Source organism: Kluyvera sp. CRP (genome assembly GCF_019930565.1).
GTDB classification, from domain to species: Bacteria; Pseudomonadota; Gammaproteobacteria; order Enterobacterales; family Enterobacteriaceae; genus Kluyvera; species Kluyvera georgiana_A.
The window spans coordinates 1,149,590-1,207,022 of sequence record NZ_CP082841.1 but is presented as its reverse complement, the minus strand read 5'-3'; the positions used below and the strand labels follow the sequence as shown (position 1 = coordinate 1,207,022).

Sequence of the window (57,433 nt, the reverse complement as noted above, 5' to 3'; positions counted from 1 at the left end):
AAAGCCGATCCGCGCGGATGGGGTCAATATTTCAAATGGCCCACGCCGGAAGAACAAGAAAACTGGATTAAAGCCATCGTGCAAACCGGAGCCAGGGCCCAGCGCGTCTATGTGCTTTCAGTGCAACAGGAGAACGACGAAGCCTGTGAACGAGAAACGCATATCCTGGCTCCCGCTACGCCAGGCGGCATGCCGCGTCTGAACGAAAAGGCGATGGTGGTTTACGACAACATGATTGCCGAAGCCGATAAACAGGGCCTGCGCCTGATTCTGCCGTTTATCGATCACTGGTGGTGGTGGGGTGGTCGCGAACAACTTGCGGCTTTTTACCATGAAAAACCTGAAGATTTTTACAACACGCGCAGTAAAACCTACCAAGCGTATCTGGATGTCATTCGCCAGGTGATCACCCGCACGAACACGCTTACCGGGCGTGCCTACTCCGAGGAAAAAGCCATTATGGCCTGGGAGACCGGTAATGAACTGGAAGACACAAATGCGGAATTCCTGAAGCAGACGGCGGCGTGGATTAAGAAAATGGCTCCACACCAACTGGTGGTTGACGGTACCTATAAAAAAATCAACGACTTCTCCGTGAACGATCCCAACGTGGATATCGTCAGCAACCATTACTACACCAATGCCGGAAACAATCACCCGGAACAGGTGAAAAAGGATCTGGAGGCTATCGGCGGTAAGAAAGTGTACCTGGTTGGTGAGTTCGGGTTGCTTGATAGCAACGCGTTGAACAGCATCATGCAGTCGATCGTTCATACTGACGTTAACGGCGCAAAAGCCGCAGGGGGGTTCATCTGGGGTTTCCGTGGGCACCGTCACGACGGCGGTTTCTATTGGCATAAAGAGTACACCGGCCACTACAGCTACCATCTGCCGGGCTTCCCGGAAGGGGATGCCAATCAGGAAACGGAGATCGTCAACCTGGTTCGCAAAGCGGCTGCGCAGATCGCGGGACAGGAACAAATGGCCCCGCTCCCCATACCGGATGCGCCAAAACTACGTGAAACCACTTCGCCGTTCGCCATCAACTGGATGGGTGCCGCTGTTGGTCGCAGTTACGACGTTGAACGTGCGGAGTCGAAAGACGGCCCGTGGCAAGTCGTAGGACATAATATTTCCGACGGTGTGCAGGAGTGGAATCCGGAAACGATGGATCTCTTCCGCGACGACTACACGTCGTTGACGCTGGGCAAAACTTACTTCTACCGCGTCATTGCTAAAAATGAAACCGGGCAATCGGCACCGTCTAACGTTATCAGCGTCACCCATACGCAGAAAAACAAGGCGCCGGTCATTACGCTTGAGGAAACGGCCACCGCCGCACAACACAGCGGACTTAGCCTCAATGCGCGGTGGCTGGACGACAATCTGCCGTCACGAAAAGTGCGCGAAAAGTGGACCAGTACGGGCAAAAAACAGGCGCATTTTTGCGATGCCAACAAGGCCTCAACCCGCGCCTGGTTCCCAACACCCGGTACCTACCAGCTGACCTTCACTGCCGACGATGGCCTATTGAAAAGCAGCAAAACGTTGACCGTCAACGTCACCGAGGCCACCGCGAAAGTACCCGCCGATTTCTGCCACTTTGACAGTCAGTTACAGGGTCTGGAGCAAAGCCAGAAAACGGTGATCAAGAGCGCGGACAATGAACTGGCAACCGGCGAAGATGGTTTCCTGGGACCGTTTGCCAATGATGGCGATAAAGCGAGCTGGAAGATTGCGGCACCGTGGGACGGCAATTACCTACTTCACCTCGATTTCAATGCCAAGTGGGGTGGAAAGAAGAACTCGGTGCAGATTAACGGCGATAAACCTATCCAGATTGAATTTCCGCAAACTGACGAGCACGGCCAGCGGATGACGATTCCGGTCTATCTCAAGCAGGGTGAAAACACCATCAGCGTGGGGAAATACGCCGGTGACTGGGGCTATATCTTTATCAAGTCCATTCAGGTGAATGCAGAGTAGTGCTTTGCTGCGCCGCTAACGGCGCAGTTTTTTGTTTTTATTCAGGAGATTAAATGACCACGTACGCGTTTCCAAACCATTTCCTCTGGGGCGCCGCCGCCTCGGGCCCGCAAACCGAAGGCGCAGAGGGTAAACCTCACCGTTCCATCTGGGACAGCTGGCACGCCGCGCAGCCGGAGCGCTTTTACCGGGGAATCGGCCCTGAGACGGTCTGCAATACGCTGCACCGTTACAAAGAAGATGTCGCCCTGATGAAGCACATCGGGTTTAACTCATTTCGTACCTCTATTCAGTGGTCGCGGCTGATCGACGATCTGGAAACCGGCGAGCCGAACGCCGAGGCCGTCCGCTTCTACAACGACTATTTCGACGAAATGATCGCTAACGGCATCGAACCGATGGTTAACCTCTACCATTTTGATATGCCGGAAGATTTGCAAAATCGCTACGGCGGCTTCGAGTCAAAACACGTGACCGATCTGTTCGCCCGTTTTGCCGCCACGGCGTTTCGCCTGTTCGGCCATAAAATCAAATACTGGATAACCTTCAACGAGCCGATTGTGCCGGTGGAAGGCGGCTATCTGTATGACTTCCACTATCCGTGCAAAAAAGACGGCAAGCTGGCCGCGCAAGTGGCGTTTAACATCATGCTGGCGCACGCCAAAGCGGTGCAGTGCTATCGCGAGCAGACGCTGGCGGGCGAGATTGGCGTGGTACTCAACCTGACGCCGTCCTATACCCGCAACGACTCAGCGGAAGATAAAAAAGCGGCGTGGTACGCCGACCTGCTGTTTAACCGCAGCTTCCTCGACCCGCTGGTGAAGCACCAGTTCCCGAAAGAGCTGTGCGAGCTGCTGGCGGTGCATAACTGTCTGCCGGAAACCACCAAAGAAGAGGTCTCGCTGATTACCGACTCGCGGATCGACTTCCTCGGCGTGAACTACTACGTGCCGCGCCGCGTGCAGGCGCGCGAAACGCCGTACACCCTCGACTACTTCACACCGGAGTACTACTTCGAAAACTACGTCGACCCGAACGGCCGCTTTAATCCGTACCGCGACAACAACGAAATTCATCCGCAGGCGATCTACGACATTGCCAGCAATATTCGCGATAATTACGGCAATATTAAGTGGTATCTCGCCGAAATTGGCATCGCGATGGATCTGCAATCCGAAGGCCCGGTACAGGCGGATGGTGTGATTGACGATGGTTTCCGTATTGGTCTGATGGAAGAGCATCTGGTGCAGCTACACCGCGCCATCGCCGACGGCGCAAACTGCTTCGGCGTACATCAGTGGACGTTTATCGACAACTGGTCGTGGCTCAACTCGTTTAAACGCCGCTACGGGTTCTACCGCCTCGACCTTGAAACCGGCGAACGGCAGATTAAGCGCAACGGGCTATGGTTTAAGGCGCTGGCGGAGAGTAACCAGTTTACCCTCGAATAACGCCGTTTACCCGGTAGGCCGGATAAGGCGTTTACGCCGCCATCCGGCAATGTGCCGCATCGTGCCCGATGGCGCTACGCTTATCGGGCCTACGCTTATACCGGGCCAATCCCCTGCAACAGTACCGCCAGCGCGTTGCCGACAATCATCTCCGGCGTTAGCATCGCCAACCGCTCGTCTTTACGCATCCGGGAAAAGGGCACCAGCACCAGACTTAACAGGGTGGTAAACAGCAGCTCCGCCGAAAGATGCGGATTGACCTTTCCTTCCTCCTGCCAGCGTTTCACCATCGCTAACGTCGCCTGATACTTCTCATCGCCAAAACGCGCGTGAAGATGCTGGCGCAATACCGGCATCTCGCCGATCACTTCCTGCATCCACAGCGGGGCAAACCACTCGTACTGCGCTGCAAGTGTCGCCAGTTTCTTGACCATTTCTGTCAGCGCTTGCACCGGTTCGTCAGGATAATCGCCAAACACACCGCCAATTTCGGCACGCAGCGGTAAAAATCGCTCTTCGATCATCACATCCAGCAATTGCTCTCGTGAATTAAAGTAGTAGTGCAGCATCGCTGGCGTGACCCCCGCTTCGCGGGCGATCGCATTCAGTGATGTGCGCGCAACGCCTTGCTGGGAAAACAGCTGCAAAGCAATATCTATCAGCTGTTCACGCTTGTCGGCATCGGGCTTGCTGCCGCGCGGACGACCCGGTCTACGCGGTTTAAGGTTATCTTTTTGTGCTGGCATAGAAACGGGATCCCTTGACCTCTTAATGATCTTCAATAAATATTAATTATGCATTTAATTAATTTCAAGTGAGGACATGATGGCGTCCGATATGACGACAAACGCGCAGCCGCAGCAGGCTGGCGTGACCTCAATTCGTCTGCTGTTCAGCGCGCTGCTGCTGGTGATGCTGCTCTCCGCACTCGACCAGACCATCGTCTCGACCGCGCTACCGACCATTGTCGGCGAGCTGGGCGGGCTCGACAAGCTCTCGTGGGTCGTGACGGCCTATATCCTCACCTCCACCATCGTGGTACCGCTGTACGGCAAATTCGGCGATCTGTTTGGCCGCAAACGGGTACTGCAAATCTCGATTCTGTTGTTCCTCGCCGGCTCAGCGCTGTGCGGTCTGGCGCAGAATATGACCCAACTGGTGCTGATGCGGGCGCTGCAAGGGCTTGGCGGCGGCGGGCTGATGGTGATCAGTATGGCGGCGGTGGCCGATGTGATTCCTCCCGCCGAACGTGGCCGCTACCAGGGGTTATTCGGCGGAGTATTTGGTCTGGCGACGGTGATTGGCCCGCTGATCGGCGGCTTTATCGTCCAGCACGCCTCCTGGCGCTGGATTTTCTACATCAACCTGCCGTTGGGGCTCTTTGCGCTGTTTGTCATCGGCGCGGTATTCCATGCCAGCAACAAACGCAGCCAGCATCAGATTGACTGGCTGGGGGCGATTTACCTGACCCTGGCGCTGGTGTGTATTATTTTGTTCACCACCGAAGGCGGTACGGTGCGCGAGTGGAGCGACCCACAGCTGTGGTGCATTCTGGCCTTTGGTCTGGTGGGTATCGCCGGGTTCATCTATGAAGAGCGGCTGGCGTTTGAGCCGATTATCCCGCTTTCGCTGTTCCGCAACCGCAGCTTCCTGCTGTGCAGCCTGATCGGTTTTATCATCGGTATGTCGCTGTTCGGCTCAGTCACCTTCCTGCCGCTCTATTTGCAGGTGGTGAAAAACGCCACGCCAACGGAGGCTGGCTTACAGTTGATTCCGCTAATGGGCGGGCTGTTGTTGACCTCGATTATCAGCGGCCGGGCCATCAGCCGCACCGGTAAGTACCGCATCTACCCTATCGTCGGTACCCTGATGGGCTGCATCGGGATGGTGCTGTTGACGCGCATTACCATTACCTCGCCGACCTGGCAGCTGTATCTGTTTACCGGCGTGCTGGGGATGGGGTTGGGGCTGGTAATGCAGGTACTGGTGCTGGCGGTACAAAATACGGTCAGCGCCAATCTGTACGGCGTGGCGACCTCCGGGGTTACGCTGTTCCGCTCTATCGGCGGTTCCATCGGCGTGGCGCTGTTTGGCGCGGTGTTCACCTCGGTGCTGCAATCACGGCTGATGAGCCTGTTGCCGGAAGGCGCTGCCATCCCGCAAGGGATGAACCCGGTGGCGATTCACCAGCTTCCCGCGGCGATTCGTACCGACTACCTCACCGCCTTCGGCGCGGCGATCCATGCGGCGTTCGTCATGGCGGCCTGCATTATGGTGGTGGCGTTTGTGCTGTCGTGGCTGCTGAAAGAAGCGCCGCTGAAAACGCGGCACGCGTAGAACAGTGCCGGATGGCGCTGCGCTTACAGCGCCTTCGTCAGATAGTGACGCGCCATCCCCGCCAGCGGGAAATCCTCCAGCGTCTTCACCAGCTGGTAGCCCTGCTTCTGATAAAACGGCAGCGCCTGGAAGCTGATGGTGTCGACCAGCGCGTGCAGACAGCCTTTCTCCCGAGCAAGCGCCTCCGCACGTCTGATAAGCTCACTGCCCACCCCGTCACCGCGCGTCGTTTCACACACCCACAGATAGTCGATGCTGAGCCAATCGCCTTTGCGCTGGCCAATCAGACCACCGCGCATCACATCCTGCTCATCACGCAGGTAAACGCAGATATCCCCCCACCCGGAAGTATCAACAAACTGCTGGTTATAAGCCCGCAGCCCGGTGAGCAATTCCTCTTTGTCTTCCTGCGTAATAACTTCTTTAATAACAAATGGCATATTTATTCCTTATTTTTATTGGCCGACCTGATTAATTTCACAAAAAACGCTTTTTTTCTCCATTCTTTTTTGCACAACGTAAAAAAGAAAAAATCCGTATTAGAAAATGCTTTTCATCGGACGCTCACTACGTATAATGAGCGAAAAATGAGAACGATCATTCTCACTATAAATTCTTACGGAGACATGCATGACCAGCAAGCTGGAAGCCCGGCAAAAAGCCCGCCAGGACGAAATCATCGCCGCTGCCCGCCGCTGCTTTCGCAACAGCGGTTTTCACGCTGCCAGCATGTCGCAAATTGCCGCCGAAGCGAAGCTGAGCGTTGGCCAAATCTACCGTTATTTCAACAATAAAGACGCGATTATTGAAGAGATGATCCACCGGATTATCGACTATCGGATCGCCGAGATGGCGGGAAAAACTCAAACCCATCTGATGCCACACATGCTGGCGTGGCGTATGTCGTTAAACGAAGATGACGATGCGTTAATGCTGGAAATGGCCGCTGAAGCGACCCGTAATCCGCAGGTGGCCGCCTGGCTGAAAGAGGCCGATGCGCGCATGTTCAATACCGCCTGCGAGCACCTGCGTCATACCTACCCGCACCTCAGCGAAACCCGTATTCGCTGCTGCGTCGAGGTGATGGCGGTGATGGTGGAAGGGACGATTTACCGTCGACAAATTCCCCAGCAGGCCGCCGAAGAGGACATGGAAATAACGTATCAGAATATTATTAAGATGCTCGTCTCCGTTTAGCCATTCTCTTTGTAAACGTCGGATCTTTATTTCATCGTCGCCGTAACCCGGCGGCGTAGGCTTTTTTGCCACGATGACACTCTTATTTACCGAACGGGGTTAACGCTAACCCCTCCCGAATATTGCAAAAGGAGCTTTCATGCCGCGTGTTTCCCTGTCATGGGTCGTGGTGCTGGGTCTGCTTTCCGCCATTGGCCCACTCTGTACCGATTTTTATCTCCCGGCGCTGCCGGAAATCACCGAGCAACTCAGCGCGACCGGCACGCAAACCCAGCTATCTCTCACCGCTGCGCTGATCGGTCTTGGCCTCGGCCAGATGTTCTTCGGCCCGCTCAGCGACCGTATCGGTCGCCGCAAACCGCTGGCACTGTCGCTGCTGCTGTTTATCTTCTCTTCCGCGATGTGCGCCGTCACTCAGGATATTCACCTGTTGATCGGCTGGCGTTTCCTGCAAGGTTTCGCCGGGGCGGGCGGCTCGGTGCTGTCGCGCTCGATCGCCCGCGACCGTTATCAGGGAACCCTGCTCACCCAGTTTTTTGCCCTGCTAATGACCGTCAACGGCATCGCCCCGGTGCTCTCCCCGGTACTCGGTGGCTACATCATTACCGCCTTCGACTGGCGTATTCTGTTCTGGACGATGGCCGGAATTGGCGTCGTGCTGCTGGTGTTAAGCCTGACGGTGCTGCATGAAACGCTGCCGGCCAAAAGCGCCAGCACGGCGCAGCAGCCAAAGGGAACGCCAGTACTGAAGAATCGTCGGTTTATGCGCTACTGCCTGATTCAGGCCTTTATGATGGCCGGGCTGTTCTCCTACATCGGCACCTCGTCATTCGTTATTCAGAGCGAATACGGCATGAGCCCCATGCAGTTCAGCCTGTTGTTTGGCCTGAACGGTATCGGGCTGATTATCGCCGCGCTCATTTTCTCAAAACTGGCGCGCCGTGTGGCCGCTGAAACGCTACTCCGCCGTGGCCTGGTGCTGGCGGTACTGTGCGCGGCGGTGACGCTGCTGTTCGCCTGGTCCCAGTTGCCTGTTCTGGCGTTGGTCGGCCTGTTCTTTACGGTATCGTTTATGAGCGGGATCAGCACCGTTTCCGGCGCCGAAGCGATGAGCGCCGTCAGCAGCGCGCAGTCGGGCACCGCGTCGGCGTTAATGGGCACGCTGATGTTCGTCTGCGGCGGCATTGCCGCACCGTTGGCCGGATTGGGTGGCGAAACCATGCTGAAAATGAGCTTCGCGATGACCATTTCTTATGGTATCGCGCTGTTTTTCGGTCTGCTGAAGCCACGCAGAGCACGCTAAAATTCACTGCGGTAATAAAATATTCCAATATTATTACCGCAGTTTTTCCCGCTATAGCTATAAACCCCACATTACCTCACTCGTCTAATCGTGATAACCTTCACATGAATGGAATAATTAATTCCTTATACTGCTCGCCACTGTGAATGATGAGGTTTCCTATGAGTATCGACCTGAGCAAATTGCTGACTGAACGGCGCAACGCGAACAGCGCCAACATTGACACCCTCTCCACCGAAGAGATGCTGACGGTAATTAACAACGAAGATCAGCAGGTTGCTCATGCCATCACGCCGTATATTCCGCAAATTGCCCAGCTGGTTGACAGTGTCGCCAACGCGTTCCGTCATGGCGGCCGCCTGATTTACATTGGCGCGGGTACCTCCGGGCGTCTGGGTATTCTTGACGCCAGCGAATGCCCACCCACTTTCGGCACCCGCCCGGAACAAGTTGTCGGCCTGATCGCTGGCGGTCATACCGCCATTCTGAAGGCGGTTGAAAACGTCGAAGACAACGCCGCGCAGGGCGCAGAAGATTTACAGGCGCTGGGCTTTAACCAACATGACGTTCTGGTCGGCATCGCCGCCAGCGGCCGCACGCCGTATGTATTGGGCGCGATGGCCTACGCCCATCAACAAAACGCGCTGGTCGCGATCGTCAGCTGCAACCCTCACGGCGAAATGGCGCAGCGCGCCGACATCGCCATTACCCCGGTTGTCGGCCCGGAAGTGGTGACGGGCTCTACCCGCCTGAAGGCCGGTACGGCGCAGAAACTGGTGCTGAACATGATTACCACCGGGGCGATGATCCGCAGCGGCAAGGTCTACAGCAACCTGATGGTCGACGTTGAGGCCACCAACGCCAAGCTGATCGAACGCCAGATTTCCATCGTGATGGAAGCCACCGAGTGCGATCGCCCAACCGCGCAGGCGGCGCTGGATGCCTGCGGCCGCCACTGCAAAACCGCCATCGTGATGGTGCTGGCGAACTTGAGCGCAGAAGCAACCAAACAGCTGCTGGCAGACAACGGCGGCTTTATCCGCAAGGCGCTGCAACACTAATCCATCAGACTGGGGATTTCGTAGAATGGCAAAAATAAATAAAGAGATGATAGCCCGCATTCTTACCCTGGTTGGCGGAGCGCCAAACGTGGTGCAGGCGGGGAACTGTATGACTCGCCTGCGCTTAACGCTGCGCAATGAAGCGCATGCCGACGTTGCCGCCATTCGTCAGGTGGAAGGCGTGATGGGCGTGGTGGTCAGCAACGAACAATTCCAGATTATCCTGGGGCCAGGCAAGGCGCAGACCGCTTCGGAGATCATGAACCTGCTGTTGGAAGAAGCGCCGCTGACGCAGGCTGATGAGGCTCAATTCAGCGCTTCGCTGGCCGATATCGCCAGCGCCAAAAAGCAGGAGCTAAAGGGGAAACAAACCAGTAGCGTGCAGAAATTCCTCGCGAAGTTCGCCACCATTTTTACGCCACTGATCCCAGGTTTTATCGCCGTTGGCCTGCTGCTGGGTTTCGCCACGCTCGCCGAACAGCTGTTCGTGCTGGAGAACGCCCATCCGAACGCCACGCTGGTTGATGTCATCAGCTACATGAAGGTGTTCAGTAAAGGCATGTTCACCTTCCTGAGTATTCTCATCGGCTATAACGCACAGAAAGCGTTCGGCGGCTCCGGCGTTAACGGGGCGATTATCGCCGCGCTGTTTATCCTCGGCTATGACCCGAAAGCGGCGGTCGGTTTCTATTCCGGCATCTCCGACTTCTTCGGCCACGCCATTGACCCCCGCGGCAATATCATCGGCGTGCTGATTGCCTCGATCATCGGCGCGTGGGTGGAAAAACAGGTACGTCGCGTTATGCCGGCCAACCTCGACATGATCCTCACGTCAGCCGTCACGCTGCTGATTATGGGGGCGGTGACTTTCGTGGTGATTATGCCTATCGGCGGTTACCTGTTTACCGGCATGTCGTGGCTGTTCCTGCATCTTAACGGGAACCCGTTTGGTTCGGCGGTGCTGGCGGGGCTGTTCCTGCTGGCGGTGATGTTTGGTGTGCATCAGGGTTTTGTACCGGTGTACTTCGCGCTGATGGAAGCCCAGGGCTTCAACTCACTGTTCACCATTCTGGCTATGGCCGGCGCCGGTCAGGTCGGCGCGGCATTGGCGCTTTACTACCGCGCGAAACAGGGCTCGCTGCTGCGCACGCAGATTAAAGGGGCTATCATCCCCGGCCTGCTCGGCGTCGGCGAACCGCTGATCTACGGCGTCACCCTGCCGCGCATGAAGCCGTTTGTCACCGCCTGTCTTGGCGGCGCCTGTGGCGGTTTCTTTATCGGCCTCGTTGCCTGGATGGGGCTACCGGTCGGTCTGAACACGGTCTTCGGCCCGTCTGGGCTGGTCGCGCTGCCGCTGATGACCTCGGGCAGCGGTATCTACGCGGGGATGGCGGTCTATGCGGCAGGGCTTGCCGTCGCCTACTTCTGCGGTTTCCTGTTGACCTGGCTTTTTGGCAGCAAAAACGTCGATCTCAGCTAACCCTTTTGCCCCCGGCGCATCGCTGGGGGCACGCTTCCCGCCATGCTATGATGCCCGTCAGAGCAAAATAATATGACAGGGTTGAGGAAAATGGGTGCCACCAGAAAAGGGATGCTTAACGTCTTAATTGCCGCAATATTGTGGGGAAGTTCCGGCGTTTGCGCGCAGTACATCATGGAACACAGTCAGATGGGTTCCCCGTTTCTGACCATGATTCGCCTGCTTTCCGGCGGTTTTATTCTGCTGACGTTCTCTTTCCTGCACGGCGACGGCATCTTCCGCATCCTGAAAAACCGCAAAGACGCGATAAGTCTGCTGATTTTCTCGCTGGTCGGTGCGATGACCGTTCAGCTCACCTTCCTGATGGCGATTGAAAAATCCAACGCCGCAACCGCCACCGTTTTGCAGTTCCTGTCACCCACAATTATCGTGGCCTGGTTTGCCATCGTGCGCAAAGCGCGGCCTGGCCGCTTCGTCTTTGCCGCTATCGCCACCTCGCTTATCGGTACTTTCTTGCTGGTCACCCACGGCGACCCAACGTCTCTCTCGATCTCCGGCGCGGCGCTATTCTGGGGAATCGCCTCGGCCTTTGCCGCCGCGTTCTACACCACCTGGCCATCAACGTTGATAGCCCGCTACGGCACGCTACCGATCGTCGGCTGGAGCATGCTGCTTGGCGGCGCAATGCTGCTGCCGTTCTACGCAGGACAAGGCACCCACATCGTCATTACCGGTAACCTGCTGCTGGCCTTTTTCTATCTGGTGGTGATTGGTACCTCCCTGACTTTCAGCCTGTACCTGAAGGGCGCACAGATGATTGGCGGGCCAAAAGCCAGCATCCTCAGCTGCGCCGAACCGCTGAGCAGTGCGCTTTTATCGCTGCTGCTGCTCGGGATCAGCTTCACCCTGCCGGACTGGTTAGGCACGCTACTGATTTTATCCTCGGTGATACTGATTTCGCTGGACTCACGCCGTCGGGTAAAAACGGTATAGCGGGATTCCAGCTATAGTTAATTCACCGTATGAACATAAGGATATCCGTCATGAAAAAGATCTGTCTCGCTGCCTGCCTGATGCTGCCAGCCGTCGCGTTTTCCGCACCGCTCGAAGGTCTGAAGTTCGAACAGCAAAAACAGCAGGTGGTTAAAGACGTGAAGCAGAACTGCCCGGCAAACAGCGGGCTGAGCGATACCCAGTTTGCCAATCGCGTGCTGGAGTCGGCTGAGAATAAAACCGCGGTGCAGAGCGCCACGCGGGCGTTGGATAAGAACGATCGCGCGGCCTATGAGAAGGCGATAAAAACCATTCAGTGCCCCACCCAGAAATAGCAATAAGCAATCGTAGGCCGGATAAAGCAGATCCGGCAACGTGCCGCACCACGCCTGACGGCTGTTACGCTTGTCAGGCCACCTCCCACAGCTCCCGTCTGTTGCCGCTCTTGCTCAATTGATGCTCATTTCATCCTCAAACGACAATTTTCTGTGACCCAGGACGAAATAATTAGTCTCATAAGCATGAGAAATTGATGGGTATCACACTTCTAGCTTTTATGAATAGAAACCGGTTTCAGTTTCATATCAAATCACAATCGCAATAACTTTTTACATTTCGAGGATAGGCACCAATGTACAAGATTATGCTCCGCCGCTGAATTCCACAGCGTGCGTAAAAGATTTTAAAATGAACTTTCGTCATCACTCATGATTGAGCGATCCATTATTTATGGACGCTAAATACGGTGGTCTCGCATGTTATTTATATGCTGGTCAATGAGGCCATGTATTAACCTTTGCTGCGCGCTTAAAAGGCGCTCAACAATGAACAACAAACAATAATTAATACCATCAACTGCACCATAAGCCGGAACCGTTAGTTAAGTAAGATAAATTTAACAGTAAGCATTGATATATTATTTCCGACCTCTTTTTATCATGACTTTAAATAGTTAGAGGATATTATTATGGTTAGGTTAGAGGATGCGGTAATGGAAATTATCATTAACGCGGGCCAGTCCAGATCGCTGTGCTTTGAGGCGCTGCACGCCGCACGTCAGGGTGAAATGGAGGAGGCCAAAAATCTCCTGCGGGAAGCCGATGGCTATGCCCGCCAGGCGCACCATATGCAAACCAAGCTTATTGAGCAGGATGCAGGTGACGCGCGTCAGCCCATGACCTTAATTATGGTACACGCGCAGGATCATTTAATGAATTCCCTGTTGGCACGTGAACTATCGGAAGAGATTATTCATCTTTACCAACGTTAATATTTAGGCATTCTGACTACGGAGATATTAATTACGCTAATTATTTAACTGTACCCTACGATATTAAAAATAAAATCAGCTTGTTTTGGTGGCGTCTTTTTATATTTACACCAGAACGGGATGGTTATTGTCTGAGAATATAATTAATTAATTTGAGATAACCATGAAAACTGTAAAAAAATTTCCTTTAGCTATGGCGGTTATTGCCGCACTTTGCCCTCTTTCCTCTGTAATGGCACAAGAATTTACTCAGGAACAAATCGACGCCATTGTGGCCAAAGCCGTCGATAAAGCACTGGCGGATCGTCAGGCCAAAATGGACGCCGCCGCCGCGAAGAAGGTGGATCTGGAGACCAACCCACAGACCGCAGCAGCGACGCCGGATATGGCGGTACCGTTCGGCCTGAAGTTCAGCGGCTACGCCCGCTACGGCGCGCATTTCCAGGCAGGCGATCAGAAATACGTCGGCGTGGACGGCTCTTATAACGGCGCCTCGGCGATCGGTCGTCTGGGTAACGAAGGCAACGGCGGCGAATTCCAGCTCACCAAGGCCTTTAAGAGCGAAAAAGGCGCGATCTGGGATATCAACGTAATGTTCGACCACTGGAGCGACGAAGTGAACCTGAAAAAGGCCTACGTCGGCGTGACCAACGTGCTCGAATCCAACCCGAACGCCTATATCTGGGCCGGTCGTGACTTCCACCAGCGTCCGCAACAGGGTATCAACGACTACTTCTGGATGAACCACGACGGCCAGGGCGCCGGGGTGAAAAACTTTGATATTGGCGGCGTGCAGTTCGACGTGGCCACGGTGGCTCAGGTGAAATCCTGTAGCCCGGAAGTGATGGCCGATGAGTCGAACCCGTCGCGCATCACCTGTACCGGTAACTCCGACACCGGTGATGACGGCCACTACGCGCTGACCACCAAAACCCACAACATCAAAGCGGGCCCAATCGATGTTGAGGTGTACGCCAACTACGGCTTCGACTCCAAAGCGGTGGATAACGACAAGCAGCTCGATGCCTGGCAGGGCGGCCTGCTGTTAAGCCACACCAACAGCGATGACAGCGGCGTGAACAAGGTTATCCTGCGCTACTCCGATAACTCGGATAACAGCGTGTTCAACAAAACCGACGGTCTGACGGCCATCTACGCCAGCTTCGAGGGTAACTACAAGTTCACCCAGCAGGCGCAGGTGGAATACCTGCTGGCGTTCCACGACTACGACAACAGCAAAGACAAAACCGATAACCGTAAAAACTACGGCGCGATTGTGCGTCCGATGTACTTCTGGAACGACGTGCACTCGACGTGGCTGGAAGCGGGCTACCAGCGTGTGGATTACGACCAGGGCGGAGATAACCACGGCTGGAAGCTGACGCTGTCGCAGAACATCGCGATTGGTATGGGCCCGGAATTCCGTCCGATGCTGCGCTTCTACGTGACCGGCGGTCAGGTCGACAACAAGCGCACGGCGAAGGTGAACGGTACCGACGACCAGCAGCTGGATTCACTGAACTTCGGCGGCATGTTTGAGGCGTGGTTCTAAGCGAGCGTGATAGCTCCTCTCGCCCAAAACGGGCGAGAGGGTACGATTGGCGTAGGCAGTGTTCTACGCCATCTTCTCACTGAATTCTCACCTTCGCCGTCACCAGCACGGCGGTCAGCAGCATCAGCGCGCCGGAAATCATTAACGGCGAAGTCAGCCCCAGACGATCCAGCGCCAGTCCGCCAATCGCCGCGCCACAGGTATTCGCCAACTGAATGACGGCCACCTGAATCGAACCGGCTTTTTCCGCCTGATCGGCCAGTGAGCGGGTAATCCACGTCGACCAGCCCACCGGCACCAGCGCAAACGCCAGCCCCCAGATAATCGCGATGCCAGCGGCGACCACTTTCTCGCCGCCCCACAACGTAAGCACCAGCGCGCTCACCGCCAGCACCAGCGGCGCACCGGCTAGCGCCAGTTTGACCGACCGTTTAAGGATAACGGAAGAGAACGACGTACCGATAAAGCTGGCGATACCGAAGCTCAGCAGCACCAACGTCAGGCCATCAACGTCAAAGCCCGCCAGATTCATATACACCGGGCGAATATAAGTGAAGAAGGCAAACTGCCCGGCGAAGGACATAAAGATGGCGATCATCCCGGCCATCACGCCGGGACGCTGCAGCAGGCTAAACATGTTTTGCTTCTGATGCGCAGGTTCACCCGGCAGCGATGGCAACGCCTTCACCACCCAAATGCAACACAGCAGCCCCATTACCGCCGCCGCGTTAAAGACGTTACGCCAGCCGATGATACCGCCCAGAAAACTCCCCAGCGGCGCAGCAATCACCAGTGCGATAGACACCGCGCCAAAGATCACCGACAACGCTTTCGGCACCGTACGAGCGGGCACCAGACGCATCGTCAGTGAAGCCGACATGGCCCAGAAGCCCCCCAGCGCCAGCCCCAGACAAGCACGCCCCAACAGCAGCAACGTGAACGAACTGGCAAACGACACCAGCAGGCAGGAAAGCGTCAGGAGAACGGAGAACAGAATCACCACGTAGCGACGGTTGGTCGCGCCAATGGCCTGGGTAATAAACAGGCTGGAGAACATGGCGACAAACGCGGTCACCGTGACCGACTGCCCGGCGACGCCTTCGGAAATCCCCAGATCCTGCGCCATCGGCGTCAGCAGGCTGACGGGTAAAAACTCGACGGTAATCAGGCAGGCGACGCAAAACGCCACGGCGAAAACCGCCGACCAGTTGGGCCGCGCAACGACGTCAGCGCGGGTTTTTTCTTCACGATATTCACTCATTTTGTTACCTGCGGAGGGTGTCTTTGCGGAAAAGACACGCAGTGTAACATCTTAACTGTGACGTATTTAACGTTTTAGCAACTGACATGGTTGCGCTGCATTTTGCGAGGCCGATCGGAAGCTGAGAATTATCGTCTCTCCCTGCGTGCAAAACCAAAAGGCAAGACATAGTGTATCACCTGGTGCTACACTTTAGACTACAGGATGTCAACCTGATGCGAATATTCAAAACCAGGTGGTTTAACAGGGAAGCGAAATCCCACACGATAAAAGATGACGAGTTAAGTGAGGCAGTCAACGCCGTACTACAGGGAAAAGCAGATAATCTCGGAGGTGGGGTTTATAAAAAACGTCTCAATCAGAACCGCGATCGCGCAATTGTGCTGGCAAAGGGAGGTGAACATTGGTTTTACACCTTTCTGTATGCCAAACAGGATATGGCAAACATCAGCTATGGCGAACTCGCGGGCTTTCGTGAGTTAGCAAAGTACTATGCTTGCCTTACCGAAGATCAGATAACGGCACTCATTAACAATAAAGAACTGATAGAGGTGCGCCATGTCAGCAAAAACTAAATTCAAAAGCCCTGCCTTTGAAGCAATTCACAGCGCGGCATCTGGATTATTTAGCGTGGATGCCATTCCTCTGGAGACAATGCGCAGTTTTGATACCACCTGCTTAAGCAATATCAGGGACCTGCAGCCGCTTGAAATAAAAGCGCTCCGTGAAGAGCTCAAGGTTAGCCAACCCGTTTTCGCCCGCTATCTGAATACCAGCGTATCAACGGTACAGAAATGGGAAAGCGGCGTTAAACGCCCCAGCGGGATGTCACTGAAACTGCTGAGTGTTGTTCAAAAACACGGCCTTAAGGTTCTGCTGTGACGATTTATGTCGGATAACGCAGCAGATAATTACGCCACACCATCGCCGATAACATCAATGCAGCCAGTGAACGCCGTTTTCATCATGGAACAGCGCGTTGTAGCGATACTGGAAAGCGTTGAGCTCGCTAATCTCCGGTTCCAGTTCGCGCAGGAAGCTGAGCGCCAGGCGCACCTGAGCGTCGGTGATGGGCGCGGCGAGACGGGCTTTTTGCAGCCGCCGATGCCAGGTGAGCATATTGGATTCACTGCCGTCGACGATGCACACCTGCCAGATCAGCAGCATCTGCGCCGCATTCTGCAAATGGGCTTCGTTAGGGCGCTCCAGATAACGTAAAAACTCTTCGCCCTGCGCTTTCCCTAACTGGTCGATCATCGACTCTACCGGTTCTGGCGTGATCGCCAGTCGTTCGCTGAGACGGCGTATAGCCCGTCGGGAACTCGAGGTCAGGATCCGAAATCCGACAACAAATACCACCGCCAGGGTGGCCAGAATTAACCAGATCATGCACGCTCTCACTTAGGCTAAACCCGGACATGATAATGGGATTTTGCGCGCTGTCGATAATCGGGCATACCATAATGTGCGTTAGCTCGATGAAGGTAGAGGATGATGAAAGCGGATCTCAGATCCCAGGCATAAAAAAGCCCGGTGCAGAACCGGGCAAACGTTACCAAACACACTTACGCCATTTTTAACTGCTGAATCTTTTTCTCACGGCGAATTTTACGTTCTTCAAAGATAGCGACGATGGCCATCAGGCAGATACAGCCAATGGCGGCGGTATCCAGCGCGGCAAAGGTGCCCGCCCAACCGGTGAGGCCGAAAATCGGCGTGCCGTCGGCAATCATCCCCAGACCCAGCTTGGCGAAGCTGTCACCAATCAGGTAGGCGAAGGTGCCTTTAATGCCATCGGCCGCGCCGATTGCTTTTTTCGGAACGAAACCTACCGCCGCCACGCCGATTAACAGCTGCGGGCCGAACACCAGGAAGCCGAGAGCAAACAGCGAAGCCAGATAGACATACTGATTGCTGGCGTGCTGATAAACGCCCAGCGTCGCGATAATGAGTGCCAGCGCCACGCAAGCCACCAGCGCACGACGACCGTTCGCCAGGTCAGAGAGCCAGCCCCACAGCAGCGTGCCGACCAGCGCGCCCACTTCAAACAGGGTAAAGCCCTGAATCGCCACTTCTTTGGAGAGCTTCAGCTCCTGGAAAGCGTAGACGGTGGACCACTGGTCAATACCGATACGCACCACGTACAGGAAGATGTTGGAGAAGCACAGCAGCCAGATCACTTTGTTTTTCAGCACGTACTCAACAAAGATCTGCCATTTGGTCATCTCGTTTTCTTCGGTCTCTTTGTCCTCTTCGCTGATCTCCTCGCCGAACAGCTCTTCAGCTTTGCCAAGACCGTAAGATTCCGGGGAATCGCTGCCAAAACGCAGGCCGATAAAGCCGACAATCAGGGCAATAATCGACGGGAAGATAAACATACCTATCACGTGACCGTCGAACAGGTAATTTGCGCCGAACAGCGCCACGCCCGCCGCACCCGCACCGCCGAGGTTATGGGAGATATTCCACATGCCGAGGTAGGAACCGCGCTTACGGCGCGGCGTCCACTTGGTGATGGTGGAATAACTGCACGAGCCACCGGTGCTCTGGAAGAAACCGCTCAGAGCATAGAAAGTAATCATCAGGAACAAGCTGACGGAGCCCGAGCCCATGCTGGCGCTGAAGCCGAGCATACAAATGGCGGAGAGGATCAGCATAAACGGCAGGAACTGCTTGGTGTTTTTGCCGTCAGCGTAGTAGGAAACCAGCGTTTTGCCCACGCCGTAGGTAATGGAAAAGCCCAGACCAATCATCCCCAACTGCGTCATGCTCAGCCCGTAGGTGGAGATCATGTCGTTCTGCGCGATGTTGAAGTTTTTGCGGATCAGATACATGGTCAGGTAGCCGATAAAGACCACCAGGTAAGACTGCATGAACGGTTTGAACCACATTTTGCGCCGCACATCGAGCGGCAGATCCAGGGTCGGTTTGCGCACCTGGTTTAAGAAGGCCAGCATGGGTATCTCCTGATTTTTATACCTGCGTGATGGCCGGTATTGTAAAAATCAGCGGCGCAGCTGGCCTGAGACAGCGTCCAGGTGGAACCGGGAAAATTTCTTAGTTTTACGCCGTTTGTCGAAGAAAGGTGAAGCAGGTCACGCTTCGCGCGGGGCCTGGGCGTTTAAAAACGGCAGCAGCAGCAGTGCGGAAATCCCCGCCGCAATGGCGATCACCACGAAGAATCCGGTCCAGTGCCACGCTTCCATCACCTTCGCCAGCGGCCAGCCGGAGAGCGAGGCCCCCAGATAAGCAAACAGCCCGACAAACCCGGTCGCCGCGCCTGCCGCCTCTTTGTGCGAGCACTCCGCCGCCGCCATGCCAATCAGCATCTGCGGGCCAAAGACGAAGAACCCGGTGGTGAAGAAGCACGCCGCCTGCATCACGTAGCTGGCGAATGGCATCAGCCACAGCGAGCCGACCGAAAGCAGAATCCCGGCGGCGAAAATCAAGTTCATCGGCCCTCGATTGCCGTTAAACAGCTTGTCCGAGCCCCAGCCTGCAACCAGCGCGCCGATAAAGCCGCCCAGTTCAAACATGGTGACAGCAGTGTTGGCGGTGACCAAATCGACGCCGAGCGTCTCCGACATATACAGATTGCCCCAGTCGTTGATCGCCGCGCGCACCACGTACACCAGCACGTAGCACAACGACAATAGCCAGATATACGGGTTGAGTAACACGTACCGGGTGAGGATCTCTTTACGAGTCAGCCCCGCCCCTTCCTGCTGTTGGGCTATCTCCAGCGCGTCGTGCTGCCAGTCGCCAACCGGCGGCAAGCCTACCGCCTGCGGTCTGTCGCGCAGTCGCCAGCAAAGAAAAACGCCCACCACGATCGCCAGCAACCCGGCAATCATCATCCCGGCGCGCCAGCCGTAATGCAGCGCCGCCGCCCCCATCACCATCGGAATCAGCGCTCCGCCGACGTTGTGCGCAGTGTTCCAGATGGCCCACCAGCCCCCACGCTCGTTGCGCGAATACCACGCGGTGAGCAAGCGGGCGCACACCGGCGCCCCCCAGCCCTGGAAGAAGGCGTTCAGCGCCCACAGCACGGCAAAGGCCCACAGAGAGGTGGAGAAACCGAACAGAATATTGACCACGCCGGTAGCGATTAGCCCGATACCCATAAAATAGCGGGCGTTCGAGCGGTCGCTGACGATACCTGAAACAAACTTCGACAGTCCGTAGGTGATGTAAAACAGCGTCGCCAGCAGACCGATATCGCTGCGGGTCAGCACGCCGCTGGTGATGATCTCCGGCACCGCGGCGTTAAAGCTTTTACGGGTGAAGTAAAACAGCGCGTAGCCGAGCCAGATGGTCAGCAGGATATGCCGCCGCCAGTAACGGTAACGGGCGTCCACTTCCTGCTTGTCGGTGATGAGCGGCACGCTGGCCGGGGCTTTTAAAAACTGAAACATCGCCGTTCCTCAGGCGTAGCGCTGGGGCAGCGACACGCTAACGCGCGTGCCGTGCATGCAGGAAATCGTGAGTGAACCACCGAGCGCCGTCACGCGCTCGCGCATACCGGTGAGGCCAAAACCTTGCTGATTCGAACCCGGCGGCAAGCCGCTGCCGTCGTCCTCAATGACCAGCATCAGCCGTTCATCCTGTTGCCAACCCTGGAGCGTCACCGCGCTGGCGTTGGCGTGCTTAACAATGTTGTTGAGCCCTTCCTGACAGACGCGAAACAGCGTCACGCGCTGGCTTTCGCTCAACAATGACTCATCGATTCGCCAGTCAAGGTGGCTGACGATACCGCGGCTTTCCAGCTCCATTTCACGCATCAGCGAACGAATAGCCTGTTCCAGCGTGAGATCGTCCAGCTGGCGCGGGCGCAGGCGACCCAGCAGGCGGCGCACGGCATCGTATACGCCCAGCGAAAGCTGTTCAATGTGCGCCCCACTCTGCTTCACCCCGACGTTGTCGGGAGCCAGTCGCTGAACAATACCCGCCTGCGTGCGAATGGCGGTGATGGTCTGGCCGATATCATCGTGCAGTTCGCGCGCGACGTCGCGGCGCACGCTCTCTTCGGTTTCCAGCAGACGTTCCGCCAGCCGGTGGTTGCGCGCCAGTTCGTTTTGCAGCGACTGGTTAAGCTCACGTAGCCGCTGAATGCCGGCACCGAGCAGCAGCCCGGTCAGGCTTTGCGCCAGCAGCGAGAGCAGTAAATCGACCGGGTGATCGTGCCAGGTCTGGCTGGCAATCAGCGCGATAGCGTTCATCAACGTCGCAATCAGCGCTCCCTGCCAGCCGTAGTGCCAGGCGAGCGCGATAATCGGTAAGGCAAGACAGAACGGGGTAAAGCGCGACAGCTCGGCGGGTAAACCGAGCTGTAGCCACAGACTGACGGTGAACAGCAGCAGATACCAGACCAGATGTCGTCCACGCCAGTTCACCGGCTGCGACACCAGCGCCGGGCCGAGCGGCAGCCAGGTGGTGCTGGTGAGATAGTGCCAGAACACCAGACAGATCGGCGCTAACGTCAGGCCGCCGGTGAGCGTCAGCAGCAGCGCATTCCAGGCCGCTTCGCCTTGCCCCAGCCAGGGCAGCGATTGCAGTAGCGCCGCAGCCGTCAGCGCCGCCCCCTGCAAAAGCAATGTGCGCCAGTCGCGTTGATGACGATAGCGGGAAATCAGCGTGACCGGCAGCAACGTGAGAAAACTGCCGATCATCAAAACCGGCAGATGCGCCAACGCCACTTCCTGCGCCAGCCAGTACATCAGCAGCCACTCCGCGCCCAGCAGCACCGGCCAGTAGCTGCGCGGGCATTGCAGCATTAATCCCAGACGAAGGCCGAACGGAAACAGCAGCACCGCCAGCTCCGGGCGCTCAACCAGGTGCAGGCTGATACTCCACAGGCAAAACCACGCGGCGGAAAAGATAAAGAAACAGGCGACAACGGTAATCAACCGGGAGAAAAGTGCGTTCATTGCCAGCCGTCAAACATGCGGCGCGCCAGCTCAACGTCGTTGCTGACGTCCAGCTTTTCCATCAGGTTAGCGCGATGAACGTGCACCGTCTTCGGTGACAACCCCAGCTCGGCGGCGATCTCTTTGACCGCCATGCCCTGCGCCAGTTTTTCCGCCACCTGACGCTCACGCTTGGTCAACGGATCCTGACGACCGGCCGCCAGCTTGACGGCAATATCCGGCGTTAAGTAGCAACCGCCTGTCGCCACGGTATGTACGGCGGCAATCAGTTCATCCGGGCTACAGCGCTTGGAGAGAAAGCCGCGCGCCCCGGCATTCAGCGCCTGCTCGACCAGCGCCGGGCTGTCGTGGACGGAGAGCATGATGATCGCCATCCCTTTTGGCAACTGGCTCAGCAGCTCAAGGCCCGAGATATCGGGCATCGAAATATCGCAAATGCACACCTGCACGCCTCGCCCCGGTAAGCCGGCCAACGCCTCGCGCCCGGAACCAAACTCCGCAATGACCTGCAAATCCGGTTCCAGACCGAGCAGCTGGGCAAAGCCGGAGCGGACGATAGTGTGGTCGTCGATAAGGGCGATGGTGATCATGGGTTTGTCCTGGCGGATAAAAAAACGCGCTTACCTTAACGATAAGCGCGTGGCTGTTCAAGTCTTGAGCGAACTACTCGAAGAAGACGGAGATTTTATTAAACATCGAGGGATCTGACTGGTTGCGGGCCACTTTCACCACATCTTCCAGCTTGTCGATCTGGCTCATCATCTGCTCAAGGCGCTGGTCGTCATTCACCAATAGCCAGATTCGGCTATGGTCGCTGCCGTGGATCGGCAGACAGAGAATGCCCTCCACGTTAAACGCACGACGGGCAAATAGCCCGCAGACGTGAGTCATGACGCCCGGATGGTTGCGCACGGTAAGCTCCAGAATAACGTTATCATGAGTCTGTTTTTGCATGGCTTATTCCCCCACCATTTCGCTATTCGCCGCACCCGGCGGAACCATCGGATATACTTTTTCTTCCGCATCGATACGCACGTGGATCAGCGCCGGTCCAGGACGGTTGATGATCGCCTGCAGCGCCGCTTGCGGATCCGTTTCGTTGTTTAAATCGCAGGTTTCAAGGCCGAAACCGGCGGCAATTTGCATAAAGTTAATCATGCCCGGATAGGTGGCGGCAAATACGCCCTGCTTGTAGAACAGGCTCTGCTGTTGATGCACCAGCCCCAGCGCCTGGTTGTTCATCAGGATAATCTTCACGTCCAGCTGATTTTCTGCCGCCGTCGCCATCTCCTGGATGTTCATCATCAGGCTGCCGTCACCGGAGAAACACAGCACTTTCTTGTCCGGATTCACCAGCGCCGCGCCGATGGCCGCCGGCAGGCCGAAGCCCATGGTGCCGAGGCCGCCGGAGGTCAGCCACTGGCGTGGACGGTTCAGCGGGTAAGCCTGCGCTGCCCACATCTGATGCTGGCCCACGTCGGTGGTGATGATCGCGTTATCGTCTACACAGGCGGCAACAGCGTTGATCAGGCCGTAATGGCTGAGCGGGTCACCGGCTTGCGGAATCGCCCCCGGGAACTCTTGTTGCAGCTCGGCGACTTTACCGCGCCACTCGGTACGCGGCTGCGCGTCAATCTGCGGCAGCAGCTGCGCCAGAACGTCATCCACATCCGCCTGAATCGCCACATGCGCCTGCTTGATTTTGCCCAGCTCGGCGCGGTCGATATCCACGTGAATAATTTTCGCGTTCGGACAGAATTCCGCCACTTTACCGGTCGCCCGGTCATCAAAACGTGCACCTAAAACTACCAGCAAATCAGATTGTTGCAGAATAAAGTTGGTACTGCGCGCGCCATGCATGCCCAGCATGCCTAACGACAGCGGGTGCGCTTTCGGCAGCATGCCCAGCGCCATCAGCGTCATGGTGGTTGGCAGGTTGGCTTTCTCGGCCAGTTCGCGTACGCGTTGCGGCGCGTTAATCACCCCGCCGCCGAGATACAGCACTGGACGCTGCGCAGCGTTAATCATCGCCGCCGCTTCGCTGACGCTCCCGGCGCTAAAGTCTGGCGTGGCAGCGCGACCGCCCGGTTCCGGCAGTTCGCTGATGTCGATTTCCGCGGTCTGCACATCCTTAGGAATGTCTATCCACACCGGACCTGGGCGACCCGACTGCGCAATCCGGAAGGCATCAGCAATAACCTGCGGTAATTCATTGATGTTGCGGACTAAGTAGTTGTGTTTAGTGATGGGGATAGAGATACCGTAGGTGTCGACTTCCTGGAACGCGTCGGTACCGATTAACGAGGAGGCCACCTGGCCGGTGATACACACCAAGGGAATGGAGTCGAGGCGCGCGTCGGCAATAGCGGTGACCAGGTTGGTGGCGCCGGGGCCGCTACAGGCCATGCACACCGCCGGCTTACCTTGGGTGCGCGCCATGCCCTGGGCGATAAAGCCCGCGCCCTGCTCGTGTCGCGCCAGAATATGACGGATTTGCGTGCTCTGGCTTAACGCGTCGTACAGCGGAAGCACCGTGCCGCCGGGGATGCCGGTCACCATAGTGATGCCCTGACGCTCCAGTAAATGAACGATTAACTGCGCGCCCGTAAACCGGGTCGGTTGTGATGTTGTGCCCGAACTTGCCATGCTCCAGTCCTTTTATTCTGGGCCGACCATCCGGGAGGGGCTAGAAACTAAAAACCCCGCCCGGTTTGCGCCGGCGGGGTTTGGAATCGTGTGTGTTCCTGACCCTACGGCGCATTGCCGACGACCACCACCACACGCACGACGACCACCGCGGCTGGTAGCGCGGTTTTTAGTAGGGTCGAAGTCATCATGGATGGAGTCATTCAGGGTCTGTCTCATTATTCGTTAAGTGAATTTATACAAACACAGCTTTTTCAGACTGACAATGGAAATATTTTCATCTGCGTAAAAATGCAGCAAAGATCACATTTCCGCGCGGAGGGAAATCCTCTGAACTGTCCCGATTATCCCCTATTTCTGGCCCTGTTTTCCGCCGGTGGGTTGTGTTACGTTTTGGTGAATTCCCCCTCAACCACGCATGATCATGACACTTTCTGTTTTTTGCATTTTGCTGTTTGCCGCGCTGCTGCACGCGAGCTGGAACGCTATCGTTAAGGCGGGAAACGATAAACTCTATTCGGCGATCGGCGTCACCGGTTCCGCCGCATTAATCGCATTGGTATTCATTCCCTTCGCGCCTGCGCCATCGGCGGCCAGCGTGCCTTTTATGATTGCCTCGACGATTTTACAGGTGATCTACACCGTACTGGTGGCGAAAACCTATCAAATTTCCGATATGAGCCAGACTTACCCACTGATGCGCGGCACCGCGCCGCTGCTGGTCGCCATTATCAGCGTACTGTTTCTGGGCGATCATCTTTCCGCGCTGGCGTGGTGCGGAATCGCGGTTATCTGTACAGCGATTCTGGGGATGGCGTTCAACAGTCGTGGGGGTTCGCAGCGAGGCGTGGTGTTAGCACTGCTGAACGCCTGGATTATTGCCGGGTATACGCTGATTGACGGCACCGGCGTCCGCCTCTCCGACACGGCGCTTGGCTATACGCTATGGTCCTTTTTCCTGAATGGTTCAACTCTGCTCTGCTGGGCGATGCTTGCCCGCCGTCGCGAGGCGTCGAGATATCTGGCGCATAACTGGAAAAAGGGCATCCTCGGCGGAATGGGCACCATGGGTTCTTACGGGCTGGCGCTGTGGGCCATGACTCAGGCGCCGCTGGCGGTGGTCGCCGCGCTGCGCGAAACCTCGATTTTGTTTGGCGCGCTGATCGCCTGGCTGTTGCTGAAAGAACGGGTGGCGGGCATTCGCCTGGTTGCCGCCTGCGGCATTGCCGCGGGGGCGATCGTGCTGCGGCTGTCCTGAAAAACTGGCAACTATTGTTGCCGATCGACGTGTATAAATCCTGCCTGCGTCACACATTTCATTTACATGACGCATGATTAAATCGCCACCGCAGTGTGGTAGATTCCTCTCCAATTTGGCGCATAGCCTGGATGTTTATTCTTACAAACCTAAATTCCATAAAGTAATCAGCGAAATGAAAAGAGATAGAAACGTCAACATCCTGGTGATGCTGGTGTTGCTGGTGGCTGTCGGCCAGATGGCGCAGACCATTTATATTCCCGCTATCGCCCAGATGGCGAGCGACCTCAACGTGCGTGAAGGGGCAGTGCAGAGCGTGATGGCCGCGTACCTGCTGACCTACGGCGTTTCCCAGCTGTTTTACGGCCCATTGTCCGACCGCGTGGGACGTCGTCCGGTGATCCTCGCAGGAATGTCGATTTTTATGCTGGCGACGCTGGTTGCCATCACCACCCACAGCCTGACGGTGCTGATTGCCGCCAGCGCCTTACAGGGAATGGGGACTGGCGTCGGCGGCGTGATGGCGCGGACGCTGCCGCGTGACCTGTATGAAGGCAGCCAGCTACGCCACGCCAACAGCCTGTTAAACATGGGGATTCTGGTAAGCCCCCTGCTGGCGCCGCTGATTGGCGGCGTGCTGGAAACGCTGATTAACTGGCGGGCCTGCTACGGCTTTCTGCTGGTGCTGTGCGCGGGCGTCACCTTCAGTATGGCGCGCTGGATGCCGGAGACGCGTCCGAGTGGCGCGCCCAAAACCCGGCTTATCAGCAACTATAAAACGCTGTTCGGCAACAGCGGCTTTAACTGCTACCTGCTCATGCTGATCGGCGGCCTGGCCGGAATTGCGGTGTTTGAAGCGAGCTCGGGCGTGCTGATGGGCGGCGTGCTGGGCCTCAGCAGCATGACGGTCAGTATCCTGTTTATTCTGCCGATTCCGGCGGCATTCTTTGGCGCATGGTTCGCCGGGCGGCCCAAAAAACGCTTCCCGACCCTTATGTGGCAGTCGGTGGTGAGTTGCCTGTTAGCCGGGCTGATGATGTGGATCCCAGGCCTGTTCGGCGTGATGAATATCTGGACGCTACTGGTCCCCGCCGCGCTGTTCTTCTTCGGCGCAGGCATGCTGTTCCCGCTGGCGACCAGCGGCGCGATGGAGCCGTTCCCGTTCCTCGCCGGTACCGCCGGGGCACTGGTGGGCGGGCTGCAAAACATCGGCTCCGGCGTGCTGGCCTGGCTGTCGGCGATGATGCCGCAAACCGGGCAGAGCAGCATCGGCCTGCTGATGACGCTGATGGGGCTGCTGATTTTCCTCTGCTGGCTGCCGCTGGCTTCGCGCTTTGCGCATCAGGGTCAGGCGGTGTAATTAGGACCGGTTTTCTCCCTCTCCCTTTCAGGGAGAGGGCCGGGGTGAGGGTAATAACGTGTTAATAAACCAGCAGATTTACCCCTCACCCTAACCCTCTCCCCATAGGGGAGAGGGGACCGTCTGTGCCCTTTTTTATGTTTGCCGCCTGGTTAACCTGCTCCTGAAGCCAACCAATAAACGCCTCGATTTTCGGCCACTGCCTGCCGGGCAGCGTGGTGACGTAGTAATGCTGATGACATTTCAGCGCCATATCGCCAAAAGGCGCGACCAGCTCTCCGCTGTCGAGACGTTTTTGTACCAGCCTCTTTCTCCCCATCGCCACGCCGATGTGGTTCATCGCCGCAATCACCGCTAAATCAGAACGATCGAAACCAATGCCCGACGATGTCGGCAAATTTGCCGCATAATGCTGCGCCCAGCTGTGCCATTCATCCGTTCCAGAATCGTTACTCCATGCCTGCCTGTCGTGCAGCAACGTACAGTGCGGCAAGTTCAGCAGTGATCCCATCAGGTCATAGCGACGGGCGTATTCCGGGCTGCATACCGGCAAAATCTCTTCGTCCATCAGAAAATGGTGCGTGAGCTGCGCGGACGGCGCATCATCAAAATAGAGCGCCAGATCGACCCCGGCACGCTGTAAATTGACGTTGTCGTTACCGGTCAGGATGGTCAGTGAAATGGACGGGTAGCGGCGGGTAAAGTCGCCGAGCGCCGGAACCAGCCAGCACTGGGCGATAGAGGGCCGAGAGTAGACGGTGAGCGTCCCCGACAGTTCCTGATTCTTGATATCAAGAATTTCCTGGTTAAGCGTGTCCAGCGACGATTTCAGCGCCCAGAACACGCGTTTGCCTTCGTGGGTGAGTTCCACTTTGCGGTGCGAGCGGACAAACAGCTGAATGCCTAACTCCTCTTCCAGCTGATTAATCCGATGGCTGACGGCGCTGGGGCTTAATGACAGCTCGTCCGCCGCCAGCGCAAATGACTGATGTCGGGCCGCCACTTCAAAGGTATACAGCTTCGACAGCTGCCAGCCGTTGAGCAGCCGGTTTCTGACCTCGCGCTGGGGATCCATAATCACCTCTTTCATCCTGATTTCTCTTCGCCAGAGTGTAAAAAAACCAGCGCTAAAAATCAGCATATAGGTGACACAGAGTGAATCATGTCGCATAAATGCAGAGTAATTAGACATAAATCACTCATTTGATTCAATCTGGCTCATGTGAGTGGGGATTTATATCGTTTGTCAGACCCTGCCTTATTTTTGTCCAATAACCCCAGGTTAATCACAGGGCAAGGTGAGTTATGCACTCTCAAATCTGGGTTGTGAGCACGCTGCTGATAAGCATCGTGTTAATCGTTTTGACCATCGTGAAGTTTAAATTCCACCCGTTTCTGGCGCTGCTGTTAGCCAGCTTCTTCGTGGGTACGATGATGGGTATGGGGCCGCTGGATATGGTCAATGCCATTGAGAGCGGCATCGGCGGCACGCTGGGCTTCCTCGCCGCGGTTATCGGCCTTGGGACCATTCTGGGCAAAATGATGGAAGTGTCCGGCGCGGCCGAACGCATCGGCCTGACGCTGCAGCGCTGCCGTTGGCTTTCCGCTGACGTCATTATGGTACTGGTCGGGCTGATTTGCGGGATCACGCTGTTTGTGGAAGTGGGCGTGGTGCTATTGATTCCGCTAGCTTTTTCAATTGCCAAAAAGACCAATACCTCACTGCTGAAGCTGGCGATTCCGCTGTGTACGGCGCTGATGGCGGTACACTGCGTCGTGCCGCCGCATCCGGCAGCGCTGTTCGTGGCCAACAAGTTGGGGGCGGATCTTGGCACCGTGATTGTCTACGGTTTACTGGTAGGATTGATGGCCTCACTGATCGGCGGGCCGCTGTACCTGAAATTTCTCGGCAACCGTCTGCCGTTTAAGCCGGTACCGGCTGAGTTTTCCGACCTGAAAGTGCGCGATGAAAGTACGCTGCCGTCGCTAAGCGCCACGCTGTTTACCGTTCTGCTGCCGATTGCCCTGATGCTGGTGAAAACCGTTGCAGAGCTGAACATGGCGAAAGGCAGCACAGTCTATACGCTACTGGAATTTATTGGTAACCCGATCACCGCGATGTTTATTGCTGTATTCGTGGCCTATTACATTCTCGGCCTGCGTCAGCATATCGGCATGGGCGCGCTGCTGACCCACACCGAAAACGGTTTTGGCTCCATTGCTAACATTCTGCTGATTATCGGCGCAGGCGGCGCGTTCAACGCTATCCTCAAGAGCAGCGGGCTGGCGGACACCCTCGCACTGCTCCTCTCGAACATGCATATGCACCCGATTCTGCTGGCCTGGCTTGTGGCGTTAATCCTGCATGCCGCGGTGGGCTCCGCCACGGTGGCGATGATGGGCGCGACGGCAATCGTGGCACCGATGCTGCCGCTCTACCCTAACGTTAGCCCGGAGATCATCGCCATTGCCATCGGTTCCGGCGCTATTGGCTGCACGATCGTGACCGATTCCCTCTTCTGGCTGGTGAAGCAGTACTGCGGCGCCACCCTGAATGAGACATTCAAATACTATACGACCGCGACATTTATCGCGTCCGTGATTGCATTGGTTTGCACATTCCTGCTTTCCTTTATTATCTAGCGCAAAAGAGACTGACTATGGAAAACATTCAAACACTTATCGCCCGGTATCCTTTAGTGGAAGACCTGGTCGCTCTCAAGGAGACGACCTGGTTTAACCCTGGCACCACCTCTCTTGCGGAAGGTTTACCGTACGTTGGCCTGACCGAGCACGATGTTCAGGATGCCCATGCTCGTCTGACGCGCTTCGCGCCGTATCTGGCGCAGGCATTCCCGGAAACCGCAGCCACCGGCGGCATTATCGAATCCGAGCTGGCCGCAATCCCGGCGATGCAAAAACGGCTGGAAAAAGAGTACGGGCAGCCTATCCGCGGAGAAATCCTGCTGAAGAAGGACAGCCATCTGCCGATTTCCGGATCAATTAAAGCGCGTGGCGGTATTTATGAAGTGCTGACCCACGCGGAAAAACTGGCGCTGGAAGCCGGTCTGCTGACCACACAGGACGATTACAGCATTCTGCTTTCACCTGAATTTAAACAGTTTTTCAGCCAGTACAGCATCGCGGTAGGCTCTACCGGCAACCTCGGGATGTCGATTGGCATTATGAGCGCCCGTATCGGCTTTAAGGTGACGGTGCATATGTCTGCCGACGCGCGCGCGTGGAAAAAAGCCAAACTGCGCAGTCACGGCGTGACGGTCGTGGAGTATGAAGAAGATTACGGCGTGGCGGTTGAGCAGGGTCGTAAGGCGGCAGAATCCGATCCGAACTGCTTCTTTATCGATGATGAAAACTCGCGCACGCTGTTTTTAGGTTACGCGGTGGCGGGTCAGCGCCTGAAGGCGCAGTTTGCCCAGCAGGGGCGCGTGGTGGATGCCGACCATCCGCTGTTTGTGTACCTGCCGTGCGGCGTCGGCGGTGGTCCCGGCGGCGTGGCGTTTGGCCTGAAGCTGGCTTTCGGCGACAACGTGCACTGCTTCTTTGCCGAACCGACCCATTCCCCCTGCATGCTGCTGGGGATTTATACCGGGCTGCACGATACCATTTCCGTGCAGGACATCGGCATCGATAACCTGACGGCGGCGGATGGGCTGGCGGTGGGCCGCGCGTCCGGCTTTGTTGGCCGGGCGATGGAACGCCTGCTCGACGGTCTGTACACCCTCGACGATCAGACGATGTACGACATGCTGGGCTGGCTGGCGCAGGAAGAAGGGATTCGTCTTGAGCCGTCGGCGCTGGCCGGGATGGCTGGTCCGCAGCACGTTTGCGCCTCCACCGATTACCAGCAGATGCACAGCTTCAGCGCAGAGCAGCTCAATAACGCCACGCATCTGGTATGGGCGACCGGTGGCGGTATGGTGCCGGAAGCCGAAATGGCGCAGTACCTGGCGAAAGGGCGCTAAGCCGCGCTGACATCAATCAGCATCGCCGTTATTGCGCGATGCTGCTTTATCACAATTGTGCCACTTATCCCGCCATTGTGGCATCGCAGGTCAACGCGTATTGCCGCGCGTCACACTCCATTCTCCTGCTTCCCCCGGCATTAAAACGGCGTCGATATACTCCGGTTTACCTCGTACCTCTACGATAAACCGGAGAACACAATGCAACAGGCTGATAAATCTGTTGGCCGGGGCGGCTTCACCCTGCTCATCTGGGTGCTGCTTTTGCTTCTCGGCTGCGTGCTGTTTTTCTTTTCGCTCGATCGGCAAATTGTTTCCATCCTCAAAACCACGCTGATGCAGGAACTGGGGCTGGATAACAGCGATTATTCGGTGCTGATCAGCGGCTTTATGATCCCCTACACCTTCATGTATTTCTTCGTCGGCGGCATCGTCGACCGCTTCGGCAGCCGTTACGTGCTGTGCGCGCTGATGGTATTGATGTCGCTCGCCACGCTGATTACCGGCCTTTCCCACTCGATGATCGGTCTCATTACAGGCCGCGTTTTACTGGGGCTGGCGGAATCCGGGATTGTGCCCGCGTTGACGCTGGCGGTTTTCACCTGGTTTCGCGCCGAGCAGCGGGCGTTTGCCTTCCAGTTAACCAATATCATTCAGTCGCTGGGGCTAATTATCGCCCCGCCATTCGTGGCGTGGGTGACGCTGTCCACCGGCTGGCGCTGGGCGTTTTTTATTCCGGCAATGGCCGGCGTGGTGGTGGGCATTCTGTGGTTTATCTCCAGCCGCAAAACGCCGCCCGCGGCGGAAGATGTGGTGCAGGATACTGCCGCTGGCGTACCGCTGGTTGAACGCTACAAAATGGTACTGACCTCAAAGCCTATCTGGGCGCTGCTGATTGCACGCCTGCTGACCGACCCGTTCTGGTTCTTCTACCAGTACTGGCAGGTGGGATTTATGCAGGAGAAAATCGGCCTGACGCTGGCGGAAGTGGGCAAGCTGATGTGGCTGCCGCCGCTGGTTGCCGTATTCGGTGTACTGGCGGTATGCTGGGCTTCAGACCGTCTCGTCGCACGCGGTATGGACGCCACTCGCGCCCGTTTAACCATCATCTGGTCGGTAACCTGCCTCGCGCCGCTGGTGTTCCTGCTGCCGTCCATCAGCAATGCCTGGGCCGCTGTCGCCATCATGACGGTGATCAATTTTATGTGTACCGCCTGGCTCAGCATGGCAACCATTATGATGGGTGGTCTGGCCCCGCGCGTGGCGATTGCCACCGCCATCGGCGTGATGAGCGCGCTGGGCGGCGTCACCTCGATTATCTTTAATGGCTTTGTCGGTTCCATCATCGACCACTTTGGCTACTCGATGCCGATTTACGCCGGTGCGACGCTACATCCGATTGGCGCACTGGTGCTGGCCGCCTTTTTCTTACGTCGTAAAAAATCCTTTATTGCTCGTCCGGAGACTGTCTGATGACTGATATCGTTGTTGCGCCTGTGGCAGACGCCTGCGCAGATTTCACCGTACTCTATTGCCTGATAAACCACGAAAACCACCAGTTCGCCGCCTGGTATGACGCGGCTCACCGCATCACCGTCGGCCAGCGTCGTCTGCCCAATGGCCCCTGGAAGACATTTCAACCGCAAGGTTTCTGGTTGCCTGAGCGCGAACGTTACGCCCATATAACGGATTTCGATTCCCACAATTACCTGACGATGGCCGTCGATAGCGCCGGATATCTGCATCTTTCCGGCAATATGCATGTCGATCCGTTAATTTATTTCCGCAGCCGCCAGCCGCTGGATGTCACCACGCTGGAGTGTGTTCCGGCGATGACCGGCGAACGGGAAACACGCGCCACCTACCCGGTGTTCTTTAAGGACGTGCAGGGGCGGTTGCTGTTCCGCTACCGCGATGGCTGTAGCGGCAACGGCGACGATCTGTACAACATTTTTGACACCGAACGCCAGAAGTGGTCACGCCTGTTAGAAACGCCGCTGCTGAACGGTGAAGGGGAGCGCAACGGCTACGCCCGCCAGCCGCTGCTGGGGCCGGACGGCTACTGGCATATGGTGTGGATGTGGCGCGAAACGCCGCACTGCGAAACCAACAATAACCTCTCCTACGTGCGCAGCCGTGACCTGCAACGCTGGGAGAAATCAGACGGCACGCCGCTCGCGCTACCGATTGCCCGCCACCAGGGTGAAATTGTCGACGACGCCGGGATCGGCGGCGGGTTAATCAACATGGTGCAGGAGGTGGGTTTCGATAACGACGCCCGCCCGGTGCTGATTTACCATCGTTATGATGATCGGGGGCTATCGCAAGCGTATCTGGCGCGCCCGGATGGTAAAGGCGGCTGGCAAAAAGCGCAGATAAGTCAGTGGGATTTTCGCTGGGACTTCAACGGCGGCGGATCTATCCCCCCCGACGTGACTCTCAGCGCGCCGCGGGCGATTGGCGGTGGGAAGATGGAAGTGGAATGGACCTCGACGTGGTCCGGAAGCGGCATGTGGATTATTGATGACCGGACGCTTACCGTTGTGGCCACTCGCCCGCTCACGCCGCCGCTGCCAGCCGAACAATGGCAACCCCGGCAGAACGTTGCGCCACAGGCAGAAGTGCAACTGGTGGCCGCGCAGAACAGCGATTACAGCCCACAAAACCGCTATTGGTTGCGCTGGGAAGCACTGCCTATTTTCCGCGACGTGCCGCACGAGGCGAAAACCGGATCCACGCAATTAGAAGTGATAGAAGTACAGCTCTAAAAAAGCGCGCCAGCCGGGACAGTGGCTGGCGCGTATTCTTTCGCATCAGGCGTTCGCCAACTGCTTAGCCTTCTCTTCTTCTTCCTGCTGAGCCTGCTGCGTTTCCAGCATTTTCCTCTCATACACCTTGAAGAACGGGTAGTAGATCGCTAGCGAAATAAAGAAACAGATAAACACCAACCCGCAGGCAATCAGGTTCCAGTTGGTGGTGATCAGCGCCCCCAGCGGGGCCGGAATGGTAAACGGCGGCTTGACCATCATGCGAGGGATCAGCCCGCTGATGGTGAAGAGATATACCACCACCGTGTTGACCATCGGCGCCAGAATGAACGGCACGGCCAGAATCGGGTTCATGACGATCGGCGCGCCGAAAATCATCGGCTCATTGATGTTGAACAGACCGGGAATAAACGACAGCTTGCCCAGTGATTTCAGATAGATAACTTTCGAGCGAATAAACAATACCACCAGCGCCAGCGTGGAGCCGGTACCCCCCATCTGCGCATACCACTGGAAGAACTGCTCGGTGAAGATATTCGGCAGGTCGTACGCGCTGGTCCCAGCCTGGAACAGCTCCATATTCTGCACGATCGCCTGGTCCCACAGTGGGCGAATCAGCGGCCCCATCACCGCATGGCCGTGAATACCAAACACCCAGAACAGGTCAATAAAGAACTGCGTGACGATACCGCCAAACAGGTTAGTACCGGTCATAAAGCCCTTCAGCGGCATGATGATGTAGCTGATGATGGCGTTAATATCGATATTCAGGAAGTGTCGCGGTACCCAGAAAATCAGCACCACCGCCAGCGTCGGAAACAGCGCCGAGAAGGAGCTGGCCACCACCGGCGGCACGCCTGCCGGCATCTTAATTTCAATATTACGGACTTTAATAAAGCGATAGATTTCAATAGCAATCAGTGAGGAAATGATCGCCCCAAATAGCCCCTGCGAGCTCAGCGAGGCCACGGGAATATAGCGCCCGGATATCGCCTCACCGGCTACGGTGACACCCTCTTTAATATTCACCGGCACAATCATCAGCAGCGTAGCGAGCATCGCCAACAGTCCGCTGGTCACGTCGTTGAGTTTATAGCTTTTCCCCAAAAACGAACCGATGGTAAACGCGGCGTACAACGACATCAGGCCGACGGTAAAGCGGAAAGGGACGTCAAGAATATCGCGCCATGGCGCAATAAAATCCATGTATCCTTTAATCGGAATATTGAGCAGAATAACGAAAAATGACCCGACAATCGTCAGCGGTAAAATAGAGATTAAGCCGTTTCGAATCGCCTGCATGTGGCGCTGGTTGCCAATCGCATTGGCTACCGGCAACATTTTTTCAGCCAGCCGTTCAAAGAAAGACATGTTATTCCTCCTGGAAACCGTTATTGGCAATCACCGTGGCGAACCACTGCCCGGATTTTTTGAGCGACCGCTGCTGGGTCGCTAAATCAAGACGGTAGAATCCATAGCGATTTTTATAGGCGTTTTGCCACGACCAGCAGTCAATAAACGTCCACATGTGGTAACCCAGGCAGTTGCTGCCGTCGGCCATCGCCTGATGGAGATATCCCAGATGTTCTTTCAGGAATGCAATTCGGTAATCGTCCTGTACCTGCCCGTTCACCATAAATTGCTCTTCGTCTTGAATACCAATGCCATTTTCAGAGACGAACCACGGTAAATTGCCATAGCGTTCTTTCACCACCATGGCGATGTCATAAAGTGCCGCAGGGTAAATCTCAATACCGCGCGAGGTATTCATCCTGCGTCCCGGCATAATGTATTCTTCGAAGAAACGTTCCGGAACAAAACCGTGTGTTTCTGCCAGCGGCGTTTCACGTGCTTTTACACGGCGGGGACGGTAGTAATTGATGCCCAGCAGATCGATACGCGTGTTGGCAATCAATGCGCAATCTTCCGCTAAATATTCCGGCAGTTGGTCATGTTCGCGCAAAATAGCCACCAGCTCTTCCGGATAACGCCCCAGTAAAACAGGCTCGTTGATGCTGCGGGTATAAAAGAGATCGGCCATCGCTGCGGCCTGCAAATCTTCCGGTGAGTCGCTGCGCGGGTAGACCGGGATAACGTCCATAATAATGCCAATCTGCCCGGCCAGGCCCAGCTCGCGCCACGCCGCCACCGCTTTGCAGTGCGCCAATACAATGTGGTGCAGCACCTGGGCCGCGCGGCGAAAATCCGTGACATAAGGATAATGGCGAGGGTGTAAATACCCGGCTTCCGCCGGAATTAACGGTTCATTGAAGGTAAACCAATAACGCACGCGATCGCCGAAGAGTTGATAGCAAATACGCGCATAACGGGCAAAGGCGTCAATCACTTCACGATTTTCAAAACCGCCCTTTTCCTGCAGCGCCATTGGCATATCGAAGTGATAGAGATTAATAAAAGGCTCAATGCCTTGCGCGTGTAATTCATCAATCACCGCGTTATAAAACGCGACCGCCTGCTGATTCACCTCGCCGTCGCCATCGGGAATCAGACGTGACCAGGAAATAGAGGTGCGAAATGAGTTCAGGCCAATGTCTTTGGCACGTTGAATGTCTTCCCGATAATGCTGATAAAACGTCGAGGTATCATCCGTCGTGACGCCCTGAAAAAAACGCTCGTTAAAGTGGTGCGAAGCATAATCCCAGATATTATCGCCTTTGCCGTCGCCGGAAATACGGCCTTCAGACTGGGTCGCGCTGGTCGCCGTCCCCCACCAGAAATTATCAGGAAAACGATATTCCATAGTCGCGGTCCTTATTGTGCTTTGGCTAATAAAGACAGCGCATGATCCAGAACTTTATCGCCCTGCATCGAGCCATATTGCATCATATCAATGGCAGCCACCGGTACCCCTTGCGGCTCAGCGACGGCAGATAAACGCTGAAGCTGGAATTTCACCTGCGGGCCTAACAAAATAACGTCGGCATCCTCAATAATTTGATCGAATTCAGAAACCGGGACGGCGGTAATGTCCACATCAATATCGCGACTGGCGGCAGATTGTTTCATTCTTTCTACTAACATACTGGTCGACATGCCCGCAGCGCAGCATAAAAAGATCTTTTTCATCATTTTCCCCTGGCGTTATATGCGTGGTTTTCCGCAAAAATGCGGCTAAATATATTCTGCGTAGTCGGCCAGGAGGCGGCAAGTGAAGGCAGGCACAAAACCGATTTATATCGCTGGTACTTTTGTTGTTTGAAATGAGAGAAAAGATAATTTACTGCTCATAAACAGCAAGATAGGAATGTTACTTTTATTTTCTGCAGTGTTATTTTTATTCGTTTTTATGCGTTACCTCCCACTCTGGTCAGCTAGCGGCATTGATTCGGCGAAACACCAAACTGACGACGAAAGGCACGAGAAAAGTAGCTCACGTCGCCAAATCCACAACGCGCGGCAATCTCGTTCACCGAGTCACTGGTAAAACGCAGCTGATAGCGTGATTGCAGCAGCCGCAGGCGGGCGAGATACTGTTGTGGTGAAACACCGGTGTAGTCGCTAAAACCGCGCTGTAAGGTGCGCCTGGAGAGACTGAACGTCTGGCACAACGCGTCCAGATCGAGCGGTTGCTGCCATTGACCGTTCAGGTGAATCAACACCTGGCTGATGCGGTCTGCGCTGGAATGAAACTCCTGCGTTTTGTAGCGCCAGAGGTTTAGCGTGTGCAGCACTTCGAGAAAAATCATCTCCTTGTGGCTTTCAGCCAGTATTGGGTCGCTAAATTCCTCTGCCTTATGGCTGGCCAGACGGTCAAATACGCGCTGCATAATGCCGATGTCCAGTTGCCAGACGTTGCTTTCCCCCTCCTGCGGCAACAGATAATCGATATGCTTGATAAAGTTGAAGCTGTCGCGCCCCAGATAAAGCAGGTTGACCTGCTGCAAATCCTTCATCTCTTCGAACAGGTGATAGTCCTGACGATTCAGGTAACACAGCGTGCCGCTGCTCAGGAGGTAGGGTTTTTCATTGATGACGTGAATTCCGCTACCGCTCCCCACCAGAAACAGTTCGCAGTATTCATGGCTATGCTCGTGGCTGATGCTTTTCTCCGGATGCCAGAAATGAAAGACCACGCTCTCCTGCGGATGGCGAAAGTGGGTATCACGGGGTAGCACAAGCGACATAGACACTCCTGGCGGGTTTTCACTCAGAGTGATAGTGATACCAGAATGACCAAAAGGTACCTTGACCTGTTTGCCACCCGGTAACGGCAGTTGGCAAACAGAGAAAGCTTATCGGCTCTGATTTAACATCACCATTAATTCCATCGGCGAGCGGCGCTGTTTAAGCAAGTCGCGCATGGCCTTCATATGCGGCGCGCTATGGGTGAAGAAATGACGATAGCCCGCGCAAAGCGCGCTTTTGCCGTCAGATATACGATGTTTGGGGCAGTCGCCCTGGCAAAAACGCAGCACTGAACACTGGCGGCACGACGCCGTTAACCCACGCTGCTTTTGCTGGCCAAAGTCGTCTACTTCCGGCCTGGCGTTCAGAGTTTGTAGCGTCTGCTGGTGAATATTGCCCAGAAGGTATTCGGGGGAAACGTAGTGATCGCACTGGTAGAGATCGCCGTTAGCCTCCAGCGCAAAAGCGTGGCCGCAGGTTTCGCTGAACGCGCACATTTGCGATGGATAACCGCTCCACACACCGAGCGTCGAATCAAACAACTGGATATACACTCGACCAATATCTTCACGTACCCAGAGATCGAATACACCGGTCAGAAAGACGCCCCATTCCTCCGCGCTAACCGATTCCGCAGTGAATTTGCCGGACTCATCGCACTCCACCAGCGGAATAAATTGTACGAACGGCGTGCCGAGCTCGCGCAGATAGCGGTACAGGCGCTGTGGTTGCTGGCTATTGAGGCTGTTAACTACCACCAGCAGGTTAAACTCAACGCGATATTGCACCAGCATATCAATGGCTTTCACCACTTTGTGATGGGAGGGCTTACCGCTGCGGTTGACGCGGAAGGCGTCGTGGAGATCGGCGGGACCGTCCAGCGAAATCCCAACCAGCCAACCGTTTTCACTAAAAAAACGACACCATGCATCGTTGAGCAGCAGACCGTTGGTCTGGAACGCATTGTGGATCTGCTTACCGTTGGCATATTGCTTTTGCAGCGCCAGCGCGCGCTGGAAAAATGCCAGCCCGCACAGCGTGGGCTCCCCGCCCTGCCAGGCAAAGATCACCTCCGGCCCCGGCTGCGCCGCGATGTGCTGGCTGATAAAACGCTCCAGCGTGGCGTCATCCATCATCGGTTGTTGCGGTTTTTCAATGTAGAAGCAGTAGCGGCAGTTGAGGTTACAGCGAGAGCTGGCCGGTTTGGCCATTACCTGACATCCTGTCATGTAAAATCCCTGATAAAAATAATAAGTTGGCGAATATGAGTAACAGCAAACAATATTGCGAGTGATAACACCGCGAGGGAGATCAAAAATTTGTCACGCACCACCCGCGGCTGCGCAAAATCGTTCTGTGTGACATCCATGATGTTGCGGTTACGGGTGTACTGCCAGAGGATAAGCGCGACGATCGCCAGCACGACGATTGAAATCCAGAACAGCATACCGGCCTGATGCCAATTGTGCTTCAGGGCCAGCGCCATCAGCGCGCCATAGCCCAACAGCGTGCGAAACCAGGCCAGCGAGGTGCGTTCGGGCTGTAGCCCCGGATCCGCCTGACGACGGGCTTTACGGCTATCCGGCATACAACACCAGCAGCATGACGACCGCCGCCACAAAGACCAGCATCATGCTGATCACCAGCAAACTGCGGGTATAGGGCAAATCTTCCTTCAGGCGCATCGCCTTTTCATTGCGCAGCCAGCGTAAATAACCATAGATCGCCAGGCCGCCGGCAAACAGGCACAACATCAGGGCCAGCGCCTCACGAATGGCGGGTGTGGCGAAGTCTGGCGCCAGCTGGTCAAGCCCGACGCCCGCGGCGAGAAAACCCAGCGAGGTGCGGATCCAGGCGAGAAAGGTGCGTTCGTTAGCCAACGAGAAGCGGTAGTCGGGCGCTTCTCCGAGGCGGGAAATTTTCATGACGGTTCCTTGTGATCGCAATAGTCAGCGGCATAACCTTAACGCAATTGGTGCTACTATGCCGCTGAGTTTGTCATCAATATGCTGATAATACAGCCATAATCAAAATTTCTGCTTTTTCTCCTCCACCTTCACTCCCTGTGTTGGCAAGCCGGTATCGTAATCGCGAACCACCGGCGAATAACCATCTTTCGGGCGCGGACGAAACGCGCCCATCCACCGCGGCTGCGCATTCGCTCGCCAGGGTCGCAGGCTCCACTGGTAGGTTCGGAACGGATCGCGAATTTTATCCATATAGTCCAGCAGGGCATCGTGCAAAACATCGCGTACCTGCGCATGCTGCGGGTCATTAATCAGGTTATGCATCTCATGCGGATCAGTGTGCCGGTCGTAGAGCTCGTCGCTGGTAAACAAGTTGAGCACTAGCTTGTAGTGGTCCGTTACCCAACAGCGCACCGGGATGAAGCCGCCAAAGCTGTCATGCTCAATCTCATAGCGGTTAAATTCAACCATCACCCCGCGATCGAGTACGGCATCCAGCACACTATCGCCGGGCAAGATCTCCGGTTTTTCAATACCCGCCAACGCCATCATCGTCGGTAGTAGGTCAATGTGGCTAACCGGTGCATCCACCTGCGCACGCTCTCCGTGGGGCGAACGCATAATCAGTGGAATTCGTGTGATGTCGTCGTACATCGCAGCGCCTTTGCTGATCAGTCTATGTGCGCCCATCATCTCGCCATGATCGGAGGTGTAGATAACCCAAGTGTTGTCCCGCTGCTCGGGCGTCAGCGCATTGATTACCCGACCAATCTGATCGTCAACAAAGTCGTTGCAGGCGAAATACATCGGATGATGGTAGAGGCCATCTTGCCCAACCGGTGACGGCATGGCCTCCGCCCACAGCCGCTGGTGCAGCGGCTTGTCCGCTAAATTATCTTGCGCTTTGTCACCCAGATCGTAGTAAAAATCCTGATACTTTTGCAGGTACTCTACCGGGCAGGTAAACGGGTGATGCGGCTCATCATACGAGATGACCATCAGAAACGGTTCATCACATTGCGGGGCTTTCGCAAGATAATCCACCGCGCGCTCGCTGATACGATGCGCCCAGGTGAAGGTCTCATCAATACCGTGCTGCTGTAAGTCCTCCACGCTATTCAAGCCATTACGCCACAGGCCAATCTGTTCTTTGCTAAGCTCGCTAAGGTAATTCGCGCCGTCGTACCAGTAGTCCGCATCCCACTCCGGTGGACATTCGCCGGTGCCAAAATAGTCATGACCATCCAGATGCCATTTGCCGATATAGCAGGTGCGGTAGCCTGCGTCCTTAAAATAGCGGCCCATGGTGGAGATATTTTTTCCTGGCGCGACGTTATTAGTCCACGGCCCGGACTGATTGGCGTAAATGCCAGTAAACAGCCCAGCTCGGGCGGGCGTGCACACAGGGCTACAGGTATATGCGGAATTAAAGCGAATACCTTCCGCAGCCAGCGCATCAATATTATTGGTATTCAATGGCTTGCCACTATAGCAGCCCACCATATTGGTGGCCTGTGTATCGGTCATAATGAACAGGAAATTGGGACGGCTCATGGTTTTTCCTTAACGTCGGCAGAACAAAACACCGGGAGGGAAAGACGCTCCCGTCGGTGGCAATAAATCAGGTACAGCACAACAGCGGCGGCGATCCCATAGCTGATGATCGCCAGCCAACGAGAGCTATAGCCGCCAAACGTCGCCAGCCCGGCGTAGACGCCGATCATCGCGAAAAGAATACCAATGGAGGCAATCTTCACGTGTTTATAGGGCGTCATGTCGACGGCGAACGCGTCCTGGAACTTAAACGGCGTTGCCCGCGGCCAGATGGCGCCGATAATCAGCATCACCACTACGTTGATGCAGAAGGTGCATGCAAGCACGTAGAGGAAATGAAAATTGAAGTGCACCAGATAGTTAATGGTGATGTAGCTGACGATGCCCAGGCCCATTGCCACTTTGGCGGCAATCGCCGGAATGCGAGGGAAGAAAAAGCCCATGATGATGATGGTCACCAGCGGCACGTTGTAAATGCCGTTCAGCTGCTTCATCCAGCTGTACAGCCCCTGCGGCGCGTTGGCTATCCACGGCGCGACCAGCATTGAGATCACCGCCACAATAAGGCCAAAACGGCGGCCAACCTTCACCAGACTTTCGGGGGAAGCCTGTTCGTTGATGACCCGACGATAGATGCCCATGCTGAAGAGCGTCGAGGCGCTGTTAAGGAAGCCGCAAAATGCGCTGATAATCGCGCCGAATAGCACCGCGCTAAAGAAGCCGATCAGCGGTAGCGGCATCACCTTATTAACCAGCGCGGGGTAGGCCATGTCAGCCTTTGGTAAATCCTGAAAAAGATGGAAAGCGATAACGCCGGGCAGCACCAGAATCAACGGATCGAGCATTTTTAATACCGCCGTCAACAGCGCGCCTTTTTGCCCTTCCGCGAGGCTTTTTGAGGCCAGCGTCCGCTGAACGATGCCCTGGTTAGTACACCAGTAGAAGGTATTTACCAGGATTAGCCCGGTGAAGGCAGCACCGATGGGGAGCGGGTCGGCGTTGGTGCCCACTGAGTTAAGCATATGACTATGGTCGCTGGTGAGTCGCGCAATGCCCTGCGCAAAGCTCCCGTGCCCCATGGCAAGCAGGCCAAAATAAGGCACCATCAGACCGCCAATCACCAGGCCAATACCGTTAATCACATCGGCCACCGCGATAGCGCGCATCCCGCCAACCACCGCGTACAGAATGCCGCAAATCCCCAGCACAATCACCATTGCCCAAATGGCCATACCCTCTGAAATCCCAAATGTTTCAGTCACGTGGAACATTCTTTCAAATGCCAGTGCGCCGGAGTAAAGGATGATCGGCAAAAAGCAGATTCCGGTGGCAATCAGGAAACAGAAATCGATGATGATACGGGTCGTCTTGTCGTAGCGTTCTTCCAGGAAATCGGGGATCGTCGCAATGCCGCGCTGTAAATAGCGCGGCAGGAAAATCAGCGCCAGAAAAATCAGTGTGACGGCGGAGGTCACTTCCCAGCCCATTACCGACATTCCACTCTTGTAGGCCTGGCCGGTCAGGCCAACCAGCTGCTCGGTGGAGAGGTTAGTCAGCATCAGCGATGCAGCGATAACCGGCGCTTTAAGCGAGCGCCCAGCCAGAAAATACCCCTGCTGCGATCCCGTATCAACTTTGTGGACTTTCCACCAGGTAATTACCGCCACCAGCAGGGTAAATCCAATAAAACTCACTATTTGTATAGTATTCATCTTGCAGCCCTTTTGATTATACCCCGGCGCTAATAGGTTCAGAGGAATAGCGCGTTATCGGGTTAAGGCGATGAAAATCATAAAACACGAAGCAATGTATCCCTGAGCAATAAAAATTTTGCTAGATTTATCATTTCAGGTTGAGAGCATCATTCGCCGAAGAGAAAATAAAATGAATGGAAAAATACTTAATTCGAATGTAAAAAACGAAACTACGTATAATATTCCGTTAGTTCTGGATGAAAATGTGATCTCAAGCGGAATTTCCCTGCTCTCGCTATGGCATACGTTGGCTGATGAAAGCTACCGTGTGAGCTGGCCACGGGATAAGAAAAAACCGCTGATTGCCAACTCCTGGGTTGCTATCTATACCTTACAGGGCTGCGGTAAGATTTATCTGAGAAACGATACAGAAATTACTTTAAATGGAAACTGTATTATTTTTCTGAAACCTATTGAGATAAAATCCTATCATTGCGTCGGACTTATCTGGGAACAATACTGGATGGAATTTATTCCTACCACTCTGATGCCCATTCCAATATTACAACCAGGAATAATTTATAACGGTGATGTTTATAATAAAGAAATGAATGAAGTTGCCACTTTGATTACCAGCCCCGACCCATTAAAAAACAATCTGGCCGTCGCCTACCTCACCAAAATTATTTATCAATGGATTTGCCTCATTGCCGAAAATGGCAAGAAAGACCGCCAACTTCTCAAGCTGGAAAAGCTGATCGCCCTGCTGCATGCTAATCCACAGAAGCGCTGGAGCGTCGCCGATATGGCTAACGTGATGCAGTGCAGTGAACCCTGGCTACGCCGTCTGTTTGTGCGCTATACCGGCAAAACGCCGAAGGAATATTATCTGGATGCGCAGCTTGAACTGGCGCTGTCACTGCTTAAGCAAGAAGGGAATACGGTGGGTAAGGTCGCGGGAATGCTGAACTTTTTTGACTCATTTCATTTTAGCAAGGCGTTTAAGCATAAGTTTGGTTACGCGCCTTCGACGATACGGAAAATCGACAGCCCGCAGCCAAAAACTGCGGGCTCGCCTGATTAGCGCAACTCTGGCCAATAGTCTTTGTTGGCCTCAATTAAATCATCCAGAATTGCCTTCGCCACCGAGGCGCTCGGCACGGTTTTCGACAGCGTTATCGCCTGCCACAACTTCTGGTATGAGCGCTGCTCCCAGGCATCCACCACCAGTTTTTCCACCATCACCTGCTGGCTCATCATCCCTTTCTGGAAGTGCGGAATATCGCCCACCGTCAGGGGCTCCGGACCGTTGTGGCCCACCAGACAGGGGATTTCCACCATCGCATCGGCGTCAAAGTTATGAATCGCACCGTTGTTAGGGACAATCAGCAGCATCCGCTCCTGGGTGTTGAAGGCGATGGCCGTGGCCAGATCAACGATGTAAGAAGCATGTTCGTCAATCTCTAAATCGCCCGCGGAGGCGTTGCCGGCGTCGATAATCGCCCGGCAGGCGCTGAACACGTTTTTCTCGCGGTGATCCATCACTTCATTCGCGCGGGTACGTTCCGGGTTGGAGTGCGCAACCACATAGTCCGGGAACAGATAGTATTTCAGGTAGGTGTTCGGCATGGTGTCCGGATCCAGCGCCTGGACATCTTTTGCCTTCGCAAAGGTATCGTTCCAGCTGGCTTCGGTATGTGGATCGTTTGATGGCGGAACATAGCCGTATTTAGCGACATGTTCGCGTAATTTAGGCATTAAATCATTGCCTTCTAAATCCTCAATCGATGTCCACCAGCCAAAGTGATTCAGACCATAGTAGCGAACGCGCATCTGTTTACGATCCTGAAGGCCGACAATCTGTGCCATTCGTCCTTCAATACCGATAGGCATATCGCAGATATTGAGGATTTTAGCGTTCGGGCGCAGACGGTTCGTCGCTTCCGCCACAATCGCCGCCGGGTTGGAGTAGTTCAGCATCCAGGCGTTCGGCGAGTATTTTTCCATATAATCCACCAGCTCCAGCACGCCGCCGATGGAACGCATGCCGTAGGCAATCCCGCCCGGACCGCAGGTTTCCTGGCCCAGCACGCCGTGGCGCAGCGGAATTTTTTCGTCTTTTTCACGCATTGGGTATTTACCCACGCGGATATGCGCCATCACAAAATCGACATCGGTAAAAGCCGTTTCCGGGTCTGTGGTGTAGCTGAATTCGATATCCGGCGCCTGTTCCTTGAGGACAATTTTGCACGCCTCGGCGATCACTTCCTGGCGAGCGCCGTCGTTGTCATAAAACTTCACTGAGCGGAGTGGAAAACGATCCTGATTCGCCAGTAACATCAGGACGATACCGGGTGTAAATGTGCTGCCGCCGCCTGCGATAACAACTGAGAATTTTTTCATGATACTGCCTCTGTCAGAGTGGATTGTTCGGTCGGAGAAGATGCTTTCATTAACATTTCAAGCTGATCGCGCACCTGGGGAACGTGCAGGCCAACAATGACCTGAATCGCGTTGCCGTGACGCACAACACCGTGTGCCCCCAGCGCTTTAAAGACGTCATCCGTTTGCGTTTTCGCCATGTCCTTCAGCCCAATACGCAGTCGGGTTGCACAGTTGTTGATGCTTTCGATATTGGCTGCGCCGCCCAGTGCCTGCAGGAAACCGGCGGCCTGGCCCAACTTAACGTCAGAGGCGGCGCTGGTTTTACCGCGTGCGGCCTGATAGTCGGCTTTGCTGTAGAGCTTAATTTCGCTGTCTTCGCGGCCCGGTGTTTTGAGGTTGAAACGCAGGATGAGCGTCCGGAAGACCAGGAAGTAGAGCGCAGTGAAGCAGAGCCCAATCCCTATCTGGATAAACATCATCGAGGCATGGTTATGGAACATCGGGATCCAGTTCTGCGGCAGGAATTGGTCCAGCAGACCGCCGCCCATATTCCCCACCACGCCGCACATGTACATCACCGTCGCCATCGTCGCGGCCAGAACGGCGTGAATGGCAAACAGCAGAGGAGAGATAAACAGGAACGTAAATTCCAGCGGTTCAGTGATGCCCACCAGTACCGCCGTCAGCGTTGCCGGGATCAGCAGACCCGCCACTTTCATCCGGTTTTCAGGCGCGGTTGTGAAGTACATGGCCAGCGCAATCCCCACGGAACCAAACACTTTGGAGTTACCGTGCAGCGCGAATCCACCTTCAGGGAACAGCGCTTTCAGCGGTTCAGTGCTTTGGCTGAAGGCCTGCAGATGCTCCGCCCAGTAGACCTGGATACCACCTTCAACAACGGCGGGCCCAAAAATAAATGGCCCATAGACAAAGTGATGAAGCCCGGTTGGGATAAGAATGCGTTCAAGGAAGGTGTACACCCAAACGCCCAGCGCGCCCGCGCTACGCAAGAAGGCTTGTAGCGACTCAATCCCCATCTGAACTTTTGGCCAGCCGAGCAACGTCAGCCAGGCGCAGGGAATCATCACCAGGAAGGCGACGATCACCACAAATGACGAGCCCTGGAAGATGCCGAGAAACACCGGGAGAGGTTTGTCGAAATAGCGGTTATGGAGCGCGGTGACGATACCGGAAATCACGATCGCACCGATAATGCTGGTATCGAGCGTTTTGATGCCGGCAATCATGGTCAGGCCGCTGCCCGCTGTCGGATCAAGGGAGAAATCGACGCCGAAGAAGTGGCCCCAGGTCATTCCCATGGCGTTAATAAAGTAGTTCCACGTCAGGAAACTCACCAGCACCGCCAGGCAAGCTCGACCTTGCGCTTGTTTTGCCAGGCCAATGGGCAGGCCGACGGCAAAAATCAGGGGCATATTACGAAAGACCGTCCAGCCACCTTCTTCAATAATATGAACAATTTGAGCAAATAAATTATCAGGAGCAGTAAGCGCTTCACCGACAAACATCGGGTTGCGTAACATGATGGCGATACCCACCACAATCCCGGCAAAAGGAAACAGCAATACCGGGGTAAACATGGCGCCGCCAAAGCGTTGTATTTGACTGAGCATTGAGCAATCCTCATTTAACAACTCGTAGGGTAAGTGGCCTTGTTATGTTCATCTTCGGCCTGCTACGAGAATAAGAATTCGCCCTGCGGACAACATTCAGCCGGGTTGTGATTCGTGATCGCTTTCATGGTTTTAATTGGAGCAATGTTGTCTACTTTTTTGATAATTAATAGACATCTTCAGTCGCGCTATTTTTGATTTTTAGGCTGTAGCAGCCTAATTATCTGTAATGAATTAGTTTTAAATAAGAAACAGTGGTTCATTAATTTCGTTCCAGAGACGATAAGAGGTCTGGTTGTGATCTATAAATCCATTGCCGACAGATTGCGTTTACGGCTTAACTCATCAGATTTCAATATTGGTAGCCCGTTGCCGGGTGAGAAAAAGCTGGCGGAAGAGTTCGGCGTCGCGCGGATGACCATTCGAAAAGCCATCGACTTGCTCATTGAGTGGGGACTGGTTGTCAGACGGCACGGCAGTGGAACCTATGTGGCGCATAAAGATATTCACCATGAAACGACTAATCTCACCGGCCTGGCGGAGATACTACGCCAACAAGGGAAAGAGGTGGCCAGCAAGGTTTTGATTTTTGAGATGATGCCCGCACCGCCAGCGATTGCCAGCCAGCTAAGAATTCAGATTAACGAACGGATCTATTTCTCGCGCCGGGTGCGCTACGTGGATGGTAAACCGCTGATGCTGGAGGACAGCTATATGCCGGTGAAGCTGTTCCGTAACCTGTCACTGGTGCATCTGGAGGGCTCTAAGTTTGATTACATTGAGAAAGATTGCGGGCTCACCATCAGCGGCAACTATGAGAGTCTGGCGCCCGTACTGGCCGATAAACAGCTGGCACAGTGCCTGAATGTCCCGGAACAGACGCCGCTGCTGCGTATCACCTCCCTTTCCTACAGCGACAGCGGCGAGTTTCTTAACTATTCCGTGATGTTCCGCAACGCCAGTGAATATCAGGTGGATTACCACCTACGTCGCGTGCAGGCCGTTAACCCATCCCCCAGAACAATACCGCCAGCAGCTGGGGCGTGATAATGCGCAGGAACATCACCAGCGGATACACCGTGGCATAGGAGAGCGCGGCCGCGCCGCTAGTCGCGTGCAGGTTGTTGGCAAAGGCCAGCGCCGGAGGGTCGGTCATGGAACCAGCCAGCATGCCGCACAGGGTCAGGTAGTTCATTTTGGCGAAAATTCGCGCCAGAATGCCAACCGTCAGCAGCGGGATACCGGTGATAAAAATCCCGTAGCCAATCCAGCTTAGCCCTTCGCCGTGAATCAGCGTAGCAACAAAATCGCCGCCGGACTTCAGCCCCACCACCGAGAGGAACAGCACAATCCCCAGTTCGCGCAACGCCAGGTTAGCGCTCGGCGGCATAAACCAGTAGAGCTTGCCGATGCTGCCGATACGACCGAGGATCAGCGCCATAATCAGCGGCCCGCCCGCGAGCCCCAACTTCAATGCCACCGGGAAACCGGGAATAAACAGCGGCACGGAGCCAAGCAGTACGCCGAGTCCGATGCCGATAAACACCGGCAGCATCTGCACCTGCTGCAATTTCTGCTGCGCGTTACCCAGCTCTGACGCTACGGCATCGATCGCCGCAGGGCGGCCAACCAGATTGAGGATATCGCCAAACTGCAGGCTGGCATTGCTGCTGGCAACCAGCTCCACCCCCGCACGATTCAGGCGTGAGATCACTACGTCATAACGCTGCTTATAGTGCAGATCGCGGATTTTTTTGCCTAAAACCTTCTCGTTGGTCACAACGACCCTTTCCACTTTCAGGTCGGTCCCACGCGTCGACAGCGAGGTTTCCACCTCTTTACCGATCACCAGCTGCGCGTTATGCAGATCCGCCGCTTCCCCCACCAGGTGCAGCAGGTCCCCGGTTTCAATCAGCGTCGTCGGCGACGGCACCATCAGCGTTTCACCCCGTTTCAGCCGCGAACAGATGATGTTATCGCTATTGATGACCGGGATATCCTGAATCGCCATGCGATTCAGGTTCGTATTTTCGACGCGAATATTGATGGTTTTGAGGTGCGAATGGCCGGAACCGGCCTGTTCGTCAAACTGTTGAGCCTCTTTTTCTACGTTAATACGAAAGAACAGGCGCACCAGCCACATGGTCAGCAAAATGCCGCAGATACCAAACGGGTAGGCCATGGCATAGCTCATCCCCATTTGATCGACCACGCTGAACGGCTCGCCGAGATCGCGCAGTATTTGCTGCCCAGCCCCTAACGCGGGGGTGTTGGTGACCGCGCCGGAGAAAATGCCCAGCACCACGGGAAGCGGAATAGCGAAGATTTTATGCAGCACCGTGGTGACCAGACCACCGAGGATGACAATCAGAATAGCGAAGAGATTCAGCCGCAGGCCGGAGACGCGCAGCGAGGCAAAAAAACCTGGCCCCACCTGAATACCAATAGTGTAGACGAACAGAATCAGGCCGAATTCCTGAATGAAATGCAGCATCGGGCTGCTCAACGTGATGCCCGCCTGATCAACAAAGTGGCCGACGATAATCCCACCAAACAGCACGCCGCCAATACCAAAACCAATGCCGCGAATTTTGATATTACCAATCCACAGTCCGACCACCGCCACCAGAGCCAGTACGCTGACCGTCAATGCTATATCACTCATAGTATGTTCCCTGTGAATAACATTAATAACACTATGGATTATGTCTGAGTTGTGGGGGGTTGTATGTAGTGCGGCGCACATTACTCAGCCAAATGGGGCTCTCTATTTGGGCACCGCCTTTCCCTTAGCAGCGATTTGTAATTGCTGGATACTTTTCTCGGGGGACGGAAGTGATTCAGGCATGGTGCCACCGAGATCCTGGATAGTCTGACGCACTTTCTGACCCACTTCGTAGTGCGTTTGATTGGCGATTTGCTTGCTATCCACTTCATCGCGACGGAGCTTTTCTTCGGTTTGAGTTGCGCGAAATAGATTGGCGGCTAACTCAGTTGAACCCATATGGTCGAGGATTTTCTGGCTTTTCTTCAAACCTTTACGCTCGTGAATGGCTTTCTGATCAAGACCACCATAAAGACCTTTGTAGCCATGGTTCTGGAAGATTGCGAAATCAAGCGCGGTTTCAACCCCTGCCTGCTGGGCCGTTTCCACCAGGTGTTTATTGTGCTCTTTAAGCTCATTGCGCAGAAAAAGGCGCTTCTCATCTTCCCGTAGAGACTTAAAGGCATTGTCGTCCTGAAGCTCCTGACGTCGGGTTTGCAAAGCGAAGTAGGTTTGCCCGGCAGCAATAACCGGTTTGGACGGATCGCCATTTTGTACCACCAGGTAACAGGCGTAGCGAGATAGCTTCACGTCCCTCAATTCCCGCTGTGCTCCCGAGCCTATTTTCACCATAGCGAGGATCTCCTCGAAATGGTCCTGAACCGCCTGACCACTGTTAATACATGCCTCAGTTGCCCGAACTAAAACCGGTGAAAAATGGCGAAATTCAGAGTATTCAAGCAACTTAGATAGCGCTCTAGCCGACCAGAACTCCATGCCGTTATCCCCGATTTGTTTTATTGCCTCAAAGGGTTGGTGATCGTTCATAACATGTCCTTTTGTCTTGATTGAATGTGATCATTTTTTAATCTGAAACACGCGTTGCAGCAAGGGGGATTAATGAGGCGTCACACGCAAAAAAAAGCCCCGATTTCTCGGGGCTAATTGGGCAATTAGCGTTAGCTATTCAACGCTGGGCGCTCGCTAATGGCGATGCGCTGCGGAGCGATAGCTTCCGGCTCGTTGCGGGTTAAATCGATATGCAGCAAGCCGTTAGTAAAGGTGGCACCGGAGACTTCCATATTTTCCGCAAGGGTAAAGCTCAGGCTAAAGGCTTGCATCACCAGCCCCTGGTGCAGCCATTTGGTCTCTTTTTCCTGTGGCTGCGGCGTGCCCTTAACGGTCAGGCGAGTACCTTCCAGCTGTACGTCCAGATCTTCCTGACGGAATCCCGCTAACGCCAGCGTAATGCGGTAGTGGTTATCGTCGCTTTTTTCGATGTTGTACGGCGGGAAGCTCTGACCTTCGCTGCTGCTTTGCAGCGCATTCGCCAGTTTGTCGAAACCGATCCATTGACGCAGCAGAGGGGATAAATCGTAGTTACGCATTGTGTTTCTCCTTCTAAGAAGCGAGTAAATACCTTCCGGCCCCCAATCGGCAAGCCAGTTGATGCACAGGGCCGCACGGGCGGCCCGCAAGAATTAGTTAATTTCGATACGGCGCGGTTTGTTCGCTTCCGGAATCACGCGTTCCAGTTCGATATACAGCAGGCCGTTCACCAGGTTAGCGCCACGCACGTGGATGTTTTCCGCTAACTGGAATTTGCGTTCAAAGTTGCGCTCGGCAATACCTTGATAGAGATAAGTCCGTTCTTTTTGTTCTGCGGCATGCGCGCCTTTCACCACCAGCATGTTGTCCTGGGCGGTAATTTCCAGCTCGCTTTCGGCAAAACCGGCCACGGCAATCGCGATGCGATAGTGATTTTCGTCTACCAGTTCAACGTTGTACGGAGGGTAGCCGCCGTTGCTTTGCGTTTGATTGTTTTCTAACAGGTTGAACAGGCGATCAAAACCGATGGCAGAACGGTATAACGGGGATAAGTCGAAGTTACGCATAATCAAATAGCTCCTGAAAATCAGCGAGAAATAGTGGACCTTCCATCGTGGACAGGTCGTGAAGCCCTGAACACCCCGCAGGCGTGTTCTTCCCGGCTACACCTATAAAATGAGGGGGAAAGAACCTTTTTCAAGCCCCAGTGTCTGACTTTTTTTGCACTTTCCCGGAGAAGGCTTACACTGGGTGAGAGCACGAAAGGCCAAATTGCGACAGCCGCCACAGAGCGGTAAGCCTGGGCTTTCTATTTTGGCAACGGGTGGCTATAACCCGATGGAGGAGCTTTTTTATGCTCATAACAACGAAGAGCTCATGATGAAAAATCTGCTGATTAAAACGGCGTTGGTAGGGGGAATCTTCCTGTCAGGAGGATGTTCCAGCGTCATGTCGCATACCGGCGGCAAAGAAGGCACTTATCCCGGCACGCGCGCCAGCGCGGAAATGCTGAGCGACAGTGATAACGGCTGGGCCACCAAATCACTGGTCGCCCTTGATATGCCGTTTACGGCGGTGATGGATACCGTGCTGTTGCCGTGGGACTTCTTCCGTAAGGACAGTTCGGTCCGTTCGCGGGTCGAAAAGAGCGAGCAGGAGACGCTGGCCACCAATTCGGTGATCCCGCCGGCCTCGATGCCCGCACAGTAACTCAGTAGCCGGTTCCGGTTACCCACAGCTGGCGAAAGCCAGCCGTTTCTTCCATCCAGGCAATCGATCGTCCGTCGGGCGAGAACACCACCGCATCCGCCGATGGTGGATTGGCGTGGTGGTCAGTTAAAAAGGTGATTTCACCGCTTCTCGCATCGCACCAGGCAATACGCCCTTCCAGCACCATGCCCAGTCCGTTTCCGGAGGGATGCCAGTTAAACGCCGACTGAATGTCGGAAGTATTGTGCGTCAGCTGGCGCGGTTCGCCACCGTCTGGCGAGATTAACCACAACTGCACGACACCGTTGTCATCACGCATTAAGAAGGCAATCTGCGTGCCCTGCGGATGGCTGCGCACCCAGTGGCGCGGAACGTTTACCAGCCCGGGAAAAGCACGCTGATGCGTGAAGGTTAGCCGTCGCTGGCGAACGCCCGCGGGCGGCGCAGGAAGCGTGGTGTCGGTCCCCTGCAGCGGCGCATCACCCGCCTGTTTCCAGCCCTGCTCGTCAGACGGCAACTCAACGAGGAACAGCTCCGGCACTTTCTCTCCGGCAAGCGAAACAGTATCGCCAATGAACGCCAGCGCCTGCGAGCCGACCCACCCCTCTTCATAGGCGCGGTTGATATCATCGCTGCCGGGCTGCGGTTCGGCGGTCGTCCGACTGACCAGCACGCACCAGTGGCTACCGCCGTATTCCCGCGGATGCTGCCCACGGGGCGCAACCGGGCCATAAGGTACGGCGACGCCGACATTACGCAGGTCCTGCGCCGGGTCGTATTCGTGCATCACGTGATCGTTGTAGGTGAAACTGACAAACTGCCCGCAGGGGCTGTAGACGTGAACGTGGCTACCGCCGCGCAGCGCGCCGGGCGTGTAGGGTGCGGTAATATCCATCGCATCGAGATTGCGAGTTTCACCCTGCGCCGTGACTACGCCGCGACGGTGGTGGAAATCATACTGCCAGTCGGCGTCCGGGTTCTCCGGGCCATGAATAAAGACGTACTGCTCGGCGCTGGGGTGCACCGTCACCACACCCACATGCGCGCCTTCACGGGCGCGATAAATCACCTCTACGTCACCGCTGTTGACGTTCACGCGCTCGATCGTTTCGCCGGTAAATGAGGCTCCGGACGGGCGAACATCGTAGACCAGCCACTGGCTGTCCGGCGTCCAGGTGCGGGTATTGGTAAGCTGATGATTGCGCGGCGCAAAGGTGATTTGTTTCATGGCGGAGTCCCGTTCGAAAGATACCTCGTGGTTTTACCACGCGAACGGGTTATTCCATAATATTTAGCGGCGCTGTCGGCTATCCGCCTGCTGCGCGCTGGCCGCCAGCGCCGGAAAATCCGCCTGGGTGTAATAACGTTCAGGCGGCGGCAAGCGGGCCATATCGGTTGTCGGCCAGAGCTGCAGTTCGCCCAGCGCGTTGAGCGCCAATCCCTGCCAGCAATGCGGCAGCATCAAGCGCTGCGGTGTCGCCCGTTCACCGGGTACCGGCGTTGGCAGTCGATTATCACCCATCTGGTAATTGCGCTTTAGCACCAGATACTTCTCTGGTACCCGCTTCTGGCTGTTCCACCAATGGCCGTCGAGCATATCAAAATGAAAGCGGGTGCTTTGCGGAGGCTGCGCGCCAAACTGCTTCAGCGCCTGGTTCAACGCCTGGCTCATTGCCACATTATAAACATCCTGAGAGACGGTCTGCCCGCCCAGGATCAGAGAGACCGCCAGGCGCGCGCCCAGCAGGTTAGAGTAGAGATCTTCCGGCGAAAAAGCGGAAACCCCCTCGGAAAATCCTGGAACGGACTCAAACCCGTACCATTGGGCAATTTCGTGCCACTCCGCCACCTGAAACGCCAGGTGCGCCGCCAGCCAGGCCGCTAACGTATAGCGTTCAGCAGGATCTGACGGCGGAGTGAAAGCATTAAAAACCACCCGACGTTGGGCCAGTTCGCTATCTAAATCAAGGGTAAATGGCTGGCCCAGTTTCGGCAGCAGCTGGCTGAAGAGATACACCGTCATATCCGCCGTATCGCGCACGTGCGCGGTATCGATAAACCCTCCGCGGGTTGTGTAAAGGATACCGTTGTTCTCACGACTTAAACCGGTGAGATTTTCCAGTCCTGCCAGCATGTTATCATTATACTGATGCTGCCCAAGACGCTCCGCCTCTACCACGTTATCCAACTGATATAGGGGTACCGATATCCCCCACAGCGCGGCATGCAGGTTATAGCCAAAGGCGCAGCAAGGGCGAAGCCCTTTCGGTAACGGCTGCGGTGGCATCGCGGGCCACGCGCGAGTCGCCCGGACGGTCGCCTGCGTCGCTAAATCGAGCGGTACCGGCAGCATCGCATAGCTGCGTGAGACGACGCACAGCGCCAGAAGCAAAAGGATGTGAATAAACGCCTTCAAAATGCCTCTCCAACCTGAAAATAGAACCCGCTGCTGCCTTTGCCGATGCCGTAATCCAGCCGTACGTTAACCCGCGGTTTGAATTCAAATCGATAGCCGACGCCCGCCGAGGGTAGCCAGCGTCCGTTATCCAGCGCGTGAAACGACGGCCCCATAGTGCCCGCGCCAAGCCAGCCAACAACGCCGTGCCGCCAGTCAAGCTTGCGCCGATATTCCAGCTGGCCGCTGACCGCATTTTTGTCCCGATAGCGCCCCTCGTAATAACCGCGCATTCGCTGGTTGCTGCCAAGCAGCGGCATCATACTCCACGGCACGTCGCCCTGGGTAAACGCGCCATCCATCTCCCACGCCAGCACGTTTTTATCGTCCAGCGAGTGGTAGCGGCTGTAGTGCAGCTGATATTCATCAAAGCGGGTATCACTGCCAGTGTCAGGCGTGAAGCGGGTATAGCGCACATCGGCATACTGCCCCTGACGCGGGTTGGGGACAAAATCCCGGTCATCCCAGCTCAATTCGATACTGCCGCCGGAACTCAGCACCGATGCTCCCTGCGCCGTGTGCTCTATTTTCGGCGGATCGCTATCGTCCATCTGGGCTGCATGCTGGGCATTCAGCGACCAGCCGACGCCAAGGTAAACGTTCGGCGCCAGCCGGCGGTATAGTGTGGGACGTAAATCCAGAATCTGCGCGGTGTACTGTTCTTTCTGACTGTCTTTATCGCCTGCGGTAAATCCCTGCCCCCAGTAGTAGGTGGGGGTATCCGTCAACGCGCCATCAAGAAAGAAACGCCAGCGATCGTCGGCGAAAAAGGCATAATTTTGCATCGTCAGGCCAAATGCGCCGGTTGAGCTAAAATAGCCGCTGAGCGTTAACGTTGAGTTCTGGCTGACCGTGTCGTTGGGGTCAGGGCGATACATGCCGACGACCGCGGTGCCAATCCCCAGCCCTAATTCAGGGGTGTAGAACGGCCCCGGCATGACCCCCCAGTCGATCCCTTTGCTGGCATCGAAGTTATCGCTGGCTCCTAGCTTTTGCAGCCAGCCGTCAACCTCGCTGCGGCTTGGCAGCGCGGCCTGCGTCAGGGAGGCAAACAGGCAGAGGCAAAAGAGGAAGCCGACGCGGATCAAAAGCGATATTCTCCGGCGATAAAGAAGCTGTTACGTTCAGCGAAGCCGATCTCGGTGGTGACGTTAAAGTTGCGCGTCACTTCGTACTGTGCGCCCACCAGCATGTTCCACGGGGACTGTAGATGTTGTTTCACATCGAAGCGGCCTTTATCGTCCTGGTTGGCAAAATTCACCATATTCTGGAGCATCGCCGACGGCATGGTGAGATCGTTCAGGCTCCCCTTAAACTCTTCCTGCACATCCTGATACATGCTTCCAACCCACACATTCAGCTTCCCTGAAGGCAGGTGCAGCATTTCCACCTCGGGGGTGGTAAAGCGGTAGCCAACACGAGGTGAGAAGGTGAAGGCATCGATACTGCCGTCGAGGATATCAAACCGCGTCTGGGTATAGTTGCCATCCAGTACGGCAAACCAGTTGCCTACGCCGCCAGCCAGCGTGGTCCCCACGCCGTAGGTAGTGCCTTTAAAATCAAGTTTAAAATCAAGATCCTGCATATGAGGAAGCGGCACCACCTTCCCATTTGGCGATTTAAGGCCGACGGCGATTTGTGAAATAGAGTGACCTTCGGTATGGCCAAGCAGGCCATAAACGTTCATGAAAGGGAATAACCAGGTATCAAATTTCAGCGTTTCCGTTTTACTGGATTCACGCGTTTTGCCCACTCCAATATCAAAGGCGTTATCCAGTGAGACAGGCCCATGACCAAAAGCCTTATTAAATGCATCACTCACCGCTTTATTACAGAGCTTCCCCTTTTTCGCGTTCGAACAGATCGCATTCTGAATGGCGGCCTGGTTTCTGCCATCTAAAGAAAGCCCGGTAAAATCGATACTATCTACATTAATATTCTGACGAATATTCATATAGTTAATATTAATACCGAAAGGCTCCGGCAGATCGTAACCGCGTTTGCGGGCCTCATCGCCTAAAAAAGGTAAAACCGACGGGGTTTCCGGCTGTTCTACCGCGGCGTTATCCAACGTTGTCGTGCCCTGGTTATCATCCTGATACCCATAAAGCGGCGTTAAGGCTGAGGATGGGTCCGTTGCGGCCCAGGTATGAAATACCATAAAGAATGGCATCATCAGCACCAGGCAGATGCATTTGTTATTCATAGAAAAAGCGTAATTGCTGGCAGAATGTGCCAGGGGATAAAAGAGGGAGCGAGAGTATAGAATTTAGGTATTAATTGGGGGGATTTATGTGCGATTTCACACCTGATAATACAAATACGCGTTTTAAAACAATCTTAAGGTTTTGCCCGGCCGCCGCCGGGCATCCGGTTATCAGGAAAGAACGTACTTCTCAATCGCCCAGGCTACGCCGTCTTCCAGGTTCGATTTGGTCACAAAGTTCGCCGCTTCTTTGACTGCCG

General features: G+C 55.3%; 53 protein-coding genes, 1 pseudogene and 1 other annotated feature (2 of these 55 cut by a window edge). Of the genes and pseudogenes, 22 read left to right on the top strand and 32 right to left on the bottom strand.

What is annotated here, in order from left to right:
* On the top strand, positions 1-1,986 hold the 3' portion of the coding sequence (locus K7B04_RS05580; RefSeq protein WP_223803647.1) for a CBM35 domain-containing protein. The gene continues 207 nt to the left of window position 1, outside the view; 1,986 of the gene's 2,193 nt are visible here — the last part of the coding sequence; the start codon falls outside the window, past its left edge; it ends in the stop codon at positions 1,984-1,986.
* A gap of 53 nt (positions 1,987-2,039) precedes the next feature.
* On the top strand, positions 2,040-3,437 hold the full coding sequence (locus K7B04_RS05575; RefSeq protein WP_223803646.1) for a glycoside hydrolase family 1 protein: 1,398 nt from the start codon (positions 2,040-2,042) through the stop codon (positions 3,435-3,437).
* Between the two features lie 95 nt (positions 3,438-3,532).
* On the opposite strand, the gene K7B04_RS05570 is transcribed toward K7B04_RS05575, so the two are convergent.
* On the bottom strand, positions 3,533-4,183 hold the full coding sequence (locus K7B04_RS05570) for a TetR/AcrR family transcriptional regulator (RefSeq protein WP_167574718.1): 651 nt from the start codon (positions 4,181-4,183) through the stop codon (positions 3,533-3,535).
* 91 nt (positions 4,184-4,274) lie between these two features.
* On the opposite strand from K7B04_RS05570, the gene K7B04_RS05565 reads away from it, so the two are divergent.
* Positions 4,275-5,774, top strand: a complete 1,500-nt coding sequence (locus K7B04_RS05565) for an MDR family MFS transporter (protein WP_223803645.1) — start codon at positions 4,275-4,277, stop codon at positions 5,772-5,774.
* A gap of 23 nt (positions 5,775-5,797) precedes the next feature.
* On the opposite strand, the gene K7B04_RS05560 is transcribed toward K7B04_RS05565, so the two are convergent.
* A complete protein-coding gene (locus K7B04_RS05560) occupies positions 5,798-6,214 on the bottom strand; it encodes a GNAT family N-acetyltransferase (RefSeq protein WP_223803644.1) in 417 nt (138 codons plus the stop codon).
* A 190-nt stretch (positions 6,215-6,404) separates the two neighbouring features.
* On the opposite strand from K7B04_RS05560, the gene K7B04_RS05555 reads away from it, so the two are divergent.
* From K7B04_RS05555 to K7B04_RS05520, 8 genes are all read left to right on the top strand, one after another.
* Positions 6,405-6,971 carry a TetR/AcrR family transcriptional regulator gene (locus K7B04_RS05555; RefSeq protein ID WP_223803643.1) on the top strand — a complete coding sequence of 189 codons (567 nt, stop codon included), beginning with the start codon at positions 6,405-6,407 and terminating at the stop codon, positions 6,969-6,971.
* 139 nt (positions 6,972-7,110) lie between these two features.
* The gene (locus tag K7B04_RS05550; protein ID WP_223803642.1) at positions 7,111-8,274 is read left to right on the top strand and encodes a multidrug effflux MFS transporter; all 1,164 of its coding nucleotides are present in this window, start codon (positions 7,111-7,113) and stop codon (positions 8,272-8,274) included.
* Between the two features lie 161 nt (positions 8,275-8,435).
* Positions 8,436-9,335, top strand: coding sequence for an N-acetylmuramic acid 6-phosphate etherase (murQ, locus tag K7B04_RS05545; RefSeq protein ID WP_223803641.1), 900 nt, complete (start codon positions 8,436-8,438; stop codon positions 9,333-9,335).
* 25 nt (positions 9,336-9,360) lie between these two features.
* Positions 9,361-10,815 (top strand): PTS N-acetylmuramic acid transporter subunit IIBC, encoded by a 1,455-nt coding sequence (murP, locus tag K7B04_RS05540; RefSeq protein ID WP_163449019.1) that lies wholly within the window; start codon positions 9,361-9,363, stop codon positions 10,813-10,815.
* A 90-nt stretch (positions 10,816-10,905) separates the two neighbouring features.
* Positions 10,906-11,808 (top strand): EamA family transporter, encoded by a 903-nt coding sequence (locus tag K7B04_RS05535; RefSeq protein ID WP_223803640.1) that lies wholly within the window; start codon positions 10,906-10,908, stop codon positions 11,806-11,808.
* Between the two features lie 50 nt (positions 11,809-11,858).
* A complete protein-coding gene (locus K7B04_RS05530) occupies positions 11,859-12,143 on the top strand; it encodes a YicS family protein (protein ID WP_163449021.1) in 285 nt (94 codons plus the stop codon).
* 632 nt (positions 12,144-12,775) lie between these two features.
* Positions 12,776-13,078, top strand: coding sequence for a PTS lactose/cellobiose transporter subunit IIA (locus tag K7B04_RS05525; protein ID WP_223803639.1), 303 nt, complete (start codon positions 12,776-12,778; stop codon positions 13,076-13,078).
* Between the two features lie 163 nt (positions 13,079-13,241).
* Positions 13,242-14,630 carry a carbohydrate porin gene (locus K7B04_RS05520; protein WP_223803638.1) on the top strand — a complete coding sequence of 463 codons (1,389 nt, stop codon included), beginning with the start codon at positions 13,242-13,244 and terminating at the stop codon, positions 14,628-14,630.
* 76 nt (positions 14,631-14,706) lie between these two features.
* Here the strand turns inward: K7B04_RS05520 and nepI are convergent, their stop codons facing one another.
* Positions 14,707-15,891: a purine ribonucleoside efflux pump NepI gene (gene nepI, locus K7B04_RS05515; protein ID WP_163447670.1), complete on the bottom strand. Its 1,185-nt coding sequence runs from the start codon at positions 15,889-15,891 to the stop codon at positions 14,707-14,709.
* A 215-nt stretch (positions 15,892-16,106) separates the two neighbouring features.
* Between nepI and K7B04_RS05510 the strand changes: the two genes are divergently transcribed.
* The gene (locus K7B04_RS05510; protein WP_163447669.1) at positions 16,107-16,466 is read left to right on the top strand and encodes a type II toxin-antitoxin system RelE/ParE family toxin; all 360 of its coding nucleotides are present in this window, start codon (positions 16,107-16,109) and stop codon (positions 16,464-16,466) included.
* On the top strand, positions 16,450-16,773 hold the full coding sequence (locus tag K7B04_RS05505; RefSeq protein ID WP_163447668.1) for a DNA-binding transcriptional regulator: 324 nt from the start codon (positions 16,450-16,452) through the stop codon (positions 16,771-16,773). The genes K7B04_RS05510 and K7B04_RS05505 overlap by 17 nt, the downstream gene beginning before the upstream one ends.
* A gap of 54 nt (positions 16,774-16,827) precedes the next feature.
* Here K7B04_RS05505 and K7B04_RS05500 read toward each other — a convergent pair whose 3' ends face one another.
* From K7B04_RS05500 to ivbL, 8 genes are all read right to left on the bottom strand, one after another.
* Positions 16,828-17,280 (bottom strand): DUF1198 family protein, encoded by a 453-nt coding sequence (locus K7B04_RS05500; protein WP_064540789.1) that lies wholly within the window; start codon positions 17,278-17,280, stop codon positions 16,828-16,830.
* 176 nt (positions 17,281-17,456) lie between these two features.
* Positions 17,457-18,848: a hexose-6-phosphate:phosphate antiporter gene (gene uhpT / locus K7B04_RS05495; protein ID WP_064540786.1), complete on the bottom strand. Its 1,392-nt coding sequence runs from the start codon at positions 18,846-18,848 to the stop codon at positions 17,457-17,459.
* Positions 18,849-18,986: 138 nt separating this feature from the next.
* Positions 18,987-20,306 (bottom strand): MFS transporter, encoded by a 1,320-nt coding sequence (locus K7B04_RS05490; RefSeq protein WP_163447667.1) that lies wholly within the window; start codon positions 20,304-20,306, stop codon positions 18,987-18,989.
* A 9-nt stretch (positions 20,307-20,315) separates the two neighbouring features.
* Positions 20,316-21,818 (bottom strand): signal transduction histidine-protein kinase/phosphatase UhpB, encoded by a 1,503-nt coding sequence (gene uhpB, locus K7B04_RS05485; RefSeq protein ID WP_223803637.1) that lies wholly within the window; start codon positions 21,816-21,818, stop codon positions 20,316-20,318.
* A complete protein-coding gene (uhpA, locus tag K7B04_RS05480) occupies positions 21,815-22,408 on the bottom strand; it encodes a transcriptional regulator UhpA (protein ID WP_223803636.1) in 594 nt (197 codons plus the stop codon). Before uhpA ends, uhpB begins: the two co-directional genes overlap by 4 nt.
* Before the next feature lie 73 nt (positions 22,409-22,481).
* On the bottom strand, positions 22,482-22,772 hold the full coding sequence (ilvN, locus tag K7B04_RS05475; RefSeq protein WP_065357373.1) for an acetolactate synthase small subunit: 291 nt from the start codon (positions 22,770-22,772) through the stop codon (positions 22,482-22,484).
* Positions 22,773-22,775: 3 nt separating this feature from the next.
* Entirely contained in the window at positions 22,776-24,464 is a 1,689-nt protein-coding gene (ilvB, locus tag K7B04_RS05470; protein WP_223803635.1) for an acetolactate synthase large subunit, read from the bottom strand.
* 104 nt (positions 24,465-24,568) lie between these two features.
* Positions 24,569-24,667, bottom strand: coding sequence for an ilvB operon leader peptide IvbL (gene ivbL, locus K7B04_RS05465; RefSeq protein ID WP_072277096.1), 99 nt, complete (start codon positions 24,665-24,667; stop codon positions 24,569-24,571).
* A gap of 193 nt (positions 24,668-24,860) precedes the next feature.
* Here ivbL and K7B04_RS05460 point away from each other — a divergent pair.
* Both K7B04_RS05460 and emrD read left to right on the top strand, forming a co-directional pair.
* Positions 24,861-25,722 (top strand): annotated as a pseudogene (locus tag K7B04_RS05460) (DMT family transporter).
* Between the two features lie 175 nt (positions 25,723-25,897).
* The gene (emrD, locus tag K7B04_RS05455; RefSeq protein ID WP_163447663.1) at positions 25,898-27,082 is read left to right on the top strand and encodes a multidrug efflux MFS transporter EmrD; all 1,185 of its coding nucleotides are present in this window, start codon (positions 25,898-25,900) and stop codon (positions 27,080-27,082) included.
* 85 nt (positions 27,083-27,167) lie between these two features.
* On the opposite strand, the gene dsdC is transcribed toward emrD, so the two are convergent.
* Entirely contained in the window at positions 27,168-28,157 is a 990-nt protein-coding gene (dsdC, locus tag K7B04_RS05450) for a DNA-binding transcriptional regulator DsdC (RefSeq protein WP_223804126.1), read from the bottom strand.
* Positions 28,158-28,387: 230 nt separating this feature from the next.
* Between dsdC and dsdX the strand changes: the two genes are divergently transcribed.
* The 4 genes from dsdX to K7B04_RS05430 all read left to right on the top strand — a co-directional run bounded on the left by dsdX (position 28,388) and on the right by K7B04_RS05430 (position 33,833).
* Positions 28,388-29,725, top strand: coding sequence for a D-serine transporter DsdX (gene dsdX, locus K7B04_RS05445; RefSeq protein ID WP_167574704.1), 1,338 nt, complete (start codon positions 28,388-28,390; stop codon positions 29,723-29,725).
* A gap of 17 nt (positions 29,726-29,742) precedes the next feature.
* The gene (gene dsdA, locus K7B04_RS05440) at positions 29,743-31,065 is read left to right on the top strand and encodes a D-serine ammonia-lyase (protein WP_223803634.1); all 1,323 of its coding nucleotides are present in this window, start codon (positions 29,743-29,745) and stop codon (positions 31,063-31,065) included.
* A gap of 201 nt (positions 31,066-31,266) precedes the next feature.
* Positions 31,267-32,538 (top strand): MFS transporter, encoded by a 1,272-nt coding sequence (locus K7B04_RS05435; RefSeq protein WP_223803633.1) that lies wholly within the window; start codon positions 31,267-31,269, stop codon positions 32,536-32,538.
* Positions 32,538-33,833 (top strand): BNR repeat-containing protein, encoded by a 1,296-nt coding sequence (locus K7B04_RS05430; protein ID WP_223803632.1) that lies wholly within the window; start codon positions 32,538-32,540, stop codon positions 33,831-33,833. The genes K7B04_RS05435 and K7B04_RS05430 overlap by 1 nt, the downstream gene beginning before the upstream one ends.
* Before the next feature lie 45 nt (positions 33,834-33,878).
* Here the strand turns inward: K7B04_RS05430 and K7B04_RS05425 are convergent, their stop codons facing one another.
* From K7B04_RS05425 to K7B04_RS05385, 9 genes are all read right to left on the bottom strand, one after another.
* Positions 33,879-35,204 (bottom strand): PTS transporter subunit EIIC, encoded by a 1,326-nt coding sequence (locus K7B04_RS05425; RefSeq protein WP_223803631.1) that lies wholly within the window; start codon positions 35,202-35,204, stop codon positions 33,879-33,881.
* Between the two features lies 1 nt (position 35,205).
* Positions 35,206-36,594 (bottom strand): glycoside hydrolase family 1 protein, encoded by a 1,389-nt coding sequence (locus K7B04_RS05420; RefSeq protein WP_223803630.1) that lies wholly within the window; start codon positions 36,592-36,594, stop codon positions 35,206-35,208.
* An 11-nt stretch (positions 36,595-36,605) separates the two neighbouring features.
* Positions 36,606-36,920 carry a PTS sugar transporter subunit IIB gene (locus tag K7B04_RS05415; RefSeq protein ID WP_163447674.1) on the bottom strand — a complete coding sequence of 105 codons (315 nt, stop codon included), beginning with the start codon at positions 36,918-36,920 and terminating at the stop codon, positions 36,606-36,608.
* 245 nt (positions 36,921-37,165) lie between these two features.
* Positions 37,166-37,978, bottom strand: a complete 813-nt coding sequence (locus tag K7B04_RS05410) for a helix-turn-helix domain-containing protein (RefSeq protein WP_223803629.1) — start codon at positions 37,976-37,978, stop codon at positions 37,166-37,168.
* A gap of 108 nt (positions 37,979-38,086) precedes the next feature.
* Entirely contained in the window at positions 38,087-39,208 is a 1,122-nt protein-coding gene (locus K7B04_RS05405) for an anaerobic sulfatase maturase (protein ID WP_223803628.1), read from the bottom strand.
* Positions 39,205-39,567: a DUF202 domain-containing protein gene (locus tag K7B04_RS05400; RefSeq protein ID WP_065357363.1), complete on the bottom strand. Its 363-nt coding sequence runs from the start codon at positions 39,565-39,567 to the stop codon at positions 39,205-39,207. Before K7B04_RS05400 ends, K7B04_RS05405 begins: the two co-directional genes overlap by 4 nt.
* Entirely contained in the window at positions 39,557-39,904 is a 348-nt protein-coding gene (locus K7B04_RS05395; protein ID WP_065357362.1) for a YidH family protein, read from the bottom strand. The genes K7B04_RS05400 and K7B04_RS05395 overlap by 11 nt, the downstream gene beginning before the upstream one ends.
* Before the next feature lie 102 nt (positions 39,905-40,006).
* Positions 40,007-41,500 carry a sulfatase-like hydrolase/transferase gene (locus K7B04_RS05390; protein ID WP_223803627.1) on the bottom strand — a complete coding sequence of 498 codons (1,494 nt, stop codon included), beginning with the start codon at positions 41,498-41,500 and terminating at the stop codon, positions 40,007-40,009.
* On the bottom strand, positions 41,497-43,212 hold the full coding sequence (locus K7B04_RS05385) for a solute:sodium symporter family transporter (protein WP_223803626.1): 1,716 nt from the start codon (positions 43,210-43,212) through the stop codon (positions 41,497-41,499). Before K7B04_RS05385 ends, K7B04_RS05390 begins: the two co-directional genes overlap by 4 nt.
* 172 nt (positions 43,213-43,384) lie before the next feature.
* Between K7B04_RS05385 and K7B04_RS05380 the strand changes: the two genes are divergently transcribed.
* Complete coding sequence (locus tag K7B04_RS05380) at positions 43,385-44,278, top strand: AraC family transcriptional regulator (protein WP_223803625.1); 894 nt, start codon at positions 43,385-43,387, stop codon at positions 44,276-44,278.
* Here the strand turns inward: K7B04_RS05380 and K7B04_RS05375 are convergent.
* Together K7B04_RS05375 and K7B04_RS05370 are read right to left on the bottom strand one after the other, a co-directional pair.
* Complete coding sequence (locus K7B04_RS05375; protein WP_223803624.1) at positions 44,275-45,597, bottom strand: 6-phospho-alpha-glucosidase; 1,323 nt, start codon at positions 45,595-45,597, stop codon at positions 44,275-44,277. The genes K7B04_RS05380 and K7B04_RS05375 overlap by 4 nt on opposite strands.
* A complete protein-coding gene (locus tag K7B04_RS05370) occupies positions 45,594-47,210 on the bottom strand; it encodes an alpha-glucoside-specific PTS transporter subunit IIBC (protein ID WP_163447654.1) in 1,617 nt (538 codons plus the stop codon). The genes K7B04_RS05375 and K7B04_RS05370 overlap by 4 nt, the downstream gene beginning before the upstream one ends.
* Positions 47,211-47,507: 297 nt before the next feature.
* Here K7B04_RS05370 and K7B04_RS05365 point away from each other — a divergent pair, with 297 nt between their 5' ends.
* On the top strand, positions 47,508-48,257 hold the full coding sequence (locus K7B04_RS05365) for a GntR family transcriptional regulator (protein WP_163447653.1): 750 nt from the start codon (positions 47,508-47,510) through the stop codon (positions 48,255-48,257).
* On the opposite strand, the gene K7B04_RS05360 is transcribed toward K7B04_RS05365, so the two are convergent.
* From K7B04_RS05360 to ibpA, 4 genes are all read right to left on the bottom strand, one after another.
* Entirely contained in the window at positions 48,214-49,875 is a 1,662-nt protein-coding gene (locus tag K7B04_RS05360) for a putative transporter (protein WP_163447652.1), read from the bottom strand. The two genes, K7B04_RS05365 and K7B04_RS05360, sit on opposite strands and share 44 nt — an antisense overlap.
* Before the next feature lie 102 nt (positions 49,876-49,977).
* Positions 49,978-50,802 (bottom strand): DNA damage-inducible protein D, encoded by an 825-nt coding sequence (dinD, locus tag K7B04_RS05355; protein ID WP_163447651.1) that lies wholly within the window; start codon positions 50,800-50,802, stop codon positions 49,978-49,980.
* A 131-nt stretch (positions 50,803-50,933) separates the two neighbouring features.
* The gene (gene ibpB, locus K7B04_RS05350; RefSeq protein WP_064540697.1) at positions 50,934-51,362 is read right to left on the bottom strand and encodes a small heat shock chaperone IbpB; all 429 of its coding nucleotides are present in this window, start codon (positions 51,360-51,362) and stop codon (positions 50,934-50,936) included.
* 93 nt (positions 51,363-51,455) lie between these two features.
* Positions 51,456-51,869 (bottom strand): small heat shock chaperone IbpA, encoded by a 414-nt coding sequence (gene ibpA / locus K7B04_RS05345; RefSeq protein WP_015343937.1) that lies wholly within the window; start codon positions 51,867-51,869, stop codon positions 51,456-51,458.
* Positions 51,863-51,938 (bottom strand) — a sequence feature (ROSE (Repression Of Heat Shock gene Expression) occurs in the 5'-region of heat shock genes and acts as an RNA thermometer to modulate expression.). Its footprint overlaps the gene before it by 7 nt.
* Positions 51,939-52,179: 241 nt before the next feature.
* Here ibpA and K7B04_RS05340 point away from each other — a divergent pair.
* On the top strand, positions 52,180-52,512 hold the full coding sequence (locus tag K7B04_RS05340; RefSeq protein ID WP_223803623.1) for a YceK/YidQ family lipoprotein: 333 nt from the start codon (positions 52,180-52,182) through the stop codon (positions 52,510-52,512).
* A 1-nt stretch (position 52,513) separates the two neighbouring features.
* On the opposite strand, the gene K7B04_RS05335 is transcribed toward K7B04_RS05340, so the two are convergent.
* The 5 genes from K7B04_RS05335 to yidA form a co-directional block, all read right to left on the bottom strand.
* Positions 52,514-53,740 (bottom strand): DUF3748 domain-containing protein, encoded by a 1,227-nt coding sequence (locus tag K7B04_RS05335; RefSeq protein WP_223803622.1) that lies wholly within the window; start codon positions 53,738-53,740, stop codon positions 52,514-52,516.
* Between the two features lie 63 nt (positions 53,741-53,803).
* Positions 53,804-54,928, bottom strand: a complete 1,125-nt coding sequence (locus K7B04_RS05330; RefSeq protein ID WP_223803621.1) for a DUF4056 domain-containing protein — start codon at positions 54,926-54,928, stop codon at positions 53,804-53,806.
* The gene (locus tag K7B04_RS05325; protein WP_223803620.1) at positions 54,925-56,055 is read right to left on the bottom strand and encodes a BamA/TamA family outer membrane protein; all 1,131 of its coding nucleotides are present in this window, start codon (positions 56,053-56,055) and stop codon (positions 54,925-54,927) included. The genes K7B04_RS05330 and K7B04_RS05325 overlap by 4 nt, the downstream gene beginning before the upstream one ends.
* Complete coding sequence (locus K7B04_RS05320; RefSeq protein WP_223803619.1) at positions 56,052-57,173, bottom strand: hypothetical protein; 1,122 nt, start codon at positions 57,171-57,173, stop codon at positions 56,052-56,054. Before K7B04_RS05320 ends, K7B04_RS05325 begins: the two co-directional genes overlap by 4 nt.
* 171 nt (positions 57,174-57,344) lie before the next feature.
* Positions 57,345-57,433: the final stretch of a sugar-phosphatase gene (gene yidA / locus K7B04_RS05315; protein ID WP_167574691.1), read on the bottom strand. It continues 724 nt past the right edge of the window; 89 of the gene's 813 nt are visible here — the last part of the coding sequence; its start codon lies beyond the right edge, outside the window — the gene reads right to left on this strand; it ends in the stop codon at positions 57,345-57,347.

Bases quoted from the DNA above. Each gene is read 5' to 3' on its own strand.
- K7B04_RS05575 (WP_223803646.1), top strand. From the start codon at position 2,040: ATGACCACGTACGCGTTTCCAAACCATTTCCTCTGGGGCGCCGCCGCC.
- K7B04_RS05570 (WP_167574718.1), bottom strand. From the start codon at position 4,183: ATGCCAGCACAAAAAGATAACCTTAAACCGCGTAGACCGGGTCGTCCG.
- K7B04_RS05565 (WP_223803645.1), top strand. From the start codon at position 4,275: ATGACGACAAACGCGCAGCCGCAGCAGGCTGGCGTGACCTCAATTCGT.
- K7B04_RS05560 (WP_223803644.1), bottom strand. From the start codon at position 6,214: ATGCCATTTGTTATTAAAGAAGTTATTACGCAGGAAGACAAAGAGGAA.
- K7B04_RS05555 (WP_223803643.1), top strand. From the start codon at position 6,405: ATGACCAGCAAGCTGGAAGCCCGGCAAAAAGCCCGCCAGGACGAAATC.
- K7B04_RS05550 (WP_223803642.1), top strand. From the start codon at position 7,111: ATGCCGCGTGTTTCCCTGTCATGGGTCGTGGTGCTGGGTCTGCTTTCC.
- murQ (WP_223803641.1), top strand. From the start codon at position 8,436: ATGAGTATCGACCTGAGCAAATTGCTGACTGAACGGCGCAACGCGAAC.
- murP (WP_163449019.1), top strand. From the start codon at position 9,361: ATGGCAAAAATAAATAAAGAGATGATAGCCCGCATTCTTACCCTGGTT.
- K7B04_RS05535 (WP_223803640.1), top strand. From the start codon at position 10,906: ATGGGTGCCACCAGAAAAGGGATGCTTAACGTCTTAATTGCCGCAATA.
- K7B04_RS05530 (WP_163449021.1), top strand. From the start codon at position 11,859: ATGAAAAAGATCTGTCTCGCTGCCTGCCTGATGCTGCCAGCCGTCGCG.
- K7B04_RS05525 (WP_223803639.1), top strand. From the start codon at position 12,776: ATGGTTAGGTTAGAGGATGCGGTAATGGAAATTATCATTAACGCGGGC.
- K7B04_RS05520 (WP_223803638.1), top strand. From the start codon at position 13,242: ATGAAAACTGTAAAAAAATTTCCTTTAGCTATGGCGGTTATTGCCGCA.
- nepI (WP_163447670.1), bottom strand. From the start codon at position 15,891: ATGAGTGAATATCGTGAAGAAAAAACCCGCGCTGACGTCGTTGCGCGG.
- K7B04_RS05510 (WP_163447669.1), top strand. From the start codon at position 16,107: ATGCGAATATTCAAAACCAGGTGGTTTAACAGGGAAGCGAAATCCCAC.
- K7B04_RS05505 (WP_163447668.1), top strand. From the start codon at position 16,450: ATGTCAGCAAAAACTAAATTCAAAAGCCCTGCCTTTGAAGCAATTCAC.
- K7B04_RS05500 (WP_064540789.1), bottom strand. From the start codon at position 17,280: ATGATCTGGTTAATTCTGGCCACCCTGGCGGTGGTATTTGTTGTCGGA.
- uhpT (WP_064540786.1), bottom strand. From the start codon at position 18,848: ATGCTGGCCTTCTTAAACCAGGTGCGCAAACCGACCCTGGATCTGCCG.
- K7B04_RS05490 (WP_163447667.1), bottom strand. From the start codon at position 20,306: ATGTTTCAGTTTTTAAAAGCCCCGGCCAGCGTGCCGCTCATCACCGAC.
- uhpB (WP_223803637.1), bottom strand. From the start codon at position 21,818: ATGAACGCACTTTTCTCCCGGTTGATTACCGTTGTCGCCTGTTTCTTT.
- uhpA (WP_223803636.1), bottom strand. From the start codon at position 22,408: ATGATCACCATCGCCCTTATCGACGACCACACTATCGTCCGCTCCGGC.
- ilvN (WP_065357373.1), bottom strand. From the start codon at position 22,772: ATGCAAAAACAGACTCATGATAACGTTATTCTGGAGCTTACCGTGCGC.
- ilvB (WP_223803635.1), bottom strand. From the start codon at position 24,464: ATGGCAAGTTCGGGCACAACATCACAACCGACCCGGTTTACGGGCGCG.
- ivbL (WP_072277096.1), bottom strand. From the start codon at position 24,667: ATGACTCCATCCATGATGACTTCGACCCTACTAAAAACCGCGCTACCA.
- emrD (WP_163447663.1), top strand. From the start codon at position 25,898: ATGAAAAGAGATAGAAACGTCAACATCCTGGTGATGCTGGTGTTGCTG.
- dsdC (WP_223804126.1), bottom strand. From the start codon at position 28,157: ATGGATCCCCAGCGCGAGGTCAGAAACCGGCTGCTCAACGGCTGGCAG.
- dsdX (WP_167574704.1), top strand. From the start codon at position 28,388: ATGCACTCTCAAATCTGGGTTGTGAGCACGCTGCTGATAAGCATCGTG.
- dsdA (WP_223803634.1), top strand. From the start codon at position 29,743: ATGGAAAACATTCAAACACTTATCGCCCGGTATCCTTTAGTGGAAGAC.
- K7B04_RS05435 (WP_223803633.1), top strand. From the start codon at position 31,267: ATGCAACAGGCTGATAAATCTGTTGGCCGGGGCGGCTTCACCCTGCTC.
- K7B04_RS05430 (WP_223803632.1), top strand. From the start codon at position 32,538: ATGACTGATATCGTTGTTGCGCCTGTGGCAGACGCCTGCGCAGATTTC.
- K7B04_RS05425 (WP_223803631.1), bottom strand. From the start codon at position 35,204: ATGTCTTTCTTTGAACGGCTGGCTGAAAAAATGTTGCCGGTAGCCAAT.
- K7B04_RS05420 (WP_223803630.1), bottom strand. From the start codon at position 36,594: ATGGAATATCGTTTTCCTGATAATTTCTGGTGGGGGACGGCGACCAGC.
- K7B04_RS05415 (WP_163447674.1), bottom strand. From the start codon at position 36,920: ATGAAAAAGATCTTTTTATGCTGCGCTGCGGGCATGTCGACCAGTATG.
- K7B04_RS05410 (WP_223803629.1), bottom strand. From the start codon at position 37,978: ATGTCGCTTGTGCTACCCCGTGATACCCACTTTCGCCATCCGCAGGAG.
- K7B04_RS05405 (WP_223803628.1), bottom strand. From the start codon at position 39,208: ATGACAGGATGTCAGGTAATGGCCAAACCGGCCAGCTCTCGCTGTAAC.
- K7B04_RS05400 (WP_065357363.1), bottom strand. From the start codon at position 39,567: ATGCCGGATAGCCGTAAAGCCCGTCGTCAGGCGGATCCGGGGCTACAG.
- K7B04_RS05395 (WP_065357362.1), bottom strand. From the start codon at position 39,904: ATGAAAATTTCCCGCCTCGGAGAAGCGCCCGACTACCGCTTCTCGTTG.
- K7B04_RS05390 (WP_223803627.1), bottom strand. From the start codon at position 41,500: ATGAGCCGTCCCAATTTCCTGTTCATTATGACCGATACACAGGCCACC.
- K7B04_RS05385 (WP_223803626.1), bottom strand. From the start codon at position 43,212: ATGAATACTATACAAATAGTGAGTTTTATTGGATTTACCCTGCTGGTG.
- K7B04_RS05380 (WP_223803625.1), top strand. From the start codon at position 43,385: ATGAATGGAAAAATACTTAATTCGAATGTAAAAAACGAAACTACGTAT.
- K7B04_RS05375 (WP_223803624.1), bottom strand. From the start codon at position 45,597: ATGAAAAAATTCTCAGTTGTTATCGCAGGCGGCGGCAGCACATTTACA.
- K7B04_RS05370 (WP_163447654.1), bottom strand. From the start codon at position 47,210: ATGCTCAGTCAAATACAACGCTTTGGCGGCGCCATGTTTACCCCGGTA.
- K7B04_RS05360 (WP_163447652.1), bottom strand. From the start codon at position 49,875: ATGAGTGATATAGCATTGACGGTCAGCGTACTGGCTCTGGTGGCGGTG.
- dinD (WP_163447651.1), bottom strand. From the start codon at position 50,802: ATGAACGATCACCAACCCTTTGAGGCAATAAAACAAATCGGGGATAAC.
- ibpB (WP_064540697.1), bottom strand. From the start codon at position 51,362: ATGCGTAACTACGATTTATCCCCTCTGCTGCGTCAATGGATCGGTTTC.
- ibpA (WP_015343937.1), bottom strand. From the start codon at position 51,869: ATGCGTAACTTCGACTTATCCCCGTTATACCGTTCTGCCATCGGTTTT.
- K7B04_RS05340 (WP_223803623.1), top strand. From the start codon at position 52,180: ATGATGAAAAATCTGCTGATTAAAACGGCGTTGGTAGGGGGAATCTTC.
- K7B04_RS05335 (WP_223803622.1), bottom strand. From the start codon at position 53,740: ATGAAACAAATCACCTTTGCGCCGCGCAATCATCAGCTTACCAATACC.
- K7B04_RS05320 (WP_223803619.1), bottom strand. From the start codon at position 57,173: ATGAATAACAAATGCATCTGCCTGGTGCTGATGATGCCATTCTTTATG.